We start from the raw sequence: 57,671 nt of genomic DNA on the forward strand, positions 1-57,671 counted from the left end.
AGACGCAGGCCCAATGGCCTGAGCCTGGAGATGCGCAGCAACCCGGTGCCCAGCGGCGGCTTCGTCACGACTTATATGGACGTCGGCGAGCGTGACCGTGCCGAGGCCGAGGTACGTCGCGCCGAGGCTTTGCTGCGCGGCGCCATTGACGCAGTCAACGAGGCCTTTGTGCTCTACGGGCCGGACGACCGGCTGGTGTTCTGTAATGAAAAATACCGGCAGATGTATGCCGCCTCGGCCGATCTGATCGTGCCCGGCGCCAGCTTTGAGGAAATCATTCGCGGCGGCGCCGAACGTGGGCAATACAAAGAGGCGCAAGGCCGCATAGACGAATGGGTGGCCGAGCGTTTGGCGATCCATCGCAGCGGTGACTCGATGCTGGTGCAAAAGCTCGAGAACGGCCGCTGGGTGCGCGTGATCGAGCGCCAGATGGCGGACGGCCACACGGTGGGCTTCCGTATCGACATCACCGATCTGATGCTGGCCACCGAGGCGGCCGAAGATGCTTCGCGCTCCAAGAGCCAGTTCCTGGCCAATATGAGCCACGAGATCCGCACGCCGATGAATGCCATTCTTGGCATGCTCAAGCTGCTGCAGAAGACCGAGCTTGACACCCGCCAGCATGACTACGCCAGCAAGACCGAAGGTGCGGCGCGCTCGCTCCTGGGCTTGCTCAACGACATTCTGGACTTCTCCAAGGTCGAGGCCGGCAAGATGACGCTGGACGCCCAGCCCTTTGCGCTGGAGCAGCTGTTCCGCGATCTGTCGGTGATTTTGTCGGCCAACGTCGGGCCCAAACCGCTGGAGGTTTTGTTCGATATCGACCCCGCTTTGCCGCCGGTACTGAATGCCGATGCGATGCGCTTGCAGCAGGTCTTGATCAATCTGGGCGGCAACGCGATCAAGTTCACGCAGCGCGGCGAAGTGGTGCTGAGTGCTCGGCTCTTGGGCCGGGTGGGCAGCGAGGTTGAAATCGAGTTTGCGGTGCGCGACTCCGGCATTGGCATCGCCCCCGAACACCAGGCGAAGATTTTTTCAGGCTTCACGCAGGCCGAGGCCTCGACCACGCGGCGCTTTGGCGGCACCGGCTTAGGGCTGGCGATCAGCCAGCGCCTGGTGCAGCTGATGGGCGGTGAGCTGGCGCTGGAAAGCGCACCGGGCAAGGGCAGCTGCTTCTCCTTCCGCATGCGGGTGGCGGCCGAGGCCTTGCCGATGGATGCCAAGTCGGGCTTGAGTCAGCCGCCGCTGCGCGCTTTGATCGTCGATGACAACGCGATTGCACTCGATGTGCTGGGCCATATGAGCGAGGCCCTGGGCTGGCAGGTGGACCTGGCCTCGTCTGGAGCCGCTGCACTGAGCTTGCTGCAGCGTCAGGTGGATTCGAAGCAGCCCTATGAGGTGGTGCTGATCGACTGGCAAATGCCTGGCATGGATGGTTTTGAGACGGCGCAGCGCATCCGAGAGTTGGGCGGCGAGCACATGATGCCGCTGCTGGTGATGGTGACGGCGCATGGGCGCGAGATGCTGTCGCAGCGCAGCGAATCCGAGCAAAGCTTGCTGGACGGATTTTTGGTCAAGCCGGTGACGGCCTTGATGCTGCAAGAGGCGGTGCAGGCTGCCCGCGCGGGTGAGGCCGCAGCGGCCGTGGCGCCGAAAGCGGCAACAAGCCTCGCTGGCCCCAAGCCCCTGCAAGGGATGCGCATCCTGGTGGTGGAAGATAACCTCAATAATCAGCAGGTCGCAAAGGAGCTGCTGGAGGACGCGGGCGCACGCGTGCATTTGGCCGATAACGGCCAGATCGGCGTCGACCTGCTGCGCGCCGACTCGGGCGCTTTTGACATCGTGCTGATGGATATGCAGATGCCGGTGATGGACGGCTACACCGCTACGGGCATCATCCGCAAAGAGCTGGGCTTGAGCGGTCTGCCGATTGTGGCGATGACGGCCAATGCGATGGCCTCCGACCGCGAGGCCTGCCTGGCGGCGGGCATGAATGAGCATGTGGGCAAGCCCTTTGACCTGGAGCGGCTGGTGGCGCTGCTCTTGCGCCTGACGCGGCCGCCTGATGTTGCGGGAGAGGCTGCGGGCGCCGAAGCAGGCGGCAAGGCTGTGCCCAAGCTGGCCAGCCTGGCGGTGCCGCCGGAGCTGCGTGACCGCGCCACCGCGCAGGGCTTTGATTTGCAAGCGGCGATGGACCGTTTCATGGGCAAGACGGCCTTGTTCCGGCGCATGGTGCATTCCTTCACCAGCTCGGCTCAGACCTTGCCGGCGGAGCTGAGCACGATGTTGGCCGAAGCTCGTGTCGATGAGGCCGCCATGGCCCTGCATTCCTTCAAGGGCTTGGCGGCCACGCTGGGCGGCTTCCAGTTGGCCGAGCTGGGCGGCGAGGGCGAGACGGTCTTGAAACGCGGCGACAGCCTCGGTGCGATCTGGTTGAGCGAGCTGGACAGAAACATCCAGACCGCTTGCCGAGATATGCTGCGCTTGGCCGACGATTTGTCGGCCTTGGGTCCCAAGCCGGCCATGCCGGCACAGGCGCAGCCCGCCGACGCTCAGGCCTTCAAGCTCGGGCTGAGCCGATTGATACAGTTATTGAGAGACTTTGATATGGGTGCGACCGAAGCACATGCACAGTTACGTGAGCGCTACCCGGCTTTGCTGGGCGCCGGGCAGGACGCACTGGAAGCGGCCATGGCGGCGCTGGACTTTGGCCGCGCACAGGAATTGTGCGAGGCCTTGCTGGCGGAGACCCCCGCATGATGCAGCCGCAGCATCTTGACCCACAGGACCGCCCGCTCAACCCGATGCTGCAACTCGGGCGCAAGCTGCGGCTCTTGATCGTCGACGATCAGCCGGTCAATATCCAGGCGCTTTACCAAGTTTTTGCCGCCGACTACCAGGTGTTTATGGCCACTTCCGGGCCGCAGGCGCTGGCGATATGCCGCGACAAGCATCCCGATCTGGTCTTGCTGGACGTGCAGATGCCGGGCATGGACGGCTATGAGGTGTGCCGCCAAATCAAGGCCGACGCCGAGTTGCAAGACCTGCCGGTCGTGTTCGTGACGGCACACAGCGAGCCGCAGGCCGAGACCCTTGGGCTGGAGGTCGGGGCGGTGGACTTCATCTCCAAGCCCTTCAATCCGGCGGTGGTGCGAGCGCGCGTCAAGACCCATCTGACGATCAAGTTGCAAGGCGACCTGCTGCGCCAGATGGTCTTCATCGATGGCCTGACCGGCGTCTACAACCGGCGCTTTTTTGATGAGCGCCTGGCGCTTGAGTTTCAACGCGCCAAGCGCAGCGGCACGATGCTGTCGCTGATGGTGGCCGATGTGGATTACTTCAAGCGCTTCAATGACCGTTACGGCCATCTGGCCGGTGACGAAGCCTTGCGCGCGGTGGCCGCCACCTTGGCCAAACAGCTCAAGCGCCCCGGCGATATGGTCAGCCGCTACGGTGGGGAGGAGTTCGCCTGCATCTTGCCCGATACCGATGCGGCCGGTGCGCTGAGCTTGGCCGGCGAGATGAATGCCGCGATCCGGGCGGCCCACATCATTCACGCCGAGTCCGAGGTCTGCGACGTCATGACCGTCAGTCTGGGCGTGGCGAGCTTCAGGCCCGACGCCACTCGCCTGGCCGAGGAGCTGATTGTGGCGGCCGATCAGCAGCTCTATCTGGCCAAGTCGCAAGGCCGTGGGCGCGCTTGCGGGGCCGTCATCTGAGCAGCAGGTTCAGCGCAGCGCCTTGAGGCGCTTGAAGTAAAGCGTCGCGTCCTGCAAATTGCCGTCGGCGCTGGCGTTGTAGTCGGGGATTTCACCGGCGCGCTGCCAGTCCAGATGCACACAGACCGCTTCGGCCTGCGAGGCCGACGGCGCCTTCAAGACCAAGAGCGTGCGGGCCTGCGATGCCGCCACGCATTCCAAGCGGGCCATCAACTGGCTGGCCACGCCCCGGCCACGCGCGCGGCTGTGCACCATCAAGCCCTGCACTTCACCACGGTGGTGCGCGTTCAGGCGCGGGCACAAAGACAGTTGCACCGCGCCCAAGAGTTGCTCTCCGACATGGGACTCAGACGCCGCGCAAGCGATCCACAGATTGTGATGAGGCCCCAGGCGGGCAAATACGCCCTGCCAATACTCCATCGCCGCGTAGCGCGACAAGGGGGCCAAAAAACCCAGGCTTGCGCCTCTGTGCACGCCGTCGATCAGCAAGTCGGCCAAGGCCGGCAACCATTGCAAGTCGTGGCTGCTCAGCTTGCGTATGCCGGTCGGTGCTTGGGTTTGAGCGTGTTGGCCTGCGGCGGCATGGGCCTCAAAATTGCGCCGGCTGGGTGCCAGCGTAGAGAAAACCGATTGGTTGGCGGACGTGAGCATTGTTTCGAGACCTTTGCATGAGGAAACCCAGCGCCGTCTCGTGGACGATGCTGCTGTTAACCCTAATGCAAGCCGCGTGCCAGCCGGACAAGTTCTAAGTTTCTAAACCAGGCTCGGCCTGCAACTGGCCATGGCCGCCGCGCTTGGCCTCGTACAAGGCGGTCTCGGCGCGCCGCATCAAATCATCGATATTGCGGTCACCATGGCGCAGCTTGGCCCACCCCGCGCTGAAGTTCAGCGTGTAGCCCAGCTCCGCTTGCGCGCGGGCGTTCAGCGCATTGCGCAGGCGCTGGTCCATCGCCTGCGGGCCTTGCAACTCGCAGCGGTCCATCAGCAGGCCAAAATTCTCCGCACCGATGCGGCCGGCCAAGTCGCCCAGGCGCATCTGCGCTTGCACGCAGCTGCTGAACAGCGCCAAGGCGCGCTCGGCGCCGGCCGCGCCATGTTCCGCCTCGATGGCTTTGAAGTTGTCGATCTCCAGCAGCATCAGGGCGAGCTCTTCCTGATGGCGGCGCGCAGCCGAGATCATGTCCACCGAGCGCGCCGCAAAGGCGCGGTTGTCACTGAGGCCCGTCAGCCTATCGGTCTGTGCCAAATGCGCCAATTCGGCTTCGGCCTCACCGCGCCACGCCAGCACGATGGCCAGTGCCGCCATCCCCAAGCCCCAGAGCACTGCCAAGGCCAAAGCGCTATTGGCCGCGCCGGGCGCCATCAAGCTGCTCGGCCCGGCCCCGAAAGCGGCGCTGCTGGCCCGCCACAGGCACACCATCAGCAGCGGCAGGACGCCGGCCAGCAAGACCGAGCGCCAGCGGCGCGTATCCGAGCTGGGCCCGGCCTCGGGCGGCGCTTTGGACAGGATGTCATGCAGCTCTGCGCTTTTGTTCGGCAACACCAGACACAAGACCAGCAGGCCGAGTTGCAGCGACAGCCAATACAGCGCCCAGGCGGCCCGAAACCCCAGGTCCTCAAACTGCAGGCCGTAGATCAAAGGCATCAGCAGCGGCGCCAGTAGGGCCAGGGCCCGACCCGGGTGGGGCTTCAACCAACGCTGCAGCGCCCACCATAAAGCGCTCAAGCTGGCGCTGAAGGCCGCCATCGCCAAGCTCAGCCAAAGCCGCTCATGGCCCAAGTTAGCACCGGCCAGCAGCAGCCAGCCCAAGGCTTGCAAGCCCATGAATGCATGTCCTCGCTCGGCCGCAGGGCTGGGCCGCCAGCCCATCAGCAGCAAGAGCAGGGCGGTCGAAGACAGCGCCTGCAGCAGCGCCAGATTGAACAGAGTCGGGTTGTCGAATTGCATGGCGGCTCACTCGGGGGAGACATGCCATTCTCTATCCGGATTGGCAGCGCGAGCTGGGCTTGCGTCAAGAATCTGAATCCAATAAAGAGACAAAGTGATTCAGCGGCATGGGGTGGGGTAGACCTCAGATTGAAGAATTTACGCGGAGCCTGTTTGCTTGTCGTCTTGGGGGCGGCGGTAGCAAAGTGCTCGAAGCAGCCGCTTTCGCTTCGAAAGTGGATCTTTCCCGGCCGGCCTTACAACCAGCGAAGCTGAGCTAGGTGTTTGTTGGCAAAAATGCTAACCTCCAGCGGCCCTGTACTGCATAGAGAGAATCTATTTCGCTTCAGTCCTTCAATCTGAACTTGCTGCGTACGCTCGACGTACTGCTGGAAACACGTAACCTCACGGCAGCGGGACGCTTGCTAGGCATGACCCAGTCTGCTGTGAGTCGGCAATTGGTGCAGTTGCGGGATCAATTGCGCGACCCGCTGCTCATTCGTGAAGGCCAGCGCTATATCCTGACGGCACGCGCCGTGTCGTTGCGCGCACCACTCAAGGCAATGCTGGTCGACATGGCGGCCTTGATGGAAGGGCCACTTTTTGACCCGGCCGAGTGCACACGGCGGTTCGCCATTTCCGGCTCCGACTACATTGCCGACAATATGCTACCCGACGTGATGGCCCTGCTCAGTCAACAGGCGCCCGGCGTGCGGGTGATGTTTCATATGTGGGAGTCGGGCCACTACCGACTGCTGGCTGACGAAGGCGTTGATCTCGTCCCCACCATCGCAGACGCGCTGCCGGAGAACCTTCACGGGCGCGCCTTGGGCGAGGACCGCCCCGTGTGCGCCATGCGTGCCAACCATCCGCTGGCAGACCAAGCACTGTCGCTACATGCCTATGCCGCAGCCGACCACCTCGACATTGGCGGTGGGGGTGACAAGATAAGTTTTATCGACCATCACTTGGCTCAGGCCGGTTTGGCGCGGCAGGTACGCTTGAGCGTGCCCTTTTACAGCACGGCGCTACGCCTGCTGGCGACCAATGACCTACTGCTCACCATACCCGAACATGTGGCGGTAGTCTTTGCGCGCCAGGCACCGATTGTTTGGAAGGCGCTGCCCATAGACGCGCACATCTATCGCTACTGGTTGTTGTGGCATGCGCGTAGCCAGCATGACCCGGCCCACCAATGGTTTCGAAATCTGGTGCACTCAGTGCTATTCCAGTCTATCCATGGTGTGACCCAGTTTCGACGCGATTAAGTATTCCGGGTTTGCATGATCACCATGCTGAGCCATGCGTTGATTTCATGCTCCTGCTCCCCTAAAGTGCCTGCACTGAAGGAGCACCCCATGCAGATCGCCAAACAATTCTATTCACCCAAAAGGGCCGGCACTGACCTGCTGCGCCTGGTCCTTTGCGCCATGATCTTCACCCATGGCTTTGATCGCCTATGGAGCGCTAACCCAGTGTTAGGCCAGTACTTGAACACGCTTGGCTTCCCCATGGGCGCTTTGCTGGCGCAGTTGATCAGTTCATTCGAAGTGGTCGGTTCGCTGTTGCTGGCGTCGCGCCTGTTCGTGGTGCCGATTGGGTCGCTGTTCATCGGCTTGTATCTGGCCAGCATTCTGCTTTTTCATCGGCACATTGGTTTCTGGATCATTGGCCCGAGCGACAACGGCTGGGAACTGAGCTTGATGCTCTGCGGGGCTCTATTTGCAGTTGTGTGCGAAGGGCTCGCTGACCGCCTCCCAGCCAAGTACGCGCGCTTGGGTATGGATGCAATGCGACTCATACTTTGCATATGCATCTTCATGCACGGCGCCCATCGTCTATTGACCGGGCACAGCAACGTCCTGGGTGGCATCTTGACCGAAAAGGGCTTTCCGTTCGGGCTGCAAATCATCATTGGTGTGAACTTGGTTGAAACCATTGGTACGGTCTTAATTGCACTGCGCCTGATGGTCTTTCCGATCAGTCTGGTGCTGATTTGCTTCTATTCCGTGGGCATAGTCTGGTTCCATTGGCAATCGGGCTTCTTTATCGTCTCCCCTGGCGAACTGAAGTGGGCCCCGGAGGGTTGGGGTTGGGAATACAGCTTGCTGCTCATTACCTGCCTGGTGGCAACGTCATGGGATAACCGCGCCGCACCGTTCGCCTGGCCTAAGTTCGCAAAGCTGCGTCACCGGCCATCAACACCAACAATCGCCCAACAGGCTTCTGGGACTTGAATTGGGGCTTGCCCAGTGACTGCGACGGGCACGAAACTGACCAAAATTCCATTGGACGATTGGGCCAGCGGAGCGCAATGTCCAGCAGGGCTTTATCCGTGCAATGCGCTTTACTGAAACGCCACCTCCGCAAAACTTCTCAACTTGCGGCTGTGTAACTGGCTCAAGGGCCCGGCGCGCAGCAACTCGACCGTGCGCAGGCCGATGCGCAGATGCTGGTCAACGCGGGCGCGGTAAAACTGGTCGGCCATGCCGGGCAGTTTGATCTCGCCGTGCAGCGGCTTGTCGCTGACGCAGAGCAAGGTGCCATAGGGCACGCGGAAGCGAAAACCGTTGGCGGCGATGGTGGCGCTTTCCATGTCCAGCGCGATCGCACGCGTCTGGCTGAAGCGGCGCTCGGGGCCGCCGTGGCGGTCGTTGGGGAGTAGCTCCCAGTTGCGGTTGTCGGTCGAGGCGACGGTACCGGTGCGCAAGACGCGCTTGAGCTCGAAGCCGCTGAGCTGGGTCACGTCGGCCACGGCCTGCTCCAGAGCGACTTGAATCTCGGCCAGCGGCGGGATAGGCACCCACAGCGGCAGCTCTTCGTCCAGCACATGATCCTCGCGCACATAGGCATGCGCCAGCACATAGTCGCCCAGCTGCTGGCTGGTCCGCAGGCCGGCGCAGTGGCCCAGCATCAACCAGGCATGCGGGCGCAAGACCGCCACATGGTCGCTCATGGTCTTGGCATTGGCCGGGCCGACACCGATATTGACCATGGTGATGCCGCTGTGGTCGCGTCGGATCAGGTGGTAGGCGGGCATCTGCGGCAGACGCGGCAAAGCCGCGCCGAGCGCATCCTCGGCCTCGGCGCTCAAGCCGATGCGCCGAGTTAACAAATTACCTGGTTCAACAAAGGCGATGCAGTCGTCCAGCTCATGCGGCTGGGCAGGGTCGGGGGCGCGCTGCATCAGCTCCCGCCCCATGCGCACGAACTCGTCGATGTAAAAAGCGTAGTTGGTGAACAGCACGAAGTTCTGAAAAAACTCGGCCCTGGTGCCGGTGTAGTGGCGCAGTCGGTGCAGCGAATAGTCGACCCTGGGCGCGGTGAAGAGCGACAAAGGCTGGGCGGCGCCGGCGCTGAGTTCTTGTGTGCCATTGGCGATGCCGTCGTCCATCGCGGCCAGGTCGGGCAGGTCGAACAGATCGCGCAGCAGTCGGCGGCGCTCTGGCGTCAAGCAACCTTCGAAATGCTCTTGCTCGCCCAGCGCAAAGTGCAGTGGAATCGGTTGGTTGCTGCTGCCCACCTCCAGCGCTTCGCCATGGTTGTCCAGCAGCAATTGGAATTGCCGCAGGTTGTAATCGGCGAAAAGATCGGGCCGGGTCAGCGTGGTTTCATAGCTGCCAATGCCGTCCACAAAGCCGAAGGCCAAGCGCGAATCGGGCGGCGCGGCATGGTTGTTGGATCGCAGGCGCAGGCGCACAAAGGGATAGCAGGCCCGCACCTTGGGCAATTCTTCGCCGGCCACAAAGCGCTGCAGGGCGGCGCGCAAATGCTGGACGCTGGTGGCATAGATCTGCTGGGCTTGCGCCAGCGCGGCGGCGGCGTCGTGGTACTGCATGGGGGCAAAAAACGGCGGGCTGAAACTCATTATTTGGCTCCTTGTCTTGAGCCGATTGTGAGTGCCGCCCGCGACGATTTGGCGACTTCAGTCGCCTTTGTGCAGAAGAAGAAATTCCAGCTCGCCCCGCCCCACGCCGAGATCCGCCAATTCGCGGCCCTCAAGACCCAGCAGCTCGGCCCGCATGCGCGCATTGCGACGCCGCTGCAGCCAAGCTGCGTACAGGCATTGCAGAAGGGGGAAGGTGTTTTTGAGGTTTTGCATGGTCTTGCTCCGTTGTCTTGTTGTGCATCTTCCGATTTGAGGTATGGTTTGAAAAGTTGAATCATCTGAATATTGAATTCAGAAAATCTGATGCGAGCATTGAACTTGGACCAGCTGCGCACCTTGGTGGCGATTGCCGATCTGGGCACTTTTGCGGCCGCCGCGCAGGCCTTGCATCTGGCGGCCCCTACCGTCAGCCTGCACATCAGCGAGTTGGAGTCGCGCTTGGATGCCACGCTGCTGCTGCGCGGCAAGCGCGGCGCGCAGCTGACCTCGGCAGGCCAGGTCTTGGTGCAGCGCGGCAGGGCCTTGCTGCGCGATGCGGAAGCCGCCATCGAGCTGGTCGCTCGCCATGCGCGCGGGCGGGCCGGCAAGGTGAGGTTGGCCACGCAGACCGGCGTGCTGGTCTATCTGCTGCCCCAGGTCTTGGCGCGCTTGAAAGAAGTTCACCCGGAGATCGAGGTCGAGGTGGCAGTGCTGGGCACCCATCACACCTTGGCGGCGCTGCGCGAGGGCCGCCAGGATCTGGGCCTGGTGACCCTGCCGCTGCCGCCCGACCATGGCCAACAAAGCGAGCCCTGGCGCAGCGACCCTGTGCTGGCTTATCTGCCGCCGGACTGGGATGCGCCGGACGAAGTCACGCCCGCCTGGTTGGCCGACAAGCCCTTGATCCTGAACGAGAGTTCGACGCAGATGTACCGCCACACCATGGCCTGGTTCGGCCAGGCCGGCTTCAATCCGGTGACCCGCATCGAGCTCAATTACACCGAGGCCATCAAGAGCATGGTGGTGGCCGGCTATGGCGCTTCGGTGATGCCGCAGGACACGTTTGATGCGCCGCAGGTGCTGTCGCTGCACGAGCGCATGCAGCTGCGCCCGCTGCTGCCTGCGATGACGCGCGAGTTGGTGCTGGTCTACCCGGAGCCAGCGCTGATGGCGCCGGCGGCGCTGCCGGTGCTGGAAATGTTGCGCGAGTTTGCGCAAGCTTGAGTTGGGTGTCGGGATGGCGATTCGTCGCTCGCTCGGTTGATTCGTCGCTTGGCGCCGGCCAATTGCGGTGCGCCTTCCTACAGTGAAGACTCGATTCACTCAGCAGGTGCTCCCAATGGCTAACTTCAAAATCACATGCATCGTGACCGCAGTCGCTTTGTCCCTCAGCCTGCCGGCCTTGGCCCAGCAGATTCACGTCAGCCCGGCCGCCGAGGTCGTGGAGGGCACGGCCTTGAGCCTGCGCCTGAGTGAGCTGCCACCGCTGACTTCGATACGCATTGTCAGCAGCCGGCTGGCGCGTGGTATGGGCCCGCAGCAGCCTCATCAAGCTCAAGCCTGGTTCACCAGCAATGCCGCTGGCGAGCTGGACTTGGCAGCCCAAGCGCCCGACAGGGGAAGCTACAGCGGCGCTGATGTGCGCGGGCTGTTTTGGTCCATGCAGCTGACCGCGCCGTCGGCCGCCTTGCCGCCGCTGGACCCCAAGCAGCAAGGCGAAGTCTGGCTGCAAGCCTTTGCCGGTGAGCGCTTGCTGGTGGAGAAGAAGCTCGTGCTGCGGCCGTTCGCGCCCGAGGTGCAGAGCCGGCCGGTGGCCGACTTTCCCGGTGCCCGCTTTTGCCTAGGGCCGGGAGCGCACAAGCGTGGCGCCATCATCGTGCTGGGCGGCTCGGAAGGCGGCTCGATTGCTGCCCGCACGACCGCGCCACTGCTGGCCTCGCAGGGCTATGCGGTGCTGGGCTTGCCCTACTATTCGCCGCCGACTTGGGGCGCACAGGGCATGGAGCCGGCCGAGCTGCCGAGTCTGCCCAGCTCCTTCGCCGACATCGAGCTTGAGCGCCTGAACCAGGCGCGCGAATGGCTGGCCCGCCAGCCCGAGGTCGACGCCGAGCGCATCGCCGTTTACGGCGTCTCCAAGGGTGCGGAATTCGCCTTGGCCGCAGCCGCGCGCATGGACTGGATACGCGCCGTCGTTGCCTATGTGCCCAGCGATGTGGTCTGGGAAGGTTGGGGCATGGGCGTGCCGCAGGCGGATACGCACTCGTCCTTTGCCTGGAAGGGCAAGCCGCTGGCCTGGCAGCCCTACAAGGGCATGGCTGAGGAGATGGCCGGCTTCGCCAGCGGCACAGGTGTGCATATCCGCCGGCCCATGGACCAGGGCCGGGTGGCCCACCCCGAGCGGCTGGCGGCGGCGCGCATCCCGGTCGAGAACTATGCTGGCCCCTTGTTGATGATTGCCGGCGGCGATGATCAGATGTGGGACTCGGCCGGCATGGCCCGCAATATCGAGGCCAGTCGCAAGGCGCTGGGCCTGCCCACCACCAGCCTGATCTACCCCGGCGCCGGCCACGGGCTGTCGGCCAGCGGCTGGGCGCCGACGACCGGCCACAACCTCGGCCCTATGAAGCTGGGCGGCAGCCCGGCCCTTGATGCGCGAGCACAGGCCGATGCCTGGCCGCAGATGCTGGCCTTTTTGCACCAATATCTGGCCAAGCCCATGCTCACCAGTGAGCTGTCGCGCTAAGGCTCAGCGCGAACGCAGCTCGCGCGTCGTTTGTTCCTTCTCATTCAGGCGCTGCTGGGCCGACAGCGGCCGTGCCTTGCCGGCGGCCAGGGCGGCCTGATCCAAGTTGGCACCCCAGGTCTGCCCGGCGCGCAGCAGCAAGGGCGGCGCCAGCGTGTCGACCAGGCCCATATCGACCCAGGGCAGCGCTTCGGCCAAAACCAGCTTGGCGCGCGGCTTGATCGCCGCCTCGCCGATGCGCCCGCGCTGGCCCCAGCTGACGCTCAGATCGGCGCTGAGGGCGCCGTCCAGTAGCTTGTTGGTCACCGCATAGTCGCGCAGCACGCCATAGCGCAGCTGCATCATGGCTTCTTCCGCAAGCATGGCCGCGTCCTCGCGCGAGAAGCCCTGGCCCTCGGGCACCGAGTAGGCGTAGTCGTCGTTGACGCGGTCTGCGCTGAAGAAGTGGACGATGTCGGCTGGGGTGTAGGCGATCTGCAGCGCGCTCGGCGTGGCGCCAAAGGACAGCACCTTGGCCAAGCCCTGCAGCTCGCTTGAGTAAAACGGGAACTGCTCGTACAGGCTTTGCGAGAGGCCGCGCGCCGGGCCGGCTTGGTAGACGCGCTTGTCGGTGGGCAGCGTGGCGTGCAGGTGCGGCGGCATGAAGTCGGCCGCGTGGGTCAGCTCGTGATAGAGCAAGCTGCCCAGCGCGTAGACCACCTCGCTCAAGGGCCGGCTCAGCCGGGGCTCGCGGGCCAGGCTGTTGTAGGCATGCTGGTTGTCTTTCACATAACGCCAAGGCGTAGCGTATCCAAGCAGCACGCCGTTATTGCTGCGCGGGTCGGGTGACTCGCTGACCGTGTCGCGTTGTTCGGGCGTGAGCCACAGGCTGCTGGCGTCGAGATAAATGGCGCCGGTGGCGCTCCAGTAAAACGCCGGCCGCACCCGCCCGCCTATGACGATGGCCGTGACGCTGGCCAACATGCGGCGGTAGTCCCCGTAGGGGTCTTGCTCGCGCAAGAAGCGCTCGAACACCTCGCCCATCCAGTCGTTGGACACCAGCACGCGCTGCATCACCTGCTCGACCGTCGGCACTTGGCCACCGGTGGCCTGGCCCAGCAGGGGCAGCTTGCCCAAGGTACACAGATTGGCATTGCTTAGGCGCGGGTTGTAGATGCACTCGTCCAGCGCTGTCGCGTGGGGCCCTTGCGCCAGATAAGGGTAGACGCGGCTGGCCGGGTCTTTGGCGCCAAACAGCGCGTCTGCCGGCGCGTCTGCCGGCGGCGCTTGCAGCAGCAAATTGAATTGCCCGCTGAGCTTGGCGCCGCTGGCCAGGGTGATGTTGGCCTGCAGGCGCAGCATGGTGTCTGCTGCCGTGGCCGGCGCGGTGAACACCACGCGGCGCGTGTTGGTCTCGCCCAGGTTCACGGTCGGGCCAGCCAGCTGAGTCCAATGCACGGTGGCCGTCTCCCAGTCGATGTCGCTGAGCTTGGCGTGGGTGGCGCGCACCGAAGTCTTGCCACCGGCCATCACCGAGGGCTCACCGCGCAGCGTCAATGCGTCGGTACTGGGTGCCGCACCGGCCTGCACTTGCAGGCTGTGGCTGAAGTTGCCGCCTTGGCCATCTTGGTAGCTCAGCTCGAAGCGGTAGGTCTCGCCTGGGGCGGGCTGCAGCGTGATGGCCTGCGAGCGCGCCGAGAGCAGGTTCAGCGCGCTGCCGGCAGTCTGTCGCCAGCTCAGCGCCTTGAGGGTTTTGCCACTGCACGCAAGCAGGGCAATCTCGGTGTTAGCACCCGGCAACGCTGCGCCGTCTTGCGCCAACTTTGCCACCGACCCGGGCAGGCATTCGGCGCTCAGGGGCGGCACCGGCAATGGGGCCGGATCGGGCGCCGGCGGCGGGCTATCGCCGCCACCACCACCGCCGCCGCAAGCCGTTAGGATCAAAACCTGCGCCAGCAGTGCCAAGCCCAGTGCATGCCGCCGGATCGCTGCCGGCTTATCTGAAATGTTCGCCATACCACCCCTTTTGAGGTGGCGATATTACTTGTCAGCGAACAGCTTTCTAGCCGGGTTAGACCTGACGGCGGCCTTCAATCAGCACCTTGGGCAGCTCGTTTGTCTGGGCTGTCAGCTCACGCGCCTGCCGCTGTTCCACCTGCTGAGGGCTGGCGGCCTGATCGGCCTGCGCAGCCAGATTCATGCCGAGTACGGCCGATGCGGCAATGGCGCCGAGGGCGGTCAAGCAGGTGGTCAAAAGCTGGGTGGGCTGGCGGGTGTTCATGGCTGCGGCTCCTTGGTGTTGAGAGGGCTACTCCTCTGTTGCAATGTCTGCAGTGTCTGCAAAGCCCGCACGCGGCGCTAGAAGCAGGCGACGAAGCGCGGGCCTGGCTGCGTGAAATGGGCTTGGCAGCGATGAACGGAGCGGCGCGCTCAGCGGTAGGCGGCGGCCATGCGGCTGAGCGCGCCGCTTTTCTCCAAGGCGGTGATGGCCTGGTTCAGCTGCTCCAGCTTCACCTCGCTACGGCGGGACAGGGCACAGGAACCGGCGTGGCGCGAGAGCACAAAGTCCGGATGCAGGGCCAGGCTCAGCACACCTTGCCGGCGCTGGAATTCCGCATAGCGCTGATTGCTGACGGCATAGTCCATGCGGCCTTGATTGAGCTTGCGCAGATTGGCGCCTGCGTTGGGCGCATCCTCGCGGACAAATCCGCTGCCCAGCGCCTGATCAAGTTCGGGGTAGACAAAACCATTGACGGTGCCAATCGTCAGCCCGCTCAAATCGGTCAATGTGCGCGGGCGCTTTGCGCGGGCAGCGCTCAGAATCAGCTCAGCTTCCGGCAGCAGCGGCTGACTCCAGTCGAACGGGCCAGCAAACCACTGCGGCCGCAGCGCACAAACGATGTCGCCCTGGCCTTGCGTCAGAGCGGCGGCAATGCGTTTGCGGGGCAGCACCAGGAACTGCGCCTCACGCCCGAGTTGCTCGGCCAAGGCCAGTCCCAGGTCAAGGTGCAGGCCGGCCATCACCTGATCCGCCTGCAGCTGTGCCCAAGGCATTTCGGTGCTGCTGTCGACGATGACCCGCAAAGTCGGCCGCGAGCTGCCCACGGCTTGCGCAACTGCTAGAAACAAAAGTCCGGTCACTAAAACCGCCATGCCGCGCATCGGACCCCCCAGAGCGAGAAATCGCCAAGGGCATGATAGCCGCCCGCCTGTTGGAGTTAAGGCTTCATGGCGCTATGCCCGCTGATCGCGCCGCCCGCGTTGCTGCGCAGGTCCAAGACGATGATCTCGTTGCTGCCCCGGCGCAGCCAGGGCGCGGGCAGATAGAGGCGCTGCTGCGGGCCGAGCTGCCAAAAGCGGCCCAGATTGTGGCCGTTGACCCAGACCATGCCCTTGCCAAACTGGCTCAGGTCGAGAAAGGTGTCGGCCGGCTGCTCGATAGAGACGCTGGCCTTGAAGAAGCGGCCCGGCCTGGGGTCAAGTCTTGCCTCGGGCAGCGTTTGAAGCGTTTGCACCCAGTCTTCGTGCAGCGGCAGCGGATGCATCTGCCAGTTCATCAAGGTCATGCCGGCCAGCGTGACGCGCTCGGTCAGACCCTTGCGGTCGATCAAGGCCGGGCCGAAGTTGATGCGGCCCATCGCCTCGACCATGATTTCCAGCAAGGGTTCAGCGGTCTCGGTGGCCGGCAGTTCCAGGCTGTTCTCGCCCAAGCGCCTGTCCAAGTGGCCAATCAATTGGCCGTCCAGATAGACGCTGGCCAGGTCATGCAGGCCATTCAGCACCAGCTTGCCGCTGCGCGCGCCAATCAGGCGGGTGCTGTAAAGCATCAAGCCTTGGTAATGCCCCAGCGCTTCAAAAGGTTTGGGATGCGAAGCCTGTCGCGGGGCGGGCAGCGCCTGCCACAGCGACGCAAAGGCTGTCATCTGCACAGGCGCCAGCGTCATGGTCGGAATCGGCGCGGGCAGCTTGGCCGGCTTGCGGCCGGTCTCTTTCGCGATCAGGTCGCGCAGCTGAAAGAACTTGTCCCTGGGCCGCCCCTGCTCATCGATGGGCGCATCGTAGTCATAGCTGGTGACGTCGGGCTCATAGCCCTTGCCGCCCGAGTTGGCGCCGGCGGTGAAGCCGAAGTTCGTGCCGCCATGGGCGACGTAAAAGCTCAAGGACTTGCCCGCCTTGAGCAGGTAGGTGACGTCGGCCAGCAATTCCTCGCTGCCGGGCCGCGCCCAGTCCTCGCCCCAATGCGTCAGCCAGCCGGGATAAGTCTCGCTGCTGAACACCGGCACGCCGGGATTGATCTGCTGGGCTAACTCGAAATGCGCGGCCTCGCTGCCCGAGTCCAGGCCGACCGCGGCGCCGGGCAGGCTGCCGGCCGCCAACATATGCGGCGTCGGGCCGTCGGCCGTGTAGAAGGGCACCTCGATACCGTTCGAGCGCCACAGCGCCGCCAGTTCCTTCAAATAGGCGCGGTCATTGGCATAGCTGCCGTATTCGTTCTCGACCTGCAGCATGGCAATCGGCCCGCCGCGTGTGATTTGCAGAGGCGCCAACTCCTTCGCCACCGCCCGCACATAACGTCGCACCGCCTGCATATAGCGCGGGTCCATGCCGCGCAGGCCTATGTCGGCATGCTTGAGCAAATAGGGCGGCAGACCGCCCAGATCCCATTCGCCGCAGACATAGGGCCCGGGGCGCAGCAAGACCAGCAGCCCCTCGGCTTGCGCCAGCTTCACGAAACGGGCGATATGGCGGCTGCCGGTCTTGAAATCAAACTTGCCCTCGACCGGCTCGTGATGGCTCCAGAACAGATAGATGGGCACCGTGTTGCAGCCCATCGCGCGGGCCATTTGCAGGCGATGCTGCCAATATTCGGGCGGGATGCGCGCCGGGTGCATCTCGCAGCCGATCACCTGCATGGGCTGGCCGTTGAGCAAAAAGTCGTCGCGACCCAGCGTGAAGCTGGCGGCCGCGGCCTGAGCCGCGCTCACGGCCAGCAGCCCAGCGATCAGGCAGCTCTTGAACAAGCGTGGCCGCATGCCGCCGGCCGACTCAGTATTTGTCGCCAAAGGCGAAGATCGGCTTGCGCGTCTTCCACTGCCCTTCGGTGAAGTCCGGGAAGGGGAGGGTTTTGAAGCCCTCGGCAATCGACTGCTCGGACAACGGCGTGATGGCACTCCAGGCCACCGCGTCGTAGACGTCGATGGGCATGGGCGCGTCGGCTTTGAGCGCTTCGATAAAGGCATTGACGACAAACCAGTCCATGCCACCGTGGCCGGCCTCGGCTGCAGTGGCCGCATGCTTCTTCCACAGCGGATGCTCGAATTTGTCCTGGTAGGCCTGGAAGTCCTCCCATTCATGCGGCTTGCTGATGCCCTCGATATGCACCGAGTGGTTCAGGTCCATCCACAGGCCGTTCGTGCCCTGCACCCGGAAGCCCAGCGAGTAAGGGCGCGGCAGCGAGGTGTCATGCTGCAAGAGAATCGTCTCGCCGTTCTCGCAGGCCAAGGTGGTGGTGACGATGTCGCCGAGCTTGAAATTGACCTTGGCCGAGGGGTGCTCAGGCTTGCCCATTTTGTTGGAGACAAAGTCGTGCAGACCGCGCGCCTTGCTGGCGAAGGCATTGATATGCGTGAAGCGGTTGCCACGGTGGATATTGGTATACATCGCGCAGGGGCCGATGCCATGGCTGGGGTAGAGCTCGCCATTGCGATCGACCGCATGTTGCGTGCGCCAGCGCGCCTCCGACCAGCCCTTGTCTCCAAACTCGACGCCGCCGCCATAGGGCTTGGTCGGGTCACCGGAATTGAACTTCACCGCGCGCAGATCATGCTGATAGCCGCCTTGCAGATGCACCAGCTCGCCGAACATCTGTGCGCGCACCATCTGCAACACCGCCATCACATCGCGCCGGTAGCAGACGTTCTCCAACAACATATAGGGCGTGCCGGTGCGCTGCTGGGTGCGCAAGACATCCCAGTGATCTTGCAGCGTGATGCCAGCGACGACCTCGCAGCCGACCGCGACCTTTGCCTCCATCGCCGCGATGGACATCGCCGCATGCAGCTCCCAGGGCGTGGCGATGATGACCGCGTCCAGGTCCTTCATCGCCAGCAATTGCAAATAGGCCAGCTTGTCACCGCCCTCGCCAAAGGTCTGCGGCTTGGGGCGTTTGTACTTTTCGGCCATCGCCAAGGCGCGGCCCAACATGACGGGCTCGATATCGCAAAGCGCCACCACCTCCACGTCGTCGCGGCGCAGCAGCTCCTTCAGCAAGACCTGACCCCGCATGCCGGTGCCGATCAGGCCTACGCGCAGGCGCGGGCGGGCGGCTGCGGACGCGTTCTTCAGCAAGCCCAAGCTCGCTCCAGCGGCGCCGGAGGACAAGACAAAGTTTCTGCGGTTCAAGTTCATGGTGCTAGGTCGGTAATGGATTTCAAAATTGGGCCAACAACCAAGCCAGGCCGGCCAAGAGCCATAGCAAGGTGGTCACGGCATTCAACGCTGCGGTCAAGGGCTTTTGCTGCATTCGCTCCCCGAAGGCCGGGCCGAACAGCCGCGCTGGTTCCAGAGCGAATATAAGGAAGTTCAGACTCGCGCCAATCCAGAACAGGCCACCGTGCAGGCTCAGCGTTTGGCGCGAAGCCCATAACAGCAGCAATATGAACAGCGCCAAGCCGCCAAACGCGCCCGAAGCTATGCGTAGCTTGATGGGCGTCACAGGACTGCCCGCCCTGAGCTGATCATTCTGTTTCGGGTCTGAATCTCTTTTTCGCTGCATCGGCAAAAACAAGTGCTTAGAGAATGGCCGGGCGATCCCGCCGCAGCCGCTTGCCCAGCAGCAAAAGCCCCAAGCCCAGCAAAGCATAACTGGCCGGCTCTGGCACAGCGGCGGCCGTCCAGTCTATGGCGAGCCGGCCAGACTGCCAGCGTCCGTCGGGGCTCAGGCCATCCGACGCCGCTTCGCTGAATTCCAGTCGCAGCACGCCATCGGCGCCGACGCTGAAGTCCAAGCCTTGATCGAGCAAATCAATCGAGCCGGTAAAGGACAGGCTGCCGGCAAAGTCGCTGCCGGCACCGGGCGCAAACAGCAGGCCGGCGCTGCTCGTCTGTGAGCCACTCAGGCTCAGCTGCAAGTCCGACAGCCAACTCGGGTTGTAGGCCTCCAGATTGACTTGCCAGCTGAGGCTGTTGATATGAGCCAGCGCGCCGAGATTGACGTTCAGGACGGTGTTGGCGGCCGAGCCGATCACGTCCTGGCTATTGATGCCGCTGACATCAAGCGTCAGCACTTCGGCGCTTGCGGGCATGGCGATGGACGCTGCAGCGGCAAGCGCCAAGCTCCAGCGAGACAGGTATTTCTTCATCATGGGCATCTCAGTTCAAGGCAGGGTGTCGAGTCGAACGTCGGGCTTGGCGCCGGTCAGCGGGCGTGTGAAGTACTGGCCCGCCGTCACCGTTTCATTGAAGAAGCCGCCATTGCGTAAGAAGAACTTGCCGCTGGCGTCGACGCCACCGGCATAGTCCAGGCGCTGCTTGTTGTCGCCGGTCGCGTCGACCGTGAAGCGGGCGCGGTTCAGCTCTTTCCAGCTGCCGTCTTTGTTGACCGCCCATTGCTGGCCATGCAACATCTTGCGTTCTCGCCAACCAAAGTCCCCGTCGAAGTTCTCGGCGAAGGCATAGAAGTCGGTCAGCCAAGTATTGATGTTAGGCCGCGTCCAGGTCGCAATGAAATGCCATTGGCCGTGTTCGGGCGCAAAAAACCAGGCCGAGTACAGGCTGGCACCTTGGCCGTCGGGCCGCACGCGGGTGATGAACTTATAGGTATTGCCGGCCACCCAGGGGTAGAGCAGGTAGGACTGGCCGCCTGTGCCTTCGCCGCCAAAGTCATTGACGACAACGTCCTGGCCTTTCTTGACCAAGGTGGTTTTGCCGCCACCGTCCGGGTCCCAGACCGAGAACAGCACGCGGCGCTCGTCTGGCCCGTTCACCTGTATGCCCATATAGCCCTGGCCGAAGCCATTGGCCATGAAATAGGAGCCGATCGGGTCTTCGCCGACGGGGATTTGCAACTCGCTATAGGCGTACTCGGTATTGGCCGGCACGGCGTAGGACAGATGTACCGAGGGGCCACGGCGCGACCAGTAGTAGTCGTCCGGCGCGTTGGCATATTGCAGGCCGGTGGCGGCCGTGCCGCTTAGCTCGATCGCGGTCAAGTTGCCGAACGCTGCTCCGGTGCGCTTGAGCCCTTGCACATCGATCTTGACGTAGCCGGCCTGGGCCACGTCCACGGTGGCTAAGCTGGTGACTTGCCCTGTGCCAGCATTCAGGCGCTGGGTAAAACTCTTGCCCAGCGCCGTGATGCGCAGCGTGCTCACGCCGCCAGCCGGCGCACTGCCCTTGAGCACGATATTGAACTTGCCCGGCTGCGCGACGCGCACATAAGTGCTGATCACCGTGGCCGGGTCGGTCCAGTCCATCAGGCCTTCTTCATTCGAGATCCACTCTGTCGTGTCGGGGCCGGCTGCGGTGATGTAGGCATTGCCGCCCAGGGCGACCAGCGGTGAGCGGGCTTTGACGGGCGCTGCGGTCGGGGCCGCCAAGGCATGCGCTGTCGGGCCAGCGGCGGCTGCAGGCGCTGCCAGCGCAGGCGCCTCGGCTTCAGCGACGTTGCCGCCGCCACAGGCTGCGAGCGACAGCAGCAACAGGGCGCTGAAGGTGAATTTCCGCGCAGCAGAGATCGGCTGTCTGGTCTGTATGGGCTTGAGGGGTTCGATTGCTTGATGCTGAGGCATGGGCTGGCGAGCCTTTCTTTGAACTGAACTGAGGATGCCGCGCACAGCGGCGCCCGACCCGCCAGAAGCTGGCGGGCCAAGCGTGGCTATGCGTGGATCAGGGGCTGAGTCTTACCAGAACTTATAGCTGGCCGACACGCTGAACACGCGACCGAACAGGTTCTGGGCGTGGTTGTAGCCTTCCCATCCGTTCGGGTCGTACTCGGGCTGCTTGTTCAAGACGTTCTTGATGTTTAGGCCCAGGTTCAAGGTCTTGATCGGCTCCCAGTTGAAGCCCAAATTGACCGTGTAGAAGGCCGGTGCGCCGCCGCAGAGATTGGCCGGCAGGGCCACGTCGGCCGCCGTGCAGCTCGTGGGGTTGTTGTTCTCTTCGTCGGTCTTGTCGTAGGCCCATTTCGTGCCGCCGGTGTAGTTGACGAACAGGCTGCTGCCGAAGTTCTGGAAGCGCCAATCGGCATTGAAGGTCGCGCGGTACTTGGGTTGGCCGTAGTAGCCGACATAGTTCTGCGAGAAGCCGTCGCCCAGCGCGTCATCATGCTTGTTGCGATTCATGATGGTGGCGGCGATACCTAGATTGAGCCTGCCCATTTCGCCCAGACTGAAGCGGCCACGGGCATCGATGTCGAAGCCATCGACCAAGGTGCGGCCACGGTTCAGATAGCTATTGCTCATGCCCGCCAGCAGGCCCACCGAATAGTTCAAGGGCTTGCCCGTGCAGGCGGCCGCATTGGCCGGGTTGGCGCACATGGCGGCGGCGGCTGCGACATTGCTGCGGTCGGTGTCGGTGATAGGGCTGCGGATCACGCCCGGCGCGCCGGCCAGGGTCGGGCCGTATTTCTCGGCGTATTGGTCGTACAGCTCCTGGAAGTCTTGGCGGATGATTTCATCGCGGCGCTGGATCAGCCAATAGTCGGCCGAGATGTCGAAGTCCTTGCCCGGCTGGAACACCAAGCCCAGTGTGCCGCTCTTGGCGGTTTCGGGTTTCAAGTCTTTGTTGGGTGGCGTCAGGCCGGCGATATTGTTGCTGCAGTTGCTGTTGAGCAGGTTCTTGCCCAGGTCTTGGTCGGCCTTGTCGACCGACTTTTTGAGCTGATTGGCAATTGCATTGGTTTCGTTGCAGCGTATCGTGTCCTTCATGCCGCCGCGCTGTGCGAACACGCCGCCTTCGCCGGACTCGGCCAAATTCGGCGCGCGGAAGCCCTGCGAATAGGTGCCGCGCAAGAGCAGCTCAGGCATGGCGCGGAACTTCAGGCCGACCTTGGGTGCGAGGTTGGCGGCGAAGTTCGGGTATTTGTCCAGGCGAACAGCGGCGTCCATCTCCAGGCTTTTGGTGATGGGCACGATGGCCTCGCTGAACAGCGCGCCTATGGTGCGCTGGCCGTCAAACCAGGAGCCGCCTTGCTGGGTGATGTGACCGTCGGCCGCGTCCTTGTTGCCGGGCGTCTCGAACGATTCCCGCATCAGGTTGTAGCCAAAAGCGGCGCGTACATCGCCGGCCGGCAATGTGGCGACCTTGCCTTCGATCTTGCCGTCAAGGCTGATCAGCTTGGTGTGCGAGCGGATGTCAAAGGTCGGGAAGGCCTCGCGGATCAGCGCGGCATTCTTCTCGTTGATCACGCCGAACTGGTAGGCCGGATGGTCGGGGATGAAGCTGCGCTTGCTGACGGGGTCAACGGTAAAGGGGCCAAAAGCCTTCTCGACACCGACGGTGTTGATATTGACGGTCTGAAAGACGGTGGAGTCGCTACCCGCCACGCTCAGGGCGGTTTCATAGTCCCAGCTGCCAAACAAAGTGCCGCGCACGCCGGCCATGGCGCGGTAGCTCTTGTCGGTGGTCTCTTGCCCGAAATGGCCAGGGGCATCCTGCAGCAAATAGCTCAGGCCGGCCGCGCCGCCCATCTTGGCCTGCAACTCCGGTGTCAGCTTGTTGTACTCGTTATTGGGGCCCAAGAACGGAGCCACAAAGGTATTCAGCTTGGTGCCGGTATTGCGCGAGTACCAGTTGATGGTCTGACCGCTGCTGAAGCTGCCCGGCCCGCGCTCGCCGCGCAAATTGACATCGGTGTATACGAACTCGGCAAAGCCCTCCATATCGGGGCTGATATTAAGGCGGCCGGCCAGGTAGCCGGTGGCGCGTTCGCTCTTGGGGCCGGTGTCGAACTGGTTGGGCAGACCGTTGACGACGCAGGTCTTGTTGGCGCCGGAGGTGAAGACGTTGTTGCAGCCGGGAGCCGCCATGCTGGTGCGCACGTTCTTGGAGTCGAACACAAACAAGCTGCCGGGGTTCATCACGCCGGGCTCGCTGCCCACACCGATGCGCAGATTGCTGATGAAATTGGGGTTGTTGACGTAGAACTGCTCGGGGCGCTTCAGATAGGTGTCCGAGAAAGCGATGCGGTCGCGCTGAAACAGATTGACCGAGCCATAGATATTGAAGCGGTCGCGATCAAAGTCGCCGAAGCCGTAGGTGGCGCTGAGCTGATGCTCGCCGAAGGCCTTGACTTCGCGGGAATGGTCGGTCGTGACGCTCATCTGCAGGCCCTGATAAGAGCGCTTGGTGATGACGTTGATGACGCCGGCGATCGCGTCAGAGCCATAGACGGCCGAGGCGCCGTCGGTCAGCACTTCCATGCGCTCAATCGCGGCGGCGGGGATGGCGTCGATATTGACGAACTGGGTCTGGAAGCCTTCGGGCGCGCCGTAAAAGGACAGGCGGCGGCCGTTCAGCAGCACCAAGGTGCCTTGCGCGCCGAGGCCGCGCAGATTGGCTTGCGAGGCGCCGTCCGAGCCGGTGTACATGGAGCGGAAGTCTTGCTGGCCGGGCTTGGCGGCCGGCAGGTTGTCCAGCACCTGCATCAAGGTGCGTGCCCCCATGCTTTCGATCTGCCGGGCCGTGATCACCTGTACTGGCGAAGCCTGCTCGGCGTTGACCCGCTTGATACTGGAGCCGGTCACCTCAACCCGGTCCAATTCCTCCGCGGCATAGGATGTGTGAGCGACTTGCACCAAACCTGCTGCTGCGAGCAGCGCCACCAATTTCCTGACTTTCATCTTTTGTTCTCCGGTTGAAGGCGGTCAGACCCATCTGCCGCCTAGTTCTTAAGTTATTGCCGCCCCTTTTTTTGAGGGGTTCAGCGTTTTCTGCCCTGAATGACTTCGACCTTTGCCTTGGCCCCGCCCACAAGCGCGGCATTGGCCCAGTTGGCGCAAACCTTTTTGGCGTCCTTGCCCACGGCGCCGAGCGTGCGCAGGCTCAGCGAGGTCAAGCCGCGCACGTCGATTTCGGGCTTCACGACGGCGGGTGCTTGCACCAGGCCGCTGTCGTAGAGCAGGCGCTCATCGCCCCAGATCTGGAACTGCAGGCCGCCGTTTGAGCGGCAGCTGTCATCGATGCCAAGGTCGGCGCGGAACAAGTCCCAATTGCCTTGCAGGCTCAGGTCCAGGCGGTCTTGCGCGCCAAAGCCCAGGCCTTGCTGGAAGCGCAGGCCGTTCATGCGCATCGCCTCCGCCCCGCTTGCCGGCCGGTCTTTGGCGATACCCTTGGGCAAGCGCAGTTCGGACAGATAGCGTTGTTGTTGCTCGTCCAGGCCTTCGGCAGCGCGCTGCTCCAGCACATGAAACTCGGACAGCACGATGGGCTCGACCTCGCTGGGCGCCAGCGCATTGAAGGCCTTGGCCACAGGCGCTTGGGTCGCTGCGGCGGTCACCATCTCGTCGACCTTGGCTGAGGCCTGGTCAACTTCAGCGTTATGCGTGCTCAAGACCCGGAACCGCAGGAGGCGACCGGCGGCCGGCTTGGCGAAGGTCACCGTCTGCAAACCTTCTTGCAGCTTGAGCTGACCGACCTGCACCGGCTGGCCCCAATCGCCGTTGTTGTCGCCCAGATAGACCTCGTAATCGCGCACCTGGCCATGCTTCCAGTGCTTGTCATTGCGCGGCGCGATCTCGAAGCCGTCGATCATGCGGCGCTCGCCCAGGCCCAGCACCCATTCATGCGGGCCGGCGCGCATGGCCTGATTGCGCGTCGTGCGGAACCAGGTCTCGGGCTTGCCATCAAAGGCGTTCTCGATCGCGTGGCCCGGCTCTTCGCCGGGGCGGTTGACGACGGTGAGGCTGTCGACCGGCACCTGGCGCCCCAGCACAGGCGCAGCGGGGAAGTCCTCGCCCTTGGCCAGCGCGGTGTCGGGCGAAATCTGCAGCGTGAACTCGGCCGCATGGCGAATGCTGCGCTTGGGCGTCTTGATGTGGACCGTGCCGAACTTGTCGTTCGCATCAAACCACCAGGCTTGCGTGGCGGCGTCAAACGTCGCTTGATCGCCCGACTCTGGCAAGACCTGGCCCCCGAGTTCTACCGCTTGTGGTTTGGCGCGGCTGTGCACGATCAGCGCCAGGCTGCGCTGTGGCTCTTGGCCGGCATAGTCGCCCTGCACCGGGCCGACCTTGACGCGAATGTCACCCGCACCCTGTGTCGGCGCCGTCATCAATATGACTTGGCGGCTGCTCTTGCCCTGCTCGCTGTACTGGCGCGTCAGGCCGTCGTCTTCATACAGCGTGTAGCTCGACTCACCTTGCGGATACAGGTCCAGCGTCAGCTGATCTTTGGGCTTTTGTCCGTCGAACAGGACCTCGGGGTACATCGGCAAAATGGCGCCTGCGCGCACAAACACCGGCAGCTTGTCCAGCGTCACTTGCAGATCAACCGTCTTGCCGGCCTGGCCGGCTTGCACCTGGCGGCCGTCCCAATAGTCGAACCACAGGCCTTGCGGCAAGTAAATGTTCTTGCGCCAGCCCTGGCTGGCGGCCTGGCTGCGGAACACCGGCGCCACCAGCAGGTCGCGCCCCAGCAAGAATTGGTACTTGTGCGCTTCGGTCGCCGCGTTCGGGTCCTTGGGGTGATCCCACATCAGGCCGCGCACAATCGGCGCGCCGCTCGCCTCTGCCTCTTGCGCCAGGCCGTACATATAGGGGGTCAGCCGCAGCTTCAGCTTCAGGTACTTGCGGTTGATGCTGCGGTAAGGCTCCTCATAGGCCCAGGGGTGCTTGCGCGCCTGCGCCGCCCAGCCGCTCATGCCCATCAGCACGGGGGTGAAAGTCTTCCACTGCAGATCGCGGGTGAAGGTCTCGGGGCTGCCGCCGAAGATGGCGTCCACATCGCCGGTCGCGTAAGCCTGGCCCGACAGGGCCGAGCCGATCAGCGTCGGGATATGCCAGCGGATGTAGTCCCAGCTGCTGCTTTGATCACCGGTCCAGGTGACGGCATAGCGCTGTATGCCGGCCCAGCCCATCACGGTCCACAGAAAAGGCCGTGCGTCGGAGTTGTCCAGGATGCCTTGATAGGCCGATTGGTTGGCGTCCATCGCGAACTGGTAGCCCGCGCCCGTCCAGGCCACATCGAGCTTTTGCGCGCGCGTGCCGGCCGTGCCGACTTCCCACTTGATCTTGTCGACCCCGTTCTCGGTCCACAAGCCGGTGCGAAAGCCTAGCTCGCTCAGGCCAGATACGACCTTGGGCAGGTCGGTATAGCCGCAGCCATAGCCATCATTGGGCAAAATCCAGCCACCGGGCATATCGTGCTCGCGGTATTTTTTGGCCACCGACTCGATCACGTCCGGCGTCTTGCCGGTCGGACCGTCGCTCCAGCCCTTTGGCACGGTGCCGGGTTTCTTGACGTTGTCGCCGTCGTTATAGCAATCGGCGTCACCATATTCATAGGCCCAGCGCGGCAGCATCTTGGCGCGTCCGGTCAGCTCGGTGTAGCGGGCCAAGACCTCACGAATGCTGGGGCCGGCGAAGATGAAGGCGTCAAAGCGGCCATCTTGGTGGGCCAGCGTGATGCGCTCGTTCTGGCGCAGATCGTAAGAACCGTCGCGCCAGCTATTGCGCAAAATGCCCCAGCCCTTGGAGCTCATCAGAAAAGGCGCGGGGCTGGGCCGGTCGCCTTCTTCCCAGCCGCCGGAGTAAGAGACTTCGAGCTGCTTTCCCTTGAACTCGAAGCGACCGTTTTGCTGGCCGCCACCGAAGAAACGCTCTGACTTGTCGCTGCTCAGGGTTTGAACCGAAAGCTTGTCGCTCAGGTCCAGGCTTTCGGTTTCGCGCCACAGCAGCTGTTGGTTGTCGGCCCGGTAGAGCGCCAGGCGCAGCGGCTTCTTGTTGATGCGCAGCGCCAGGCTGTCGGTTTGGAGCAGGTAGTGGTCGCCCTGATCGCTGAGCTTGTGCGCGATGGATGCACCCTCAGCGTGGGCTGCTAGGCTTTCGGGCAGCACGATGGGCGCGGCCTTGTCTTCGCTGGCCGCAAATTGGCCGGTGGCGCTCGCTTCGATGCGCAGCACATCGGCCCGCAGCAAGCTGATGCGCAGCCTGGCCTTGCCTTCGGCGCGCAAGTCCCATTGCGGGGCGGCTTGCTGGCCTGTGGCGCCTTCGATGACCTGCTTGGATTGGGGCAGGGCCACCAACTCGCGCAGATTGCCCAGTGAGGCCGCCGCAGCGCGGTCGGCCTGCAGCAAGCCGATGACGATCAATGCCGCCATGCTGGTGGCTCTTCTGATGGCCGATGTCTTGCCGGTTTGCGAGTGCAAGCGATGCTTCATGCCTGTGTTTTCCCTGGCCTATGGCGGCCTTGATCAAAATGACTTGGTCGAACTCTAGGCACCCGACTTGCAACAGTCAATTGAGTGAAAGTCAGACCGAAAGATATACGGCGAAATATAGTGAAAACCACTAGAAATAATCATATGAAACGAAAAAATCATCGCGACTTCGGCGTTGATTCGGCCCATTAAGTGTTGAGCTAATTTGGTGTTTCGCGAGCTATAGCTGCAATCCGCGCGTTCTGTGCTTGCGATTCCTGGTCTCGATTGGCTCTTGAAATTTGTTCTTTCTTTTTTCTTTCGACTTTGCTAAAGTGAAAGTCAAATTGCCTGTCGGCGATCTCGCTCGACTGTCTTCACCGTCTGTTTCCACTGCGCTCAATGAACCCATTACTGACCCGTTCCCGCGATGACTGGCAGGCCCAAGGTGGCCTGTCAACGGCCGAGGAGATTGCCCAGCAGCCGATGGTGTGGCGCGAGCTGGCGCAGTCCTTGGGCCCCGCGCAGCAAGCGGCCTTGGCGGCTTTTCTCGAGGCATGGCTGCGCGAGCCAAGTCATCAGGTCATCCTGACCGGCGCCGGTAGCTCGGCCTATTGCGGTGAGGGCGTGGTCGATGAAATCAACCGCCTGTGGCCTGCGCAGGTGCGCGCGGTGCCGACCACCAGCCTGATCTCGCATCCGGCGCTCTATTTGCGCCGCGATCAGCCGACGCTCTTGGTGTCTTTCGCGCGCAGCGGCAACAGCCCGGAGAGTTTGGGTGCCGTCGATCTTGTGCGTCAGCTGGTGGATCAGCCGCGTTTCTTGAACATTACATGCAATGCCGACGGCGCCTTGTTCTCGCGCAATGGCGCCAAGCGTGACAGCTTCAATCTCCTGATGCCCGCTCGTTCTTGTGACCGGGGCTTCGCGATGACCAGCAGCTTCACTTGCATGCAGTTGGCGGCACTGCTCGCTTTCGGGCGCGACAGCTGGGACGCGCGGCTGGCGCGTGTCGAAGCGCTGGCGACGCAGGCCGAGCGGCTGCTGCGCGACTGGGCGGCGCCGCTGGCCGCTTTGGCGCAAGAGCCGTTTGCGCGCCTGGTCTATTTGGGCAGCGGGCCGCTGGAGGCCTTGGCCAAAGAGTCGGCCTTGAAGATCCTGGAGCTGACCTGTGGCCATGTGCTGGCTTTCGCCAACACCTGCCTGGGCTTTCGTCATGGCCCCAAGTCGATTCTGAACGAGAACACCTTGGTGATGGTGTTCCCGTCCAGCGACGCCCATGTCCGCAAGTTTGACGCCGACCTGGTGGCCGAGCTTCAGCGCGAGGGCGTGGCGGGGCGTGTCTTGCAAGTGGGGCTTGTGGCGCCGGCTGGATCAGACTCCCCGGCCGACCTCATTGCGCCCGCCGGCAATTTGCTGTGCAGCGTCGGCGCCGAGCTGGCGGCCGCGGACGACTGTTGGCTGGCGCCCTTGTGGTTGTTGGCGGCGCAGCAATATGCGCTGCACCGTTCCGCCGCACTGGGGCTGACCCCGGACAACCCCTTCCCCGACGGCACCGTCAACCGCGTCGTTCAAGGCGTCACCCTTCACGCTTATGTCGCAGCCGTCCAGCACTGAGGGCATGCTTTACGGTGTCGACATCGGCGGCACCAAAATGGAGCTGGTGGCCTACCAAGGGGCGGACTTGACCGAGCGCTGGCGGCGCCGTGTCGACACGCCGACAAGGGATTTCACCGCCTTTGTTGAAGCGCTGGCGGGCTTGGTGGAGGCGGCCGATGCGAGCCTGGGTCAGCGCGGCGCCATCGGCTTGGGGCTGCCCGGCGTGGTCGACCCGCGCAGCGGCTTGCAGCTCAGTTCCAATGTGCCGGCGCTGAACGGGCAAGCGGTGGCGCCGGCCTTGACGGCGCGCTTGCAGCGCCCGGTGGTGATAGGCAATGACTGCCAGTGTTTCGCGCTGTCCGAGGCTTGCGGTGGCGCGGCGGCCGGCGCCGAGAGCATGTTTGGCGCCATCTTGGGCACCGGCGCCGGGGGCGGCTATTGTGTCGGCGGGCGCTTGCTGCGCGGCTACAACAGCCTGGCCGGCGAGTGGGGCCATTGCAGCTTGCCCGCCACCCTGCGAGAGCAGCACGGCCTGCCGCTCTGGCCCTGTGCATGCGGACTAAACGCTTGTTTGGAGCGTTATGTGTCCGGCAGCGGGCTGGCCGCGCTGTACCGATATTTTGGCGGGCCGGCGCTTGATGCGGCCGCCATCAATGCACAGGCCGAGGCGGGTGAGGCCTTGGCGCAGCGCACGCTGGCCGTGCATCTGGACCTGCTCGCCCACGGCCTGGCCGGGCTGGTGCTGGTCTTGGACCCGCATGTGATCGTGCTGGGCGGCGGCCTGTCCAAGCTGCAGCGCCTGTACCGCGATCTTCCTGCCGCCGTGGCGCGCCATTTGTTTGCCGGCGCGCGCGTGCCGCAGATTCTGCCGCCCGCGTTTGGTGACGCCGGCGGCACGCGCGGTGCGGCCTTGTTGGCGCGGCAACAGCAGCAGCAATAACAGTCCATTCCCAATTTCTGAGAACCTCCATGTCGCATCTTCTTGACATCATCAGCGCCCACCGCCAAGGCCGGCCGGTCGGCATCTACAGCGTCTGCTCGGCCAACGAATATGTGTTGCGGGCCGCCTTTGAACAAGCGGCGCGTTACGGCACGCCCTTGTTGATCGAGTCAACCTCGAACCAGGTCGACCAGTTCGGCGGCTATACCGGCATGAACCCCGTGCAGTTCCGAAGCTATGTCCTGAAGCTCGCCGAAGAGGCCGGCTTCCCACCAGAGCGTTTGGTGTTGGGCGGTGACCACCTCGGCCCCAATGCCTGGCAGCATCTGCCGGCCGCCGAGGCGATGGGTTTTGCGACCGAGTTGATCCGCAGCTATGTGGCGGCGGGCTTCGAGAAGATCCATCTCGATTGCAGCATGGCTTGCGCGGATGATCCCAAACGGCTGCCGGACGCAGTAGTGGCCGAGCGCTCGGCGCAATTGGCCCTGGTGGCCGAAGCCGCTGCACAGGCTGCTGGTTTGCCGGCGCCGGTCTATGTGATCGGCACCGAAGTGCCCATTCCCGGTGGCGAGGCTTCGCTGGGCGCCGGCGTGGCGGTGACCACGCCTGCGGCGGCAGCGGCCACCTTGGCCGTGCACGCGGCCGCCTTTGCCGCCCATGGGCTGCAGTCTGCTTGGCAACGAGTGATTGCAATGGTGGTACAGCCGGGTGTGGACTTCGATCACAGCCAGATCCAGCATTACGAGCCCGCTGCCGCGACCGCGCTGTCTAACTTCGTCGCTCAGCAGATGGATCCGCCGGCGCTGGTCTTCGAGGCGCATTCGACCGATTACCAAACCGAGAGCGCCATGCATGCGCTGGTGCGCGATCATTTTGCGATCCTGAAAGTCGGCCCGGCGGTCACCTTTGCGCTGCGCGAGGCCTGGTTTGCCTTGGCGGCGATCGAGCGCGAGATCGTCCCGTTTGGGCGGCAGTCGCAGTTGCCGGCGGTGCTGGAGCAGCGCATGCTGGCCGAGCCCAAACATTGGCTCAAGCATTACGCCGGCACGCCGGCTCAGCAACATCTGCTGCGCGCTTATGCGCTGAGCGACCGCTGCCGCTACTACTGGGGCGATGCGGCCGTGCTGGCCGCCGTGGCCAAGCTGATCGCCAATTTGGAGCAGCAGCCTATTCCCTTGCCCCTGCTGAGCCAATACCTGCCCGAGCAGTTCGATGCGGTACTTGCCAGCGATTTGGCGGCCCAGCCTCGCGCGCTGGCCCAGCACAAGGTGGGCATGGTGCTGGCGCGTTATGCGCGGGCCTGCAGCCGCAACCGGCATGCCGCAAGCGAAAGTACCAATGCTCAAAATCTTTCGTTTGCATAAAATGCTTGCTGTCAAAACGAAAGAGTTGAAAAGTAAGCCATGAGCAAGAACGAAAAGCCGCCAAGCCGCAATACCGGCCAGCGTCGTGAGCAAATCATGCAGTTGCTGATGGAGCAGGGGCGCGTGGATGTGTCGGACTTGGCGCCCAAGCTGGGCGTATCCACGGTGACGATTCGCAGCGATCTGGCCGCTTTCGAGGAGCAGGGCCTGGTCACGCGCAGCTACGGCGGCGCCGCGCTCAAGCGCATGCCGCCCCAAGAACACAATATTCGCCAGAAAGACGGCTTGAATAGCAGCCTGAAGGAGCGCATCGGCACGCGTGCCGCCCAGATGGTCAACTCGGGCGACAACATCATCATCGACTCCGGCACCACGACGATGGCCTTGGCCCACCACCTGCGCGAGCTGCGCAATGTGACGGTGATGACCAACGGCCTGAACATTGCTTGGGAGCTGGCCGATGCCGAGGGCGTCGAGCTGATGCTGACCGGCGGCCTCTTGCGCAAGAAGTCGCTGTCCATCCTGGGCACGCAGGCCGAGGCCTGCTTGGGCGGCTATATCTTTGACAAACTCTTTCTCGGCGTGGACGGCTGCGACCTGCAGTTCGGCTTGACCACCCACCATGAGGCGGAAGCCAGGCTCAATCACATGATGGTGGAGCGGGCCAAAAAGGTCATCGTGCTGAGTGACTCCAGCAAGTTTGGCCGCGTCAGCTTGCACCGCATCGTGCAGCTCGACCGTGTGCATACCTTGATCACCGACGCCGGCATCAGCAGCGAGTACCGCGACGGCCTGCAGCGTTTAGGCATAGAGCTGATCATCGTCGAATGAAAACAAGGCCAAACAGCTTGTCGGGACGCATCCTGACGCCGGGCGGCTGGCTGCTCGGCCGGATCGAATTCGCGGAGCATGTACTCAATATTTACCCCGATGCTGACGCACCATCCGAGCTGAGCATTCTGCCGGGCTTCGTGGACCTGCATGTGCATGGCGGCGCGGGTGTGGACATCATGCAGGGCGGTGATACGGCGGTGCAGGTCGCGCGCGCCCATGCCCAGCACGGCACGACGGTGATCTTGGGCACGACCATGACCGCCAGCCCGGCCGCTATTGAACATGCCTTGGAGGGCTTGGCGGAGGCGATCTCACAGCGCGCGCCCGGCACGGCCCGCATCCTCGGCGTGCATCTGGAAGGCCCTTTCATCAGCGAGAAGCGCCTGGGCGCTCAGCCCAATCTGGTCTGCTCGGCGACGCTGGAGCAGGTCTTGCATTACCACTCGATTGCGCCGATCAAGGTCTTGACCCTGGCGCCCGAACTGAGCGGGCACTTGGCATTGATCCCGCAACTCAAAGAGTTGGGTATCCGCGTGCAGATCGGCCATTCGGCCGGCAGTTATGAAGAGGGGCTGGCGGCGCTGCAAGCCGGCGTTGCGGGCTTCACCCATCTGTTCAACGGCATGACGCCGCTGAATCATTACCAGCCCGGCATGGTCGGTGCGGCCCTGGCCCATGCCGAATATGCGGAGTTGATTCCAGATCTGCAGCATGTGCATCCAGGTGCGATGCGCGCCGCCATCCGCGCCATCCCCAAGCTCTTTTGCGTCACCGATGCAACGGCCGCCACCGGCATGCCGGACGGTGAATATGCGCTGGGCTCGCAAACGGTGATGAAGTGTCTGGGCTGCGTGCGTCTTGCTTCTGGGTCGTTGGCCGGCAGCGCCTTGACGATGGACCAGGCGCTGCGTAATTTGGTCTCCATCGGTCTTGATCTGGCGGCTGCGTCGAACTGCCTGTCCCGCCACCCGGCCGACTATCTGGGACTGCCCGATCGCGGCCGCATTGCGCCGGGCGCCTGGGCCGACTTTGTCGTCTTGGATGCCGATCTGCAAGTGCAGACCGTCGTCATCGAAGGTGAATTGGTTTCTCTCGTTTGACCGTTCAAGGAACGACCCGCATGAATGCACCCGCTTTCGCCATACCCATGGCCGCCAATGATTCGCCCAAAGTCTGGTCTATGCGCTTCATGCTCTTTATCGCCGGCATGGGCGGCCTGCTCTACGGCATCGACATCGGCATCATCGCCGGCGCGCTGCCCTATCTGGAGTCCACCGCCTCGGTAACGTGGCGTTTGAGCGCACAGCAGCTTGGCTTTATCGTGGCGGCCGTGCTCTTGGGCAGCGTCTTGTCGTCCTTGTTTGCTGGGGCGCTGGCCGATTGGGTCGGCCGTAAGAAGGTGATGGTGCTGAGTGGCTTGTTGTTCACCTTGAGCATCCCCATCATTGCCTTGGCCGACGGTTACACGCCGCTGCTGCTGGGGCGTTTGCTGCAAGGCATCAGCGGCGGCTTGATTGGCGTGGTGGTGCCGCTATACCTGGCCGAATGCCTGACGGCCGACAAGCGCGGGCGCGGCACCGCGATGTTTCAACTCTTGTTGACGATAGGCCTGGTGGTGGCGGCCTTGATCGGCCTTTACTACGCCCGCGAGGTGGAGACCTTCGCCGGCGGCAGTGGGGACGCCTTGTTCGCGGCCAAGGACCAGGCTTGGCGCAGCATTTTCTGGATTTGCCTTGCCCCTGGTTTGGTTTTTACCGTCGGCTGCTTGTTCCTGAGTGAGTCGCCGCGCTGGTTGGTCGGGCGCGGCCGCCCGGCCGATATCCGCGCTGCGCGGGCCGCGCTCTTGCGCAGCCGCAGTGCGGCAGCCACCGAGCAAGAGCTCAGCGATATGCAGCAGGCCCGAGCGATATCGACCGGCACGGCGGGTCAAAGCCAAAGCGCGCGCGAGCCTTTGCTGAGCCGGCGCTATCTGGTGCCCTTTGTCTTGGCCTGCGTGATCCTGGCCTGCACCCAGGCGACCGGCATCAACTCGATCTTGGCCTATGTGGTGAACATCTTGAATCAAGCCGGCTTGAGCGGATCGACGGCCAATTCGGCCGACGTGGCCATCAAGGTTTTGAACGCAGTGATGACCGTGGTGGCGCTGCTGCTGGTGGACCGCAAGGGGCGCAAATTCCTCTTGATGCTGGGCAGTGGTGGCATCTTTTTGTCTTTGATTTTGGCCGGCAGTTTGTTCTGGTCGGCCGAGCGGGGCCGCGTTGACGTGACGCCGACCCTGCAGCAGCTGGTGCAGCAAGACCGCCTGCAGCTGAGTGTCGATGCTGCCGGCCTGGCCCGGCTCGGTGTGGCCGCAGGCGGCGCCCCGCAACAGCTGACCCTGTCCTACGCCTTCGGCGACTTCAGCAATGTGCAGAGCCGGCGCAGCGACGAACTGGATGCCCGGCCGATCGAGATTTCACGCGAGCACACAGTGCAAGCCGACAGCGTGATCGGGGCCTTCTTTCGCCGCCTGCATCTGAACCCCTTTGCCGACCCCGTCAGCGCTGCCAGCGCGCCTTTGGTCATTACGCAGGCCCTGGTCGGCCCGGTGCCCAGCGCCACCCATGGCTGGCTGGTGACGGCTTGCATCTTCGCCTTTGTGGCCTTCTTCGCGGTGGGGCCGGGCGTGTGTGTCTGGCTGGCGCTGTCGGAGCTGATGCCCACGCGCATTCGCTCCAACGGCATGAGTATTGCCTTGCTGATCAATCAGTTTGTGTCCACCACGATCGCGGCGGTGTTCTTGCCTACCGTCGGCAATCATGGTTATGCGGCGATGTTCTTTTTCTGGGCCGGCTGTACGGTGGTCTATTTCTTGGTGGCGGCTTTTGTATTGCCGGAGACCAAGGGCAAGACGCTGGAGCAGATCGAGGCGCATTTCGCGCGTCGGCGCTGAAGCCTGAGCAAGCTGCTAGACGCAGGCCATCAGACGCCGCGTCTTTTGCAAATGCCAGGCCATGTTCAAGGCTTCAAATGAGGCTGCGGCTTCACTCAGTTGGTGCTGCGCCGGCTCACCCAGGGCCAAGGCAAGTTCGGCCGCGCAGAGTTGATTGACGGCCGCCTCATGCGCCGAGCCACGCAGCGCAGCCACACGCTGCGCGGCCGCCAAGTAATGACTAGCCCGCGCGGCTTGGCCGGCGTCAGCGGCCAAGCGGGCCGCCGCCCGGTAGGCCATGGCCACGCCTATCCAGTCGCGCTGACGCGCCCGCCGCAAGGCCTGTGCGACCTGCTGGCGCGCGCCGGCCGCATCACCTTGCTCGGCCAGCAGCTCGGCCCGCCAACCGTGAATCAGCGAGCTGAACAAGCCGCCGCCGCGAGATGCCAGCCAGTTCGCCGCAACCTGCAGGCCCAGCGCGGATGCCGCTGAGCGCTCGGTCTGCCAGTCGGCGAAAGCGCAAACCGCATGTCCCATCGAATAGGTGAACAGGCTGCGTACCAGGCCGCCGATGCGCTGCGCCTCGGCCGCGGCCTGCCTTGCCTCGGGCCAGCGGCCCTGCCACAAAAACACCGCCGCTCGCCAACCCTGCACCGAAGCCTCAACGGCATGGTTGCTGCCCTGAATGATGGCCAGCGCCTCATCAAAGTAGGCATGCGCCTCGCCAAACTGGCCTTGATCACCCAAGACATAGGCGCGGCAAGCGAGCGAATAGGCCAGGCTGACGGCCGGCCGTGCGGGCGGTACCGTCGCCTGATTCAAAGGCCGCAAGAACGCGATCGCCTGATCCAGCAAGCCCAGCGCGGCCGGGTAATCTGCCGCTGCGGCCAATAGCTGGCCCTGCGCGCCGAGCAACTGCGCGAGCAGCGCACCATTGGGGGGCTGCTTGACTTGCGCCGCTTGCAGCCCGCGCTCGCAGTGCAAGAGTCCTTCTCGCACCTCGCCCAGCGCATAGCTGGCATAACCCAGCCAATAGTCGGCCCGCGCAATCAAGTCTGCGTCGCCGCTGCCTTGAGCCAGTTGCACCGCATGCTGCAGCACCCGCAAATCGGCTCTTGAGGCGTCAAACACGCAGGCGATGCCGAAGCGCTGCGCGATAGCCACCCAGCGCATATCAATGTCGCCGCTGCTGGGCAGATGCTCCAGCGCCGTCAGGGCGGCGCGGTATTGCTTTTTGGCCCGGTCCAGCGCCGAGGCGGCCAGGGCTTGATCGCCGGCCCGCTCCGCATGCAGGGCGGCTTCCGCCCATTGCTCGGCCGCCGCCGCGTGATAGCCCAATAGTTCATCGGTGGCTTGGCGGGGCGTGTCGTGCACCTGTGAGCGCAACTCCGCCGCGATATGGCGGTGCATGGCCTGACGCTCATGCCAGCCAATCGACTCGTAGACCACGTCCCGGGTCAGTCCATGCTTGAAGCGAAAGAAACCGGCCCGCCGGTCCGGGAAGACAAAGTCGCGCTCGGCCAGCGCCAGCACGGCCGGGTCCTGCTCGGTGCAGCCGGTCAAGCGTTGCAGTAGCCAGGTCGGGATGACATTGCCGATGACGGCTGCGGCGCGCAGCAAGGCCGCTTGCTCGGGCGCCAAACGCGCGACCCGCGACAGCGTCAGCGCGGCCAGCCAGGCCTGCCCCGCCGAGTCAGCTCGGGGGCGTATCAACGCCCGGCGTCCGGCATGCTCATGCTTGATGGCGTGACACAGCTCTTCAATGAACAGCGGGTTGCCGCCCGCATGGCGCTGAATATCGAGCGCCACAAAAGGGTCGGTATTGGGCAAGAGCTGAACAATCGCCTGTTCGGCATCGTTCGCATCGAAGGGCGCCAACTCCAATACCCGGGCCCCGTCGGCCTGCAGTTCGGTCTCTTGCGGCCGGCTTGCCGTCAGCAACAGCAGGGGCAGTTGCTGCTCGCGCGCCAGCGCATACACGCGGTGCAGCAAGAGGAGGCTGGCGTCATCGGCCCATTGCAAGTCATCAATGAAAATCACTTGGGGTCTTTGGCGGGCCAGCGCTTGCAAGAGCTGCAAGAGCCCGGCCGGTCGGGCCGCGGCCTCGGCCGTCAAGAGCGCGGCAGCAATTCCCAGCCCCTGCGAAGCCAAGGCACGCAGCATCTGCAAATAAGGTTGCAGCGGCTCGGCGCTCAAATAGCTCTCGCAATAGCCGCGCTGCACCTGGCAGTTCTGGGCGGCCGTGCGAGCCAAGAATTCTTCGGTCAGCCGCGTCTTGCCCACACCGGCACTGGCCCGAATATTGATCCAAGCCGGCCGACCCTGCTGTGCTTCGGCCAGCGCAAGTTCGAGTTGCTTCAACTCGAACTTGCGGCCCACAAAAGGCGCCAAGCCGCGCTGCTGGCTGGCTTCGAAGCGCCGGCCTATCGCTGCCCGACCCTTGATCGCATAGACCGCCAGCGCGCTGCTGCGGCCCTTGAGCTGCACCAGCCGGCGCTCACTGGTTTGGAAGTAATGGCAATGCAGGCCCAGGGTCTCTTCGCTGACGAGGATTTCATCGGCGCCGGCCTGGTCAGACAGGCGGGCGGCGAAATTCGGCGTGTTGCCCAGCAGATCGAAACGCCCCCTGACCGCGTCGCCTTCTTCAACCAAGACAATGCCGGCGTGGATGCCCGAGTGCAGGCTCAGCTCCTGGCCATGCGGCCATTGGCCGCTGCTGCCGGGTGGGCGCATCAAGCGCACCAGCTGGTGCAACTCAAGCGCGGCCTCGGTGGCGCGCCGCCCATCGTCTTCGCGCATCTGCGGGTGGCCAAAGATGGCCAACATGCCGTCACCCTGGATCCGAACGACCGTGCCGCCGTGGCGTGGCACCACGCTTTGGTAGAGCGCACGCAAGTCGCGCAGCATCAGCGCGTAATGCTCAGCCTGCATGGCGTCCGCGAGCCGGGTGGACTCGGATAAATCGGCAAACAGCACGGTCAGATTACGGCGCTCGCCCGGCGCTTGCGGCGCCGACGCGCGATCGGTCGGATGCATCATGGGCAGAGGTATTTTTCACCTCATCATAGAGGGACTACACCTTAGCGCGACCCCAGCGGCGCCGAAAAAGCCGGTAAATCTTCTTCCCGCAAACCGAGGTAAATGGGCAGCCCGGCGCGGCGGTGGATATTGATCTTGGCGTTATAGACCCGATGCGGGCGTCCATGCTTGTCGCTGATCTCGAACTCGCTGATGCCGAAGTTGCCGGCCGCATTGCGGCTACCGGTCAAGTAACAGGCAATTTCATCGATCTCCGCGCCGGCCAGGGTCAGGCCGTTCAGCGCCTTGAGGGGGCGCCGGGTGCGCTCGACAAAGTCCACCGAGTCGAGCCGCTGGATCTCGCCGCTGTGCTCATCACGCATCAAGGTGTTGAACTTGCCGAGCAAAATCTGCCCCGGCAGGGCACGCTCGATCATGCGGGCCAGCTCTATCGTCACTTGGCCGACCAAATAGCTGAAGGAGGTCGGATTGAGCCCCTCGCTTTGATAGAACTCATAGTGCGAACCGACATGGAAAGCGGCGCGCAACTGCGGCACCGACTCGGGCCGGCGTGCCCGCTCCCGCGCCAAGGCGTTATCGGCCAGGATGAACTGCAGCAGTTGGTACAGCTCGACATTGGCCTCGATGCCGCGCATGCGGTTCCAGATATAGAAGCCGTCGCCGGTAGTGGTGCGGGCGAAATTGATATTGATCTCTCGGTCCAGCAGCTTGGCATAGGCCGCATTGACCGAGCAGGACAGGCTGTTGAGTTGCACCACTTGCTGCAGCGGCGTCAGCAGCGAAAAGCCGACCGCGTCGAACAGAATCACCGCCCGGTCCTCGACCAGACGAATGCCATAACGGGCCACGATGGCGGCGATCAGATCCAGCCCCAGCCCCAGCTCGGGCGCGAAGGGCAGGGCGATGAAATGTGGCCTCAGGCCCAGCTCGGCGGCGGCTTGGCTGAATTGCTCTGCCGGCAGATGCGCTTGGTTGGCCAGTAACTCGTCCAGCAAGCGGCCGCGCCGCAGGGCCTCTTCGGGGTCGGCTGTGGCCTGGGTGAACTCGGTTAACAGCGGGTGCGGTGCGACCAGCACGGCCAAGCCTTGCTCGCCTTCGACGCCGGGCGTCCAGGCAAAAATCAGGTTTTCACCCAGATCCCACAGCGCATAAAGCAGCTGATCAAGCACGACGATGTTGTCGCGCACCTGGGCCTCGCTCAGGCCGCTCGGCAAGGCATAAGCCATGAAGCCATCAAGCCAAGATCTGCGCTTGCGGATTTCTTCGGTCACTCGACGCTCCCCTGATCAATGCTGAAGTCAGCATTGTCGGGGAAAGGTTTGCTGCTCTGCTCAAACCCGACGCACAGTTGGTTTGGCTGCAGCCAACATCAGCTGCTGCATCTGACTCTTGGCGCTCAGGCCGGTGACGACGACGCGCGGCAACTGCACCAACTCGGGCCGAACTGCCTTGCCGGTGATCACCACCCGGTCCAGTTGCGCCGGCTCGGCTGCCTCAGCAGCCTGGGCGCCGGCGGCGAAAAGGGTGGCGGCAAAAAGGACTGAAACAAAGGCTGGGGTACGCATGATGTGAGGCTCCTGGGGTGAACATCGAAGCGGCGCTTTGGGGACTCAATGCCTGCTTCGTTGAACTCAGTATCGGCAAGCGCTGGGCTTGCCGCCACGCTCATGCGACGGATTGCCGACGCTGCAGCGTGGCCTGCGCCTGCGAGCGATAAAGGGTTTACCCGTTGTTGCGGCGCCGCCGTCTGGTGGTCGCAATGAGGTCTGTTTAGGCGCAAATACACCTTCGGCCTATGATGTCAGGTTGCTTCGCCCTGTGCACACCATGTCCGACTCCCTATCTTTGCCCTCGACCGCGCCCCTGCCTTTGCCGTTTGAAATCCCGATGATTCGCGTGCGCGGTGCGCGCACCCACAATCTGAAAAACATCGATGTGGACCTGCCGCGCAACAAGCTGGTGGTGATCACCGGCTTGAGCGGCTCGGGCAAATCCAGCCTGGCGTTTGACACGCTCTATGCTGAGGGCCAGCGCCGTTACGTCGAGAGTTTGTCGGCCTATGCGCGGCAGTTCCTGCAGCTGATGGACAAGCCCGATGTCGATGTGATTGAGGGTCTGTCGCCGGCGATCTCGATCGAACAGAAAGCAACCAGCCACAACCCGCGCTCGACGGTGGGCACGGTCACCGAGATTCATGATTACCTGCGTTTGCTTTACGCCCGCGCCGGCACGCCGTTCTGCCCCGACCACAATTTGCCCTTGGAGGCGCAAAGCGTCAGCCAGATGGTGGATGCCGTCTTGGCCATGCCCGAGGACTCCAAGCTGATGTTGCTGGCACCCGTGGTGCGCGACCGCAAGGGCGAGTTTCTCGACTTGTTCGAGTCGCTGCAGGCACAGGGCTATGTACGCTTTCGCGTCGACGGCGCGACCATAGACGCGCCCGACTTCCCGGTGCTGAAGAAGACCGAGAAGCACGATATCGATGTGGTGGTAGACCGCATCAAGCTCAAAGCGCGCGACGCCAAGGACGCCGATGAAAGCGCTGATGGCCTGCGCCAGCGCTTGGCCGAGAGCTTCGAGGCGGCGCTGCGCCTGGCCGAGGGCCGCGCCTTGGTGCTGAATATGGACAGCGGCGCCGAGAAGGTTTTGTCGAGCAAGTTCGCCTGCCCCGCCTGCAGCTATTCGCTGTCGGAGTTGGAGCCACGGCTGTTCTCGTTCAACTCTCCCGTCGGCGCCTGCCCCTCCTGCGAAGGCCTGGGCCAGCTGACCATGTTCGATGCGGACAAGGTCGTCGCCTTCCCGACCTTGAGCTTGTCCAGCGGCGCGGTGAAGGGCTGGGACAGGCGCAATGCCTATACCTTCTCGATGCTGGAGGCGGTGGCGGCCCATTACAAGGTCGATATCGATCAGCCCTTCGAGGAACTGCCCGAGGCCGTGCGCCATGCCTTCTTGCATGGTTCTGGCAGCGAGGAGATTGCCTTCGTCTACCAAGCCGAGAGTGCGGCCGGCGGCCCTAAGAAGCGCGCGGTCAAACGCTCGCACCCGTTCGAGGGCATCTTGCCCAGCCTGGAGCGGCGCTTCAAGGAATCGGATTCCAGCGCGGTGCGCGAGGATCTGGCGCGCTATATGTCGGCCAAGCCCTGCCCGCATTGCGAGGGCTCGCGCCTGCGCCGGGAAGCGCGCAATGTCGTGTTGCAACCCGCCGACGCAGCGCCAGGAGCCAAGGGCCGACCGATTTATGACGTCGAACATTCGACGCTGCGTGACTGCCTAGTCTATTTTGAAGGCCTGAGGCTGAAGGGTTCCAAGGCTGAAATCGGCGACAAAGTGGTGCGCGAGATCACGTCGAGGCTGCGCTTCCTCAACGACGTCGGGCTGAACTATCTGAGCCTGGATCGCAGCGCCGATACGCTGTCGGGCGGCGAGGCGCAGCGCATCCGGCTGGCTTCGCAAATCGGCTCGGGCCTGACGGGGGTGATGTATGTGCTGGACGAGCCCAGCATCGGCCTGCATCAGCGCGATAACGACCGATTGATCGCGACGCTGCGGCGCCTGCGCGATCTGGGCAACACGGTCATCGTGGTCGAGCATGATGAGGATGCAATCCGCGCGGCCGACTATGTCTTGGACCTCGGCCCCGGCGCCGGCGTGCATGGCGGGCGCATCATGTCGCAGGGCACGCCCGAGCAGGTGGCGGCCGACCCGAATTCACCGACCGGGCGCTATCTGTCCGGCGCGGCCTGTATCGAAGTGCCGCGCGAGCGTCATCAAGTCAGCCCGCAGGCCGCGCATCACGCGCTCAAGATCATCAATGCCCGTGGCAATAATCTGAAGGGCGTGACGGTCGAGATTCCGGTCGGTCTCTTGACCTGCGTGACCGGCGTGTCCGGCTCGGGCAAGAGCACCTTGATCAATGACACGCTCTATACAGCGGTCGCCAAGAAGCTCTATCAAAGCCATGCCGACCCGGCGCCACATGACCAGATCGAGGGGCTAGAGGCCTTTGACAAGGTCATCAATGTGGACCAAAGCCCGATCGGCCGCACGCCGCGCAGCAATCCGGCCACCTATACCGGCCTGTTCACACCTATCCGCGAGCTCTTCGCCGAAATGAACACCGCGCGCGAGCGGGGTTACGGGCCCGGGCGCTTCAGCTTCAACGTCGCCGGTGGCCGCTGCGAGGCTTGCCAGGGCGACGGCGTGTTGAAGGTGGAGATGCATTTTCTGCCCGATGTCTATGTGCCTTGCGATAGCTGTTTTGGCAAGCGCTACAACCGCGAAACGCTGGAAGTGCTCTACAAGGGCAAGAACATCACCGAAGTGCTGGCGATGACGGTGGAGGACGCGCATCAGTTCTTCAGCGCCGTGCCCACGCTGGCGCGCAAGCTGCAGACGCTGCTCGATGTGGGCTTGGGCTATGTGAAGTTAGGCCAGAGTGCCACCACCTTGTCGGGCGGCGAGGCGCAGCGGGTCAAGCTGGCGCTGGAGCTGAGCAAGCGCGACACCGGCCGCACGCTTTACATCCTGGACGAGCCGACCACCGGCCTACATTTCGCCGACATCGCCTTGCTCTTGAAGGTCTTGCACCAGTTGCGCGACGCCGGCAACACCATTGTCGTGATCGAGCACAACCTCGACGTCATCAAGACGGCGGATTGGGTCATCGATATGGGGCCGGAAGGCGGCTCGGGCGGCGGCCAGCTCTTGGTGGCCGGCACACCGGAAACGGTGGCCGCCCATGAAGGCAGCCATACCGGACGCTATTTGAAGAACCTGCTGCGCTGAGCTCAAGCCTGCTTGCGGCGGGCCACCCAGGCCACTGCGAGCAAACCGGCCACCAACATGGCCCAAGTGCTTGGCTCGGGTATCGGAATCGTTGGCGGGCCGGGGGGCAGGGTGGGTATGCCGCCGCCGATATTGCCACCACCACCACCACCACCACCGCCCAAGCCAGGGTAGCCGCCGCCACCGCCGGGTGCCAGCACGCCGGGCGCCGGCAGGGGGCCACCCTCAAAGCCCGAGCCACCGGCAATCTGGGCGAAGCTGCCTGGGCTGGCCGCTGGGCCGGCCGCTGTAGGATCCAATTCCAATGGGCCTTCTGCCTCTTGCGTCGAAGAAGCTACGCTGCCGCCACCGACCGGGCCGGCTGCGCGCGGCGCGATGCGCTGAATGCGGCTGACATTGCGGCACACGGTGGGCACCAGCACGCATTGACCTTCTTCGCAATAGACCAGACCGCGCTCTTCGTAGGCCTGCGTCCATTTGGCGCGGCTGACTGTCTTGCAGACGCTGTTGGCACCGAAGTGCATATCGGTGATGGCACTGCTGTACTGGGATTGACCTTCGATACTGTCGCGCTTGATGGTGACCAACTCGTCATAGTCGCGCTTGAGCATGCGCGCCTTCAGCTTGGCCCTTACCGGCGCAGCAATGTCCTTGTAGCGGTCGACGGCTGCCACCAGGTCACCCATATAGGGGTTGACGCCGGGCTTGTCCCATGAGCAGTTTGGCAGAGTAGCGCCAGACGCTGCACTTGAGGCGGCAAGAGCGATCGATGCAAGCAAAGACATTATTTAAAATTCCGTCAAATTCAGCCCGCAGGCTGTGGGCGGCAGAGCCGTCGGTACTTCCAAAAAACAGTAACTCAGCGATTTCAAGGGTGGGGAGACGCTAATCGTGTCCCCTCAATCTGCTACACCCACAGTGTAATAAGCCTGGGTGAATGCAAGAGCCCTTGTTCTGTGGACAGATGGTCCGTGAGGGTGTGTTAGTTCACGTTTACCCTAGAAAAATACAAACTCCCTTCGGCGCAACGGTGGCGCAAGAGCTGGTGAACCCGCGGATTCGAATGTTTTTCAGTGCCGTCGGGCTCTTCGGGCTCGCGCCGACTAAATCGCTGCTAATCTGCGCAGGCTTTGCAACTGACCTCATCGCCCCAAAAATCCATGTGCTCGGCCCCAGCCCGCCTCGTGCTTTATGTTGAAGACGATCGCATCAACCTTGTGTTGATGGAAGAGGTCTTCCGGCGCCTACCCGGCTGGCGCCTGGAGTGCGCCGAGGACGGCGCGCAGGCCTTGAGCATGCTGGAAGGCTTGCAGCCCGACCTGTTGCTGATTGATATGAATCTGCCTGATATGACGGGGCTGGAATTGCTGGCGCAACTGCGCGCTATCGAGACCGGCTCCGCTCTGCGTTGTGTGGCGCTCTCGGCCGATGATTTGCCGGATCAAGTCGAGGCGGCGCGGGCAGCGGGCTTCAGTGACTACTGGGTCAAGCCCATTGATGTGATGAAGATGGTCGCTGCTTTGCAGCGAGCCTTGGCTTGAAGCACAGACAAAAAAAGGTCCGGCTGGCCGGACCTTGATGCTTTGAACCTGGCGCCGCAAGAAACCAGTCCTGCGGCTCGGTCGCTCGGTGGCCCAGGGGGCTCACGCATTACTTCAGGTGACTGTTGATCAGCTTGGTCATCTCGAACATATCGGCTTTGGCTTTGCCGAAGATTTCCTTCAGCGCCGCGTCGGCAACGATGATGCGCTTTTGGACGGCATCTTGCAGATTGTGCTTCTTGATGTATTCCCAGACCTTCTTGGTCACATCGGTGCGCGGCAGCGGTGCTGCGCCGACGATGGCTGCCAAGGCGGCGCTAGGCGTCAAGGCCTTCATGAATGCTGCATTCGGGGTGCGCTTCTTTGCGGGAGCAGCAGCCTTCTTGGCGGCAGGAGCCTTCTTGACCGCAGCAGCCTTTTTGGCGGGCGCAGCTTTCTTGGCCGGCGCAGCAGCTTTAACAGCCTTGACGGCCGGAGCCGCGGCTACTTTTTTCGCCGGTGCGGCTTTGGTGGCCGGTGCCGCTTTCTTAGCGGGCGCGGCCTTCTTTGCAGTTGCCATTTCAATTCTCTCCATCAAAAGTTGTTGATGTGCTGGTTCCGGGTGAAGGCCGCATAAGCCTTCATTTCTCTCTAGCACCTAGCAGGGGCGATGGTACTGCGGCACCAGGCGCTTGAGAAGGCTTTCATAGGGCGGCTGAGCCCAATCTCACGCCGAAATGCAGCTTGTTTACCCTAGGTGTCGCGCACCCGCATCACTTGTTGAACTTTTACCCTTGAATTGGGGCTTAGCACCGGTGCAAGCGCGGGCGTCGGCGCCTGCTCGTCAAGACATCTTGCGTGATGTTGGTGTGATTGAATTTGGCGTTAGGTATCAACGCGAAGGCGGCATGTTCGGCTTTGGGTACGAGCAGGCCATGTGCGATCAGCGATCGATCTCGTAGGACAAGAGAGCGACCGTTTCCCATTCGACCGGCTGACCGTTTTCAAGATAGGGCGCAAAGCGTGCCGAGCGTATGTCCAGCAAGGCCTGTTGGTCCAAACGCGCATAGCCGGCAGATTTTTTCAAGCTGGCTTCCTTCAGGCGGCCGTTCGCGTCGACGACGATGCGCAGGTGCACCACACCCGATTCGCCCAAACGGCGCGATAGCAGCGGCACGGTCATCTGGGGCTCGACCACATATCGCAGCGCACTTGAGGCCACTTGGCGGGGGCCGGCGGGGGCTTGGGTCGAAGGCGCTGCACTGCGAGGCGGCACCTCTACCTGAGCGTTTACAGCTGCCGTGGAAGCTTGCGGCGCGAGTTCGACCAGCGTCGGTGCCGCGTTCTGGGGCTGAACAAGAAGATGGCTGGCCATCGGCGGCGCCAGCGGAACTGGCGGAGCACTGAGTTGGCTGTTTATTGCGTGCTGCGGCAGCGCCGGCGGCGAAGTTTTGGGTGTCGGGGCCGGCGGGCTTGCGGCAATCAAGCTGAGCACGATGGGCAGGGGCTTGTTCGGCGCCGATCGCATGCCGAGCGAGTGCCACAGCCCCCAGCCCGCCAGCATATGGGCCAAGAGCACAGCCGCCAGAAACAGATGGCGGCTGGTGACCGCCAAGGCTTTGCGTTGCGTCGGCGCGCCTGATTCAGTCTGTGTCGCCTTGCTCTTGGCGGTCGATGGCTTGCTGGCTCCCCGAGGTGCCGAGGATGCGTTTGGGGTGACAAATGCGGGAATCACAAGAGGCCTTGAACTTGAGTTTGGTGAAGATCCTAGCATTAATGCGAACGATTGTTATTTGTATTTGATCGCGAGACAAAAAAATGCCCCGCGAGGCTGTGCTTCGCGGGGCAGTTGCTTGGGTGTTGGTAAGGGTGGGGCGCGGCCTAGGGCCGCGCATCGCCTCAGTGTTCGCTGTTCTTGGAGATTTTAGGTGCGGTGTGCAGGCTCAGCACCATGGTCGCCGCGAGGATCACGACCACCGCGCCCAGGGAGACCAGGACCGGGATCTTGATGATGTCGATCAACAACATCTTGGTTCCGATGAATGCCAGCACCACGGCCAGACCATAGCTGAGCAGATGGAACTTGGTCGCCATCGCGGCCAGCAAGAAGTACATCGCACGCAAGCCCAGAATGGCGAAGATGTTCGAGGTCAAGACGATGAAGGGGTCGTCGGTGATGGCGAAGATGGCCGGGATCGAATCGACCGCGAAGATCACATCGGTCATGCCGATCAACGCAATCACCAGCAGCAGCGGAGTGGCGACACGTTTGCCGTTCTCGACCGTGAAGAAGCGCTCGCCATCAAAGTTCTTGCTCACCGGCATGGTGCGACGCAGCAGCTTCAGCGCGGGGTTGGACTCAAGATCGGGCTCTTGGCCAGCTGCCCACCACATCTTGATGCCGGTGATCAGCAAGAAGGCGCCGAACACATAAAGCACCCAGTGGAACTGGGCAATCAAATAGCTGCCCACCAGAATCATCACCGTGCGCAGCACGATGGCGCCGATGATGCCGTACATCAGCACACGCTTTTGGTAGGCGGTCGGCACCGAAAAGTAGGTGAAGATCATCAGGAAGACAAAGATGTTGTCCACCGCCAGCGACTTCTCGATCAAGTAGCCGGTCAAGAACTCCAAGGCACGGGTGTTGGCCAGCTCTGTGCTGCCGGTGCTGTCTTTGATCGCCCACCAGAACAAGCCGTTGAAAGCCAGGCTCAGCGCTACCCAGACCAGTGACCAGTTGATGGCCTCTTTGACCGAGACGTCATGCGCGCCTTGCTTGCGCAAGACGACAAAGTCGACGAAGAGAGCGGCGAGCACCGAGCCGCCAAAGAAGAACCACAGCCACAGAGGCGCAATCGTATCCATTGAATATCCCGCAAAAAGCCAAACATCTACCCGGCATTGCTCAAGGCAATGGCCGCGGCCAAGAGTCGAAAGGTCTTGCGGGACGGCGCTGTGGACAGACTGCGTCCACGGCCGGCTGCGGGGCCCGGGCATCTTCACAGACGCCGTACTGACGGGCTGCCGCCACGGCTTGCACCGCGTAGCTACTCCCCCTTCGAAGCCCGCATTCTGCCAGTAAAAAGCAAGACCTGTCCCCGTCTAGGGGCAACTCTCCAGCGCGGCGAGCTGAAAAAAGTCACGGCGCGCTTGTATATTCGGCGCATGAAATTACTTCTGCGTTGGCTTCTATTGGCCGCAGCCTTGCTGTTGGTGGCTCATTTGTATCCGGGCGTGGTGGTGACCAGCTTCAGCTCGGCCTTGATCGCGGCGATGGTGCTGGGCCTGCTCAACACCTTGTTGCGGCCGGTTTTGGTGCTGCTGACCCTGCCCGTTACGGTGGTCAGCCTCGGGCTCTTCCTGTTCGTGATCAATGCCTTGATGTTCTGGGCGGCGGCGCGTTTGCTGAGCGGCTTTGATGTGGCGGGCTTTTGGGCCGCCTTGATCGGCTCCTTGATTTACAGCCTGTGCGGCATGTTGATCGACACCTTGTTCGAGCGCCTGTTCCCGGATTCGGACTGAATTCAGCCGCTCAAGGTAGCTCCGCACCCGGCGGCACGCCGCGCGGATACATCTCCGCCAGCAGCTGGCGCCGCTCGTACAGCAGGCTGCGCAGGCGCGCATCGATCACCGCCGCTTCGACCTGATCGGCATCACGGCCACGGGACTGACGCAGGCCTGAGCGGAAGCGGTCAATAGCGCCGTTCAAATCACCCATGGCCGCGCGCTCCTCGCCTTGTGCGCGCACCGCCCTCAGCGGCTGGTCCAGCTTGCTCCACAGCTGCCCCAGTTCGGCCCAGGCCAAGGGATCCATCGGGTTCAGGCTGACATAGGTCTGCAGCGCTTCGGCGGCCTCGCGCACGGTGGCCGGGTTGCTGTCGACGCGAGCCAGCTGTGCTTTTTGAATCAACATCGGCCTTGATCGCTCGCCCGCCAGCGGCTTCAAGGCCGCGTAGCCATCCGCCGCCTGACCGCGCGCCTGATTCAGCTCGGCGCGCAAGTAACGCAGCAAACGCTCGGCTTTGGGGTCCGGGCCCATCAGCTTCAGGGTCAGTTCGGCGCTGCGCAAAGCGTTTTCGGCGCGCGCAAAGTCACGCATCTTGATCGAGGCCAGCGCGCCGGTATAGCGCGCCGCCAGTTGCTCGTAGCCCTTGTTCTCGCTGCCGCCCTTGGCTTGTTGCTCACGCGCGCCGGCGTCGAGGTTTTGCAATTGGCCCCAGGCTTCGGCCCGAGCATCCATCAGCACCTTGGCGCGCGCGGCCATCAGCGCATGTTCGGCGCTGCCGGCTGGGCGTTCGTAGTCGATGGCGCCCATTCGCAAGCGCGCGTCGCCGATCCGCTCGGTGGTCAAAGGGTGGGAACGCAGATAGGGATAGGAGCCGTTGTCCATCAAATGATTGGCCTGCTCCATGCGGTCGAACATGCTGTACATGCCGGCCGGCGAGAAACCGGCCTGGTTCATCACCGTGAAGCCGACCCGGTCCGCCTCGCGCTCCATATCGCGCGAAAAACTCAGCGAGGCCTGTGCGGCAGCCGCTTGGCTGCCGACGATGGCGGCATTGGCCACGTCGGTGCTGTGGGTCCGCGAAGCGACGATCAGACCCGCCACCAAGCCGGCCAAGGCCAGCATGCTGTTGCGCGAATCGCCGGCCATGCGCCGCGCGATATGGCGCTGCGTCACATGCGACAACTCATGCGCCAGCACCGAAGCCAGCTCATCGGCCGAACCCGTCATCGCGATCAAGCCCAGATGCACGCCGACATAGCCGCCCGGCAGGGCGAAGGCGTTGATGCTGCGGTCGCGCACCAAAAATATTTCCCAGGCGAAGCGTTCGCTGGTCTCGTCGCCGATATTGCCGAGTTGCTTGGCGGTGCCGACCAGCGGCGCCCAGATGGACTGCAAATACTCCAGCAGCAAGGGGTCTTCGAGGAAGTCCGGGTCGGGGCGAATTTGCCGCATCACCTGCTCGCCAATGCGCCGCTCGGTGCCCAGGTCCAGGTCTTGCGAGACCGAGTCACCCAGCGCCGGCAGGTTCACCTGTGCATGCCCAAGCGGGCTGCCCAGGCTCAAGACCGCCGCCGCCAAAAAACTGATGGCACAGCGGCCCGGGCGACGCATCAAACTGACAGTTAGCTTTAACAACACAGACTCCAAAAAGCGCCAAGCATCTCTATGATGCACCCACAATCGTTTCCCAATTGTTGCCACGCTCCGGTGGCCCACCCTGCAATGACATCAGAACTCACTCATTTTGACGCCCAAGGCCAAGCCCATATGGTGGACGTTGCGGCCAAAGATGTCACGCACCGTGTTGCGGTCGCGGCGGGCCGCATCAGCATGCAAGCCGCTACCCTAGCATTGATCACCAGTGGCAGTGCGAAAAAGGGTGATGTTTTGGGCATCGCCCGCATCGCCGCCATCCAAGCAGCCAAACGCTGCGCCGACTTGATTCCGCTGTGCCACCCCTTGCCCTTGACGCGGGTGGCGGTCGAGTTCGAGATCGACGCGGCCGCCAACGCCGTGCTGTGCCGCGCGCAAGTCGAGACCTTGGGCCGCACCGGCGTTGAGATGGAGGCGCTGACCTCGGTGCAAATCGGCCTGCTGACTATTTACGATATGTGTAAAGCAGCGGATCGCGGCATGGTGATGGGCGATATCCGGGTGCTGGAAAAGCACGGCGGCAAGAGCGGCGACTGGTCGGCGCCTTGATCTGACCTCTTATTGGCGCAACTCGCGCCAGCTGTAGTCGCGCAGCGGCGGCTCGCATTGAAACGGCTTGAGCGCACCCGTCTCTTGCGTGAGCTCGCAGTCTTCCAGCCATTCCGTGCCGGACGGGTTGCGGAATTCCCGCAGTCTTTGCACCACATAACGGGCTTTGTCATCGTCGCCGGTCGCATGCAGTGATTTGGCCCAGGCGATCATCAGCCGCGCGTCGATCAGGTTGTGGGCGGTGCGCTGGGCCGCTGCCAGGGCAGCAGGGCCGGCGGGCAAGGAGGTGGCGGCGGCATAGTCGGCCTGCGTTGAAAACATGGCTGTGGCCTGGCCTGTGGCGATGCGCTGATGCAGCGGCTGCGCATTGGCCGAGGGCGCGTAAATATCGACCACGCGCAGATAGTCCCAAGCGGTATAGGCGCTGGCCGCCAGCATCAAGACCCCAATCCAGACCCAGCTGCTGTCGCTGGTTTTGGCTTGGCGAGGCGTTTCGTTCAAGGGCGCGCCGAGCGCCAAACCGAAGGCGAAAGCGGTCGGCAGCAGGAAGTAGGCATACCAGAGCGGGTACTCCAGCAGGCTGTGCAGCCCAATCATCAAGACCAGCATGAAGGCGCAGCGCCGCGCCACCGCGTCGCCTGCGCTGGCCGCGCGGCTGAGGGCAAAAGCGCGCCAGAGCGAGAACGCCAGCAGGCCCAAAATGGCCAGGCTCAGGGGCAGGCCTAACTCGACGGCCAGTTGCATCACGATATTGTGGGTGTGATCAAAAAAGGCAATCGGCCGGTCCGGGAAGGGCGTCATGCTCCAGGCCAGATTGAAGTCGCCCCAGCCCACCCCCATCCAGGGATTGGCCTTCAAGAGGCTCCAGGCATTGGCGATGATGGCCAGGCGCGACGGCGAGCCCGCGCCCTCGGCCAAGCGCGACTCGGCGCCCAGGGGGTGCGCGCCGCTAGCCGCCCAGACCGACAGCAGCCACCAACTCAGCGCCAGCAACATCGGCGTGGCCATCAGCGACAACTTGGCCGCGCGACCCAGCTTGCGGTCCAGCGCGCCCCAGGCCGCCAGAATCAGCACGCCGATCACGCCGGTACGCGAGGCACTGAGCACCACCGCAAACACCAGGCCGAACAGCAGTAGCGGCAAGACCAGGGCGCCGCCGAAGGATTTGAAGCGGCCCTGATCAGCCAGATACACCGCCGCCACACAGGCCCACATCAAGAGGCTGGCCAGGTGATTGGGTTGGCGCATATTGCCGACGGCGCGCCCCGGTATGCCCGAGCGCGCAATCACATGCCCATCGGCCCATGCAGGCATAAAGACCTGCACCAGGCTCACGATCAAACTCAAGACCCCCGCCAATAACAGGCCCCAGCACAGCGCCTCCAGCCAGCGCTGCCGCTCGCTGCGCTGCAGGCCCTGGCCCGCCAGCAGCAGCGCCAAAGCTGCCAAGAGCATGCCGCTATTGGCCAGCGCCAAGGCGCTAGGTAGGCTGCCGAACAGCACCGACGCCCAAGGCGCCAGTGCCAACAAACTCAGCGCGAGGGCCGCCGGCGTGAGCCGCCAGGCGGGTGCCTGCCGGCCGCTCATACAAATCAGCACCAGCCCCCAGCCGGCCAGGGCGGTGAGCTGATTGAACAGCGTCGCCGACGGAGTCAGGTTGTAGGCCAGCAGCGGCGCCACCGAGCAGGCCAAGAGCATGGCCAATAGCCCAAGGGGCTCAGGGGACGAACTGCTTGGAGAGGACGACATCAGTGAGGGGGGCGCGATCGATTTCTGCATGGGGCCGAATCATCACATGAAGCGAGCCCGTCCTCGCGCGCAAGCGCTGCAGTCGGGAACTTGACGCGACCTGTATGTGTGTACTACTATGCTGGTACACATAAGGAGCAGCTTTGAGTGCCGACAGCTTTTTCTTTCAAATCAACACCGGCTCGACCGAACCGATTTATCGGCAGTTGGTCGAGCAGGTGCGCCGCCGTGTGGCCAGCGGGCAGCTGGTCGCCGGCCAGGAAATCCCCTCGGTGCGCGAGGTCGCGCAGGCCTTGGCCGTGCACCCGATGACGATCTCCAAGGCCTATAGCCTGCTCGAAGCCGAGGGGCTGCTGGAGCGCCGGCGCGGCTTGGCGATGCGGGTGGCGGCACAGCACAGCAAAGCGCAACCGGCGCTTGACCGCCTCGAGCTGCTGCGGCCGACGCTGGAGCGGGCGGCGGCCGAGGTGCATCAGCTGGAGGTGTCGACCCGACAGGCCTTGCAGCTGTTCGATCAAATTCTCAATCAAGATCTCATTCAAGAAAAGGGAGGCGCCGCATGAGCGCAGTCACGACGTCCAGTACAGCCACTGCTGAGGTGCAAGGGCTGAGCCTGAGCTATGGCCAGCAGTCGGTCTTGAGTAACTTGGACTGGCAACTGCTGCCCGGCCAAGTTGTAGGCCTCTTGGGCCGCAACGGCTCCGGCAAGACCAGCTTGCTGGAGAGCGTGTTGGGTCTGCGCGAGCCGCAGCTCGGTGCGGTGCAGCTGTTCGGTCAGAGCGCCACTGAGCTGGACGACGCCGGCCGTGCCCGTATCGGCTATGTGCCGCAGCAAAGCGATTTGTTCGAGGGTTTCACGCCCGCGCAGCTGCTGCGTTACTTCAAGAGCTTTTATCCGCGCTGGAACGAGGCCAAGGTCGAAGGCCTTTTGTCGCGCTGGGACATTGCGCGTGACAAGCCCATTGCCAAGCTCAGCGGCGGCCAGCAGCAGCGCCTGTCCATCATCCGTGCGCTCGCTCATGAACCGGACTTGTTGGTGCTGGACGAGCCAGTGGCCAGCCTGGACCCGGCCGGGCGGCGCGACTTTCTGCGCGAGCTGGTCGAGCAGGTGTTGGACCGTGGCACGACGGTGGTGTTCTCGACCCATATCTTGTCGGACCTGGAGCGCGTTGCATTCAATGTCGCATTCTTGAAGCAAGGCCGCATCGGCTTGCAAGCGCCGCTGGATGAGTTGCTGGACGAGGTGCGCGCGGTGACGGGGCCGAGCGCGCAGTTGCAAGCGTTGATCGCCGCCGAGGGCGTGCAAGCCTTGAGCCGCAGCCCGCTGGAGGGCGGGCGCGAGCGCTGCTTGCTGCGCCTTCCCCAGTCGGGGGTGAATGACCCGCTGCCTGCTGGCCTCAGCAGTGAGCGCGTCAATCTGGAAGACCTGTTCATGGAGCTGACATGACTATGCGCAAGCTTTGGGAACAGTACGGCCCGCTCTTGGCCGCGCCATTTCAGCAGCGCCGTCACACCGGTGAGCTATGGGTGTGGCTCGCATTGCTGCTCTTGTCGGTGGCGGTGGCAATCGCTTGCGCCATCTTGGCCGACCTGAAGGCGGCGCTCGTGGTCCTTGGCATCGACGCTGGCGCGAGCGTGCTGATTCTGTGGGGTATCTGTTTTGCCAGCCTGCGGCGGCAGAACCACCCAAACGCGGCCCGTCTCGTGCCCGGCCATCTCGACCGCTTGCGCCGCTGCGCCATCGGCCTGTTGCTGTTTTTGAGCCTCATCACGGCGCTGCTGTTTGGCTCGCAGTTGGGTCAACCGCTGGCCTGGGGTTTGGGTGCGGCCGCGCTGATGCTCGTCGTGGCAGCTTTCGTCCGCTGGATACAACTGTGGTTTTACTTCTGGATTGTCATTAGCCTTGCCTTTTGGGGGCCAGTTGGTGCGGCGTGCATGCGCGTGTGGAGCGGGCTGCTGCAGTGGTACACCTTGCAGCCCGCCAGCTTGGCGCTGCTGGCCGTTCTGATCCTGCCTTGGCTGCTGAGCCGGCTGCTGCAAGACGGCGGGCCCGCACATCAAGCGAACTATCGGGCGGCCGAGAAAATCCGTTTGGCCTTTGCCGAGCAGACGCGTGGCCTGTCCACCGCCAAATACGCCGGCAAGACCGGTTTGACCATGATGCGCTTGTTCTCTTGGCCACAGCCGCTGTGGCAGCGCTATCTGCTCCAACATGCCCGGCCCGCGGCGCGCAGTGCCTTGGCGCGTGCCGAACTGGTGTACCTGGGCAATCTGCACTGGACCAGCATGCTGGGGGCTTTGACGGTTATTTCGGCGCTGTTGGCCATTGGCGCCACAGTATTTGCGCAGTTCTATACGCCGGATTGGGCCGGGCTGAGTTCCGGTGGCGGCTTTGGCCTGCAGATCGGCATCATCAGCATGGCATTGAACCCGCTGATAGGCCTGGCCGCGTGCCTGCATCGGAGCCGGCGCGAGCAGGCGCTGCTGATCTTGCTGCCCGGCATGCCGCGCGGCCAGGCGCTGAATCGGCTGATGGCGCGGCGTCTGTTGACCCAGTTCTATATGCAGTGGAGCCTCGCGCTGGTCTTGATCGGCCTGATGATGGCGCCCGCAGCGCCTGGACAGGCCTCGCGCATTGGGCTGTATGCGCTCTTGTTGGCCCTGCCTATGGGGGCTTATGTGCTGCGCGACTGGTCCCGTCAAGCCGCGCCGGTGGGCGCCCATCAAGTGCTGCCCTTGATGATCATCATCGCCGGCGGTGCGCTATTGGCCGGCATGGCCTGGTTGGGTGTGAGCATCTGGATCACGGTGGGCCTGAGCGTGGGCCTGACCTTGTTCTTGCTGCAGCGCCGCTGGCAAGGCTTGGTCAAGGGCAGCCCGGCAGCGATGCCGGTCGGGCGTTGGGCTTGACGCCCCATCACCAGCTCAGCCGGATCGCCGCAAGAGGCGATCTAGCTGTTTTCGCTGGCCCACTGTAAGAAACCCTGCCGCGTCCAGACTGCCTTGTAGGAGAGGGACTCACAGGGAAGGCTCGCACGGTCACATGAATTCTGCTTTTCTTCAATCAACTGTCGCGCAGGCGGCGCCGCTGGCGGAGGTCTGTCAGCAAGAGCAGCGCTTTCGCGAGGCGATTGCCTTGCATGGCGCCGAGCTGGCCCGCTTTATGGCCGGCTATGAGCGCGATGAGGCCAAGCGCAGGGAGCTGCTGCAGGAACTGCAACTGGCGCTGTGGCAAAGCCTGGCCGGTTTCAAAGGCGACTGTTCGCTGCGCACCTGGGTCTACCGGGTCGCGCACAACGTGGGCGCCAGCCATGTGCAGCGTAGCCTGCGACTGCGCGAGGGAAAGGGGCTGGACCTGGAGGAGTTGGAGGCGTCAGAGTCCGCCAGCCTCAGCGATCAAGGTGCAGCGATGCAGCAGACCGAGCGCGCGATCGATCTGGCTCGCATCATGGGCTGGATTCACCGCCTCAAGATGCCGGATCGCGAGCTCATGCTGCTTTACCTGGAAGGTCTGGATGCTGCAGCCATCGGCGAAGTGACGGCGCTGTCCGCCCGCAATGTCGCCACAAAAATCCACCGAATCAAGGCCCTGCTTGCCGCCAAGCACCGGGCCGGGAGTGCCTAACGATGAACCCTCACGGACCTAGGACGCAGACCGACGCGGATCTGCCGCAACAACTCTGGCAGGCGCAAGCGGTGGCCGCCCTGGACATCGATGTCGAGGCCCTGCGCGAACAATCGCGGCACTTGCAAGGTCAGATAGCGCGGCGCAATCGGCGTGAATACATGGCCGGCTACCTGTTCGTCATTCCCGCCTTCATGTTCTATGCCTGGTTCTTTCCGTCCTGGCTGATCAAGCTGGGCGCGCTGTTGACGATTCTGGCAACGCTGCTGGTGATGCAGCAACTGCGCCGCCGTGCTGGCAGCCGCCAATTGCCGGCCACGGCGATGGGCCAATCCTGGCTTGACTTCCAGCGCGCCGAGCTGCTGCGGCAGCGCGCTGCGCTGCGCTCGGTCTGGCTTTGGTATATCGGGCCATTTGTGCCGGGCTTTGTGCTGTTTGTGTGGGGTATCGAGCGCGAGTTGGCCGATCCGGCCATGGCGACCGCGTTTGCACTCTTCCGCGCCGGCGGCCTGGTGCTCGCGCTGAGCATCATCGCTCTAAACCTGCGCACAGCACGGCGCTATGAGCGCGACATCGAGGCGCTAGAGCGCCAGTTCACGGCCTCGGCCTAAATGCCGCCCCGGCCTTCCTATTGAGGTCCACTCATGATGAGGAAATCCATGAAAAACAACTTCCCGCTGCGTCGTCTCGGGCGGCTTCTTCTATTCGGCTTCGGTGCAGCGCTGCTGGGGTTGGGCGCCGCCCTGGCCGCGCCTGAACCACCGCCTCCCAATCCGCTGCAAACGATCTTGGCCCAACGTTTCACCGGTGACCGCAGCGGCGCCTGCCTGCTGGCGGCCTTGATCGAAGGGCCACGGGTGCAGCAGGCCCGCGTCTGCGCCCAGGCGCGCGCTGGGGGCCACGAGCCGGGCTACGACAGCCTGTTCGAGATCGGCTCCATCAGCAAGACCATGACGGCATTTCTTGTCGCTGAGCTGATCCAGCAAGGACGCTGGAGTCTGGACGACCCGATTGCCAAGCACCTGCCGCAGGGCACGCCGATGCCACGCCAGGGCGAGCGCCAAATCCTCGTGCGCGATCTGCTGACGCACCGCTCCGGCCTACCTGCTTTGCCGCCGGGCTTCGCGCCCAAGAATCCGTTCGATCCCTATGCGGATCTGAGCGAGGCGCAACTGCTGGCCGCACTCGGCCAGGTCCGGCTGGAACGGCCGATCGGCAGCCAGTTCGAGTATTCGAACTTCGCAATGATGCTGGTCTCGGCGGCGGTGGCGCGTAGCAGCAGCGGCGGCGACTTTGAACAAGCAATGGTGCGGCTGTTTGAACCGCTGCAGATGCGCAGTGCCTTTATCGCCACACCGCGCGAGCCAAAAGCGCCGCTGGCTCAGGGCCACTTGCCCACCGGGCAAGTGACGCCCGCCTGGACAATAACGCCGAATTTGGCCGGCGTCGGGATGGTGCGCGCCAGCCTGGACGATATGACCCGTTATGCGCAGGCCCAATTGGGTCTATTGCCGCAGCTGGCGCCCGAGCTGCAGGCCGCGTTGACAATGACCCAGCAGGCCTTGAACGAACATAGCGGCATGAGCTGGATGCGCGTCAGCCACCAGGGCCGGACCTTGTTGACCCATGAGGGCGGCACCGGCGGTTTCTCATCGCTGCTGATGCTGGAGCCCGCGGCCGGCCGCGCCCTGGTGCTGCTGGCCGACACGGCCTTGACTGACCTGGGCGGACTGGGTGATGTGGGCAGCGCCCTGCTAGGCTTGAGCGAGCAGCAGGCTTTGCGCCCGCGGCTCAAGCTTGCGGCACCGCCCGACTTGCTGGCGGCGCTGCCGGGCCCATATGAAATCAGCGGCATGAAGGCGCGGCTTTGGCTGGACGGCGCGCAACTGATGGCTCAGGTCGAAGGCCAAGCCGCGTTTGCGCTTGACTACGACAGTTGGGGCGACTTTTACCCGCGTCACATCAGCGCTTTGCTGCGCCCCGTGTTTCAAAACGGCAAGG

At 63.5% G+C, this 57,671-nt stretch carries 45 protein-coding genes (2 of these 45 cut by a window edge); 22 read left to right on the forward strand and 23 right to left on the reverse strand.

The genetic code is table 11. The annotated features are described in order from the left end of the window. Both LNV08_RS12970 and LNV08_RS12975 read left to right on the forward strand, forming a co-directional pair. Positions 1–2,760, forward strand: partial view of a PAS-domain containing protein gene (locus LNV08_RS12970; protein WP_263534135.1) — the 3' portion only. 3,303 nt of this gene lie to the left of the window's left edge; the window shows 2,760 of its 6,063 coding nt (coding positions 3,304–6,063); its start codon lies off the left edge, out of view; the stop codon is at positions 2,758–2,760. Continuing rightward, entirely contained in the window at positions 2,757–3,719 is a 963-nt protein-coding gene (locus LNV08_RS12975) for a diguanylate cyclase (RefSeq protein ID WP_263534136.1), read from the forward strand. Before LNV08_RS12970 ends, LNV08_RS12975 begins: the two co-directional genes overlap by 4 nt. Positions 3,720–3,728: 9 nt before the next feature. Here LNV08_RS12975 and LNV08_RS12980 read toward each other — a convergent pair whose 3' ends face one another. Together LNV08_RS12980 and LNV08_RS12985 are read right to left on the reverse strand one after the other, a co-directional pair. Further along, complete coding sequence (locus LNV08_RS12980; protein ID WP_263534137.1) at positions 3,729–4,370, reverse strand: GNAT family N-acetyltransferase; 642 nt, start codon at positions 4,368–4,370, stop codon at positions 3,729–3,731. A 94-nt stretch (positions 4,371–4,464) separates the two neighbouring features. Further along, a complete protein-coding gene (locus LNV08_RS12985; protein WP_263534138.1) occupies positions 4,465–5,667 on the reverse strand; it encodes a GGDEF domain-containing protein in 1,203 nt (400 codons plus the stop codon). 344 nt (positions 5,668–6,011) lie between these two features. Here LNV08_RS12985 and LNV08_RS12990 point away from each other — a divergent pair, with 344 nt between their 5' ends. Both LNV08_RS12990 and LNV08_RS12995 read left to right on the forward strand, forming a co-directional pair. Beyond that, the gene (locus tag LNV08_RS12990; protein WP_263534139.1) at positions 6,012–6,914 is read left to right on the forward strand and encodes a LysR family transcriptional regulator; all 903 of its coding nucleotides are present in this window, start codon (positions 6,012–6,014) and stop codon (positions 6,912–6,914) included. Between the two features lie 90 nt (positions 6,915–7,004). After that, complete coding sequence (locus LNV08_RS12995) at positions 7,005–7,883, forward strand: DoxX family protein (protein WP_263534140.1); 879 nt, start codon at positions 7,005–7,007, stop codon at positions 7,881–7,883. A 110-nt stretch (positions 7,884–7,993) separates the two neighbouring features. Here the strand turns inward: LNV08_RS12995 and LNV08_RS13000 are convergent, their stop codons facing one another. Beyond that, on the reverse strand, positions 7,994–9,514 hold the full coding sequence (locus LNV08_RS13000; RefSeq protein WP_263534141.1) for an AMP nucleosidase: 1,521 nt from the start codon (positions 9,512–9,514) through the stop codon (positions 7,994–7,996). A gap of 57 nt (positions 9,515–9,571) precedes the next feature. After that, positions 9,572–9,748, reverse strand: coding sequence for a DUF1127 domain-containing protein (locus LNV08_RS13005; protein ID WP_263534142.1), 177 nt, complete (start codon positions 9,746–9,748; stop codon positions 9,572–9,574). 90 nt (positions 9,749–9,838) lie between these two features. Here LNV08_RS13005 and LNV08_RS13010 point away from each other — a divergent pair, with 90 nt between their 5' ends. Both LNV08_RS13010 and LNV08_RS13015 read left to right on the forward strand, forming a co-directional pair. Beyond that, positions 9,839–10,738 carry a LysR family transcriptional regulator gene (locus LNV08_RS13010; RefSeq protein ID WP_263534143.1) on the forward strand — a complete coding sequence of 300 codons (900 nt, stop codon included), beginning with the start codon at positions 9,839–9,841 and terminating at the stop codon, positions 10,736–10,738. Positions 10,739–10,853: 115 nt separating this feature from the next. Beyond that, entirely contained in the window at positions 10,854–12,257 is a 1,404-nt protein-coding gene (locus LNV08_RS13015) for an acyl-CoA thioester hydrolase/BAAT C-terminal domain-containing protein (RefSeq protein ID WP_263534144.1), read from the forward strand. Between the two features lie 3 nt (positions 12,258–12,260). Here the strand turns inward: LNV08_RS13015 and LNV08_RS13020 are convergent, their stop codons facing one another. From LNV08_RS13020 to LNV08_RS13065, 10 genes are all read right to left on the reverse strand, one after another. Then, the gene (locus tag LNV08_RS13020) at positions 12,261–14,252 is read right to left on the reverse strand and encodes a hypothetical protein (RefSeq protein ID WP_263534145.1); all 1,992 of its coding nucleotides are present in this window, start codon (positions 14,250–14,252) and stop codon (positions 12,261–12,263) included. Positions 14,253–14,307: 55 nt separating this feature from the next. Beyond that, on the reverse strand, positions 14,308–14,517 hold the full coding sequence (locus LNV08_RS13025) for a hypothetical protein (RefSeq protein WP_263534146.1): 210 nt from the start codon (positions 14,515–14,517) through the stop codon (positions 14,308–14,310). A 149-nt stretch (positions 14,518–14,666) separates the two neighbouring features. Beyond that, positions 14,667–15,365: a substrate-binding periplasmic protein gene (locus LNV08_RS13030; protein ID WP_263534147.1), complete on the reverse strand. Its 699-nt coding sequence runs from the start codon at positions 15,363–15,365 to the stop codon at positions 14,667–14,669. An 89-nt stretch (positions 15,366–15,454) separates the two neighbouring features. Further along, positions 15,455–17,299, reverse strand: a complete 1,845-nt coding sequence (locus LNV08_RS13035; RefSeq protein WP_263534148.1) for a glycoside hydrolase family 35 protein — start codon at positions 17,297–17,299, stop codon at positions 15,455–15,457. Further along, complete coding sequence (locus LNV08_RS13040) at positions 17,283–18,644, reverse strand: Gfo/Idh/MocA family protein (protein WP_263534149.1); 1,362 nt, start codon at positions 18,642–18,644, stop codon at positions 17,283–17,285. Before LNV08_RS13040 ends, LNV08_RS13035 begins: the two co-directional genes overlap by 17 nt. A gap of 22 nt (positions 18,645–18,666) precedes the next feature. After that, positions 18,667–18,951: a hypothetical protein gene (locus tag LNV08_RS13045; protein WP_263534150.1), complete on the reverse strand. Its 285-nt coding sequence runs from the start codon at positions 18,949–18,951 to the stop codon at positions 18,667–18,669. A 76-nt stretch (positions 18,952–19,027) separates the two neighbouring features. After that, positions 19,028–19,600, reverse strand: a complete 573-nt coding sequence (locus LNV08_RS13050; RefSeq protein ID WP_263534151.1) for a PEP-CTERM sorting domain-containing protein — start codon at positions 19,598–19,600, stop codon at positions 19,028–19,030. A 12-nt stretch (positions 19,601–19,612) separates the two neighbouring features. After that, a complete protein-coding gene (locus LNV08_RS13055; RefSeq protein ID WP_263534152.1) occupies positions 19,613–21,025 on the reverse strand; it encodes a DUF3472 domain-containing protein in 1,413 nt (470 codons plus the stop codon). Positions 21,026–21,136: 111 nt separating this feature from the next. Next, positions 21,137–24,076, reverse strand: coding sequence for a TonB-dependent receptor domain-containing protein (locus LNV08_RS13060; protein ID WP_263534153.1), 2,940 nt, complete (start codon positions 24,074–24,076; stop codon positions 21,137–21,139). Between the two features lie 80 nt (positions 24,077–24,156). Further along, the gene (locus LNV08_RS13065) at positions 24,157–27,612 is read right to left on the reverse strand and encodes a TIM-barrel domain-containing protein (protein ID WP_263534154.1); all 3,456 of its coding nucleotides are present in this window, start codon (positions 27,610–27,612) and stop codon (positions 24,157–24,159) included. Positions 27,613–27,993: 381 nt separating this feature from the next. Between LNV08_RS13065 and LNV08_RS13070 the strand changes: the two genes are divergently transcribed. From LNV08_RS13070 to LNV08_RS13095, 6 genes are read left to right on the forward strand one after another with little or no spacing between them, the layout of a single operon-like run. Continuing rightward, a complete protein-coding gene (locus LNV08_RS13070; RefSeq protein ID WP_263534155.1) occupies positions 27,994–29,208 on the forward strand; it encodes an SIS domain-containing protein in 1,215 nt (404 codons plus the stop codon). Then, a complete protein-coding gene (locus tag LNV08_RS13075) occupies positions 29,186–30,130 on the forward strand; it encodes an ROK family protein (RefSeq protein ID WP_263534156.1) in 945 nt (314 codons plus the stop codon). Before LNV08_RS13070 ends, LNV08_RS13075 begins: the two co-directional genes overlap by 23 nt. A gap of 29 nt (positions 30,131–30,159) precedes the next feature. After that, positions 30,160–31,494 (forward strand): D-tagatose-bisphosphate aldolase, class II, non-catalytic subunit, encoded by a 1,335-nt coding sequence (locus LNV08_RS13080; RefSeq protein WP_263534157.1) that lies wholly within the window; start codon positions 30,160–30,162, stop codon positions 31,492–31,494. 39 nt (positions 31,495–31,533) lie between these two features. Beyond that, positions 31,534–32,325, forward strand: a complete 792-nt coding sequence (locus tag LNV08_RS13085) for a DeoR family transcriptional regulator (protein ID WP_263534158.1) — start codon at positions 31,534–31,536, stop codon at positions 32,323–32,325. Next, positions 32,322–33,428: an N-acetylglucosamine-6-phosphate deacetylase gene (gene nagA, locus LNV08_RS13090; protein ID WP_263534159.1), complete on the forward strand. Its 1,107-nt coding sequence runs from the start codon at positions 32,322–32,324 to the stop codon at positions 33,426–33,428. The genes LNV08_RS13085 and nagA overlap by 4 nt, the downstream gene beginning before the upstream one ends. A 20-nt stretch (positions 33,429–33,448) precedes the next feature. Next, complete coding sequence (locus LNV08_RS13095; protein ID WP_263534160.1) at positions 33,449–35,260, forward strand: sugar porter family MFS transporter; 1,812 nt, start codon at positions 33,449–33,451, stop codon at positions 35,258–35,260. A gap of 15 nt (positions 35,261–35,275) precedes the next feature. Here LNV08_RS13095 and LNV08_RS13100 read toward each other — a convergent pair whose 3' ends face one another. From LNV08_RS13100 to LNV08_RS13110, 3 genes are read right to left on the reverse strand one after another with little or no spacing between them, the layout of a single operon-like run. Continuing rightward, the gene (locus LNV08_RS13100) at positions 35,276–38,278 is read right to left on the reverse strand and encodes an AAA family ATPase (RefSeq protein WP_263534161.1); all 3,003 of its coding nucleotides are present in this window, start codon (positions 38,276–38,278) and stop codon (positions 35,276–35,278) included. Between the two features lie 41 nt (positions 38,279–38,319). Beyond that, positions 38,320–39,549: a hypothetical protein gene (locus tag LNV08_RS13105; protein WP_263534162.1), complete on the reverse strand. Its 1,230-nt coding sequence runs from the start codon at positions 39,547–39,549 to the stop codon at positions 38,320–38,322. 60 nt (positions 39,550–39,609) lie between these two features. Next, positions 39,610–39,843: a hypothetical protein gene (locus tag LNV08_RS13110; RefSeq protein ID WP_263534163.1), complete on the reverse strand. Its 234-nt coding sequence runs from the start codon at positions 39,841–39,843 to the stop codon at positions 39,610–39,612. Positions 39,844–40,105: 262 nt separating this feature from the next. Here LNV08_RS13110 and uvrA point away from each other — a divergent pair, with 262 nt between their 5' ends. Next, positions 40,106–43,063 (forward strand): excinuclease ABC subunit UvrA, encoded by a 2,958-nt coding sequence (gene uvrA / locus LNV08_RS13115; protein ID WP_414858736.1) that lies wholly within the window; start codon positions 40,106–40,108, stop codon positions 43,061–43,063. Positions 43,064–43,065: 2 nt separating this feature from the next. Here the strand turns inward: uvrA and LNV08_RS13120 are convergent, their stop codons facing one another. Further along, entirely contained in the window at positions 43,066–43,848 is a 783-nt protein-coding gene (locus LNV08_RS13120) for an MHFG family PEP-CTERM protein (RefSeq protein WP_263534164.1), read from the reverse strand. Positions 43,849–44,223: 375 nt separating this feature from the next. Between LNV08_RS13120 and LNV08_RS13125 the strand changes: the two genes are divergently transcribed. After that, positions 44,224–44,604 carry a response regulator gene (locus LNV08_RS13125; RefSeq protein WP_263534165.1) on the forward strand — a complete coding sequence of 127 codons (381 nt, stop codon included), beginning with the start codon at positions 44,224–44,226 and terminating at the stop codon, positions 44,602–44,604. A gap of 109 nt (positions 44,605–44,713) precedes the next feature. Here the strand turns inward: LNV08_RS13125 and LNV08_RS13130 are convergent, their stop codons facing one another. The 3 genes from LNV08_RS13130 to LNV08_RS13140 all read right to left on the reverse strand — a co-directional run bounded on the left by LNV08_RS13130 (position 44,714) and on the right by LNV08_RS13140 (position 47,451). Beyond that, a complete protein-coding gene (locus LNV08_RS13130) occupies positions 44,714–45,163 on the reverse strand; it encodes an SWIB/MDM2 domain-containing protein (protein WP_263534166.1) in 450 nt (149 codons plus the stop codon). Between the two features lie 363 nt (positions 45,164–45,526). Continuing rightward, the gene (locus tag LNV08_RS13135) at positions 45,527–46,198 is read right to left on the reverse strand and encodes an energy transducer TonB (protein ID WP_263534167.1); all 672 of its coding nucleotides are present in this window, start codon (positions 46,196–46,198) and stop codon (positions 45,527–45,529) included. 284 nt (positions 46,199–46,482) lie between these two features. Further along, a complete protein-coding gene (locus tag LNV08_RS13140; protein WP_263534168.1) occupies positions 46,483–47,451 on the reverse strand; it encodes a TerC family protein in 969 nt (322 codons plus the stop codon). A 300-nt stretch (positions 47,452–47,751) separates the two neighbouring features. Here LNV08_RS13140 and LNV08_RS13145 point away from each other — a divergent pair, with 300 nt between their 5' ends. After that, positions 47,752–48,108 (forward strand): phage holin family protein, encoded by a 357-nt coding sequence (locus LNV08_RS13145; RefSeq protein ID WP_263534169.1) that lies wholly within the window; start codon positions 47,752–47,754, stop codon positions 48,106–48,108. A 10-nt stretch (positions 48,109–48,118) separates the two neighbouring features. Here LNV08_RS13145 and LNV08_RS13150 read toward each other — a convergent pair whose 3' ends face one another. Beyond that, positions 48,119–49,729: a M48 family metalloprotease gene (locus tag LNV08_RS13150; RefSeq protein WP_263534170.1), complete on the reverse strand. Its 1,611-nt coding sequence runs from the start codon at positions 49,727–49,729 to the stop codon at positions 48,119–48,121. A gap of 87 nt (positions 49,730–49,816) precedes the next feature. Here LNV08_RS13150 and moaC point away from each other — a divergent pair, with 87 nt between their 5' ends. After that, complete coding sequence (gene moaC / locus LNV08_RS13155) at positions 49,817–50,296, forward strand: cyclic pyranopterin monophosphate synthase MoaC (protein WP_263534171.1); 480 nt, start codon at positions 49,817–49,819, stop codon at positions 50,294–50,296. A gap of 9 nt (positions 50,297–50,305) precedes the next feature. Here the strand turns inward: moaC and LNV08_RS13160 are convergent, their stop codons facing one another. Beyond that, entirely contained in the window at positions 50,306–52,075 is a 1,770-nt protein-coding gene (locus tag LNV08_RS13160) for a PglL family O-oligosaccharyltransferase (RefSeq protein WP_263534172.1), read from the reverse strand. Positions 52,076–52,188: 113 nt separating this feature from the next. On the opposite strand from LNV08_RS13160, the gene LNV08_RS13165 reads away from it, so the two are divergent. The 6 genes from LNV08_RS13165 to LNV08_RS13190 form a co-directional block, all read left to right on the forward strand. After that, a complete protein-coding gene (locus LNV08_RS13165) occupies positions 52,189–52,608 on the forward strand; it encodes a GntR family transcriptional regulator (RefSeq protein WP_263534173.1) in 420 nt (139 codons plus the stop codon). Continuing rightward, complete coding sequence (locus tag LNV08_RS13170; protein ID WP_263534174.1) at positions 52,605–53,492, forward strand: ABC transporter ATP-binding protein; 888 nt, start codon at positions 52,605–52,607, stop codon at positions 53,490–53,492. Before LNV08_RS13165 ends, LNV08_RS13170 begins: the two co-directional genes overlap by 4 nt. Next, the gene (locus tag LNV08_RS13175) at positions 53,489–54,955 is read left to right on the forward strand and encodes a hypothetical protein (protein WP_263534175.1); all 1,467 of its coding nucleotides are present in this window, start codon (positions 53,489–53,491) and stop codon (positions 54,953–54,955) included. The genes LNV08_RS13170 and LNV08_RS13175 overlap by 4 nt, the downstream gene beginning before the upstream one ends. A gap of 133 nt (positions 54,956–55,088) precedes the next feature. Further along, on the forward strand, positions 55,089–55,670 hold the full coding sequence (locus tag LNV08_RS13180) for an RNA polymerase sigma factor (RefSeq protein WP_263534176.1): 582 nt from the start codon (positions 55,089–55,091) through the stop codon (positions 55,668–55,670). Positions 55,671–55,672: 2 nt separating this feature from the next. Then, the gene (locus LNV08_RS13185; protein WP_263534177.1) at positions 55,673–56,281 is read left to right on the forward strand and encodes a hypothetical protein; all 609 of its coding nucleotides are present in this window, start codon (positions 55,673–55,675) and stop codon (positions 56,279–56,281) included. A gap of 48 nt (positions 56,282–56,329) precedes the next feature. Further along, positions 56,330–57,671: the 5' portion of a serine hydrolase domain-containing protein gene (locus LNV08_RS13190; protein ID WP_263534178.1), read on the forward strand. The gene runs 335 nt beyond the window's last position; 1,342 of the gene's 1,677 nt are visible here — the first part of the coding sequence; its start codon is at positions 56,330–56,332; its stop codon lies beyond the right edge, outside the window.

The sequence above is a fragment of the Paucibacter sp. TC2R-5 genome (assembly GCF_025717605.1).
GTDB classification, from domain to species: Bacteria; Pseudomonadota; Gammaproteobacteria; order Burkholderiales; family Burkholderiaceae_C; genus Paucibacter_A; species Paucibacter_A albus.

Excerpts from the sequence above, each read along its gene's own strand:
- LNV08_RS13085 (WP_263534158.1), top strand. The coding sequence starts at position 31,534 with ATGAGCAAGAACGAAAAGCCGCCAAGCCGCAATACCGGCCAGCGTCGT.
- LNV08_RS12980 (WP_263534137.1), bottom strand. The coding sequence starts at position 4,370 with ATGCTCACGTCCGCCAACCAATCGGTTTTCTCTACGCTGGCACCCAGC.
- LNV08_RS13180 (WP_263534176.1), top strand. The coding sequence starts at position 55,089 with ATGAATTCTGCTTTTCTTCAATCAACTGTCGCGCAGGCGGCGCCGCTG.
- moaC (WP_263534171.1), top strand. The coding sequence starts at position 49,817 with ATGACATCAGAACTCACTCATTTTGACGCCCAAGGCCAAGCCCATATG.
- LNV08_RS13070 (WP_263534155.1), top strand. The coding sequence starts at position 27,994 with ATGAACCCATTACTGACCCGTTCCCGCGATGACTGGCAGGCCCAAGGT.
- LNV08_RS13185 (WP_263534177.1), top strand. The coding sequence starts at position 55,673 with ATGAACCCTCACGGACCTAGGACGCAGACCGACGCGGATCTGCCGCAA.
- LNV08_RS13110 (WP_263534163.1), bottom strand. The coding sequence starts at position 39,843 with ATGCGTACCCCAGCCTTTGTTTCAGTCCTTTTTGCCGCCACCCTTTTC.
- LNV08_RS13010 (WP_263534143.1), top strand. The coding sequence starts at position 9,839 with ATGCGAGCATTGAACTTGGACCAGCTGCGCACCTTGGTGGCGATTGCC.
- nagA (WP_263534159.1), top strand. The coding sequence starts at position 32,322 with ATGAAAACAAGGCCAAACAGCTTGTCGGGACGCATCCTGACGCCGGGC.
- LNV08_RS13050 (WP_263534151.1), bottom strand. The coding sequence starts at position 19,600 with ATGATGAAGAAATACCTGTCTCGCTGGAGCTTGGCGCTTGCCGCTGCA.
- LNV08_RS13095 (WP_263534160.1), top strand. The coding sequence starts at position 33,449 with ATGAATGCACCCGCTTTCGCCATACCCATGGCCGCCAATGATTCGCCC.
- LNV08_RS13005 (WP_263534142.1), bottom strand. The coding sequence starts at position 9,748 with ATGCAAAACCTCAAAAACACCTTCCCCCTTCTGCAATGCCTGTACGCA.
- LNV08_RS13075 (WP_263534156.1), top strand. The coding sequence starts at position 29,186 with ATGTCGCAGCCGTCCAGCACTGAGGGCATGCTTTACGGTGTCGACATC.
- LNV08_RS12975 (WP_263534136.1), top strand. The coding sequence starts at position 2,757 with ATGATGCAGCCGCAGCATCTTGACCCACAGGACCGCCCGCTCAACCCG.
- LNV08_RS13025 (WP_263534146.1), bottom strand. The coding sequence starts at position 14,517 with ATGAACACCCGCCAGCCCACCCAGCTTTTGACCACCTGCTTGACCGCC.
- LNV08_RS12985 (WP_263534138.1), bottom strand. The coding sequence starts at position 5,667 with ATGCAATTCGACAACCCGACTCTGTTCAATCTGGCGCTGCTGCAGGCG.
- LNV08_RS13040 (WP_263534149.1), bottom strand. The coding sequence starts at position 18,644 with ATGAACTTGAACCGCAGAAACTTTGTCTTGTCCTCCGGCGCCGCTGGA.
- LNV08_RS13140 (WP_263534168.1), bottom strand. The coding sequence starts at position 47,451 with ATGGATACGATTGCGCCTCTGTGGCTGTGGTTCTTCTTTGGCGGCTCG.
- LNV08_RS13080 (WP_263534157.1), top strand. The coding sequence starts at position 30,160 with ATGTCGCATCTTCTTGACATCATCAGCGCCCACCGCCAAGGCCGGCCG.
- LNV08_RS13020 (WP_263534145.1), bottom strand. The coding sequence starts at position 14,252 with ATGGCGAACATTTCAGATAAGCCGGCAGCGATCCGGCGGCATGCACTG.
- LNV08_RS13065 (WP_263534154.1), bottom strand. The coding sequence starts at position 27,612 with ATGAAGCATCGCTTGCACTCGCAAACCGGCAAGACATCGGCCATCAGA.
- LNV08_RS13175 (WP_263534175.1), top strand. The coding sequence starts at position 53,489 with ATGACTATGCGCAAGCTTTGGGAACAGTACGGCCCGCTCTTGGCCGCG.
- LNV08_RS13015 (WP_263534144.1), top strand. The coding sequence starts at position 10,854 with ATGGCTAACTTCAAAATCACATGCATCGTGACCGCAGTCGCTTTGTCC.
- LNV08_RS13000 (WP_263534141.1), bottom strand. The coding sequence starts at position 9,514 with ATGAGTTTCAGCCCGCCGTTTTTTGCCCCCATGCAGTACCACGACGCC.
- uvrA (WP_414858736.1), top strand. The coding sequence starts at position 40,106 with ATGTCCGACTCCCTATCTTTGCCCTCGACCGCGCCCCTGCCTTTGCCG.
- LNV08_RS13125 (WP_263534165.1), top strand. The coding sequence starts at position 44,224 with ATGTGCTCGGCCCCAGCCCGCCTCGTGCTTTATGTTGAAGACGATCGC.
- LNV08_RS13100 (WP_263534161.1), bottom strand. The coding sequence starts at position 38,278 with ATGATGCATCCGACCGATCGCGCGTCGGCGCCGCAAGCGCCGGGCGAG.
- LNV08_RS13060 (WP_263534153.1), bottom strand. The coding sequence starts at position 24,076 with ATGAAAGTCAGGAAATTGGTGGCGCTGCTCGCAGCAGCAGGTTTGGTG.
- LNV08_RS13055 (WP_263534152.1), bottom strand. The coding sequence starts at position 21,025 with ATGCCTCAGCATCAAGCAATCGAACCCCTCAAGCCCATACAGACCAGA.
- LNV08_RS13130 (WP_263534166.1), bottom strand. The coding sequence starts at position 45,163 with ATGGCAACTGCAAAGAAGGCCGCGCCCGCTAAGAAAGCGGCACCGGCC.
- LNV08_RS13160 (WP_263534172.1), bottom strand. The coding sequence starts at position 52,075 with ATGCAGAAATCGATCGCGCCCCCCTCACTGATGTCGTCCTCTCCAAGC.
- LNV08_RS12995 (WP_263534140.1), top strand. The coding sequence starts at position 7,005 with ATGCAGATCGCCAAACAATTCTATTCACCCAAAAGGGCCGGCACTGAC.
- LNV08_RS13145 (WP_263534169.1), top strand. The coding sequence starts at position 47,752 with ATGAAATTACTTCTGCGTTGGCTTCTATTGGCCGCAGCCTTGCTGTTG.
- LNV08_RS13170 (WP_263534174.1), top strand. The coding sequence starts at position 52,605 with ATGAGCGCAGTCACGACGTCCAGTACAGCCACTGCTGAGGTGCAAGGG.
- LNV08_RS13120 (WP_263534164.1), bottom strand. The coding sequence starts at position 43,848 with ATGTCTTTGCTTGCATCGATCGCTCTTGCCGCCTCAAGTGCAGCGTCT.